The sequence below is a fragment of the Pseudomonadaceae bacterium SI-3 genome (assembly GCA_004010935.1).
In the GTDB taxonomy this organism is placed as follows: Bacteria; Pseudomonadota; Gammaproteobacteria; order Pseudomonadales; family Pseudomonadaceae; genus Stutzerimonas.
The window spans coordinates 1,665,560-1,722,261 of the sequence record CP026511.1 but is presented as its reverse complement, the minus strand read 5'-3'; the positions used below and the strand labels follow the sequence as shown (position 1 = coordinate 1,722,261).

The following is a 56,702-nucleotide window of genomic DNA, read 5'->3' as shown; positions in this document are numbered from 1 at the left end:
AAGCGGACAGCAGCCGAAGCAGCGCTTCGTGTGTTGCAGTACCTGAACGCAGGCTGTGTTTCAGCCGGCGCGTACTATACCGGATTTCTGTGACGCTGTGCGTGCAATTTGTCTTCGGAGTTAGGTTCGTAAGGGCGGCGAGGCGTTGCCATATGGAAGCCCGACCCTGTCTGGATTGGATCTGTTTGGGCTGGCCTGGCTTTCAGCGAAGGCCCGACCTCCGGGGCAAGCTTTTGGCTGTTGGGCCGCCCGGAGATTGTCTGTGCTCAGCTCGCCGGCCGTAGCGCATTGATCAACGAGTCCAGCGTGTAGCCCAATCGCGGGGCCAGCGCAGCGGCGCGCTCGCGCAGGGTCGCCTCGTCGAGTAGCTGATCCAGATCCGCAGGCACGAACAAGACGACGTTGCCCTCCTTTACCGGGCACTCCCAATAGTGACGATGAAACAGGCCACGAAGCAGCGCCGCACCTAGCGGCTTGTCCTCGTCGGTGCCCCACTGGTTGATGATCAGCCAACCATCCGGATTCAGCTTCTGCTGGCAGCGCTCAAGAAAACGCCACGCCAGATGCGCGGCGGCCGGGCCCACATCTGTGTAGAGGTCGACGAAGATCAGATCAGCGGTCTCGGCCGAATCGAGCAGCTCCACCGCATCGCCAATGCGGATGTAAAGCCGTGAATCGTTCTGCAGGCCCAGATAACGCATCGCCAGCTCAGGCACGTCCGGACGCAGCTCGATGGCCTCGACGTCTTCCAGTGGTAAGAATTCAAGGCATGCCTGGGTCAGGGTGCCAGCGCCTAGCCCGAGGAACAGGGCAGTTTCCGGCGCCGCGTGCAGCAGACCGCCCATCAACATGGCACGCGTGTAGTCATACTCAAGCCAGCTCGGGTCGCGGGTGAACGTGCAGCTTTGCTCGACCGCAGCGCCAAACTCGAGAAACCGGTAATCCCCCACTTCCAGCACACGGATCAGACCGAACGCATCATGCACCTCGGCCAGCAACACTTCCTGCTTGTCCACTGCGCTTCTCCCAAACCTATCGGTGCATCTTAACAGCCCGATTGGTAAGGGCTATCAGCGCCGAACCGGCACATCAGGTAAAATCCGGGCACTTTTTTGCGGACGGAATCAATTTCCATGAGCCACGCCTGGAGCCCCACTAGCTGGAGAGCCAAACCCATCCAGCAGCAGCCCGAATACCCCGATGCCGAACATCTGAAGCGGGTCGAGGGCACATTGGCGAGCCTTCCACCGCTGGTGTTCGCTGGCGAGGCACGGGAGCTGCGCCGGCAATTCGCCGAGGTGACGCAAGGCCGCGCGTTCCTGCTGCAAGGCGGTGACTGCGCAGAAAGCTTCGCCGAGTTTTCCGCACCGAAGATCCGCGACACCTTCAAGGTGCTGTTGCAGATGGCGATCGTGATGACCTTCGCCGCTGGATGTCCTGTGGTGAAGGTCGGCCGCATGGCCGGGCAGTTCGCCAAACCGCGCTCTTCCGGGGACGAGACTATCGATGGCGTCACCCTGCCGGCGTACCGCGGCGATATCGTCAATGGCATTGGCTTCGATGAAAAAAGCCGCGTGCCGGACCCGGAGCGGCTGCTGCAGGCTTATCACCAATCCACATCCAGCCTGAATCTGTTGCGCGCTTTCGCCCAGGGCGGGTTCGCCGATCTGCATCAGGTGCATCAGTGGAATCTGGATTTCATCGCCAACTCGCAGATGGCTGAGAAGTATCACCAGCTAGGCGCTCGGATCGACCAGGCGCTACGGTTCATGCGCGCATGCGGCATGGACAACGCGCCGCAGTTGCGCGAAACCAGCTTCTTCACCGCCCACGAGGCGCTGCTGCTGAACTACGAACAGGCATTCGTGCGCCAGGACAGCCTCAGCGGTGGCTGGTACGACTGCTCTGCCCATATGCTCTGGATTGGCGACCGCACGCGACAGCTGGACGGGGCACACGTTGAATTCCTGCGCGGCGTGGGCAACCCGATCGGCGTGAAAGTTGGGCCGAGCATGGCCAGCGACGAGCTGATCCGCCTGATCGACGTCCTCAATCCTGAGAACGATCCCGGTCGTTTGAATCTCATCGTGCGCATGGGCGCCGACAAGGTCGAGGAAGGCTTGCCGCGCCTGATCCAGGCCGTGCAACAGGAAGGTCGTCAGGTCCTGTGGAGCTCCGATCCGATGCACGGCAACACCATGAAGGCTTCCAGCGGTTATAAAACCCGCGATTTCGCCAAGGTGCTGGCGGAGGTGCGGCAGTTTTTCGATGTGCATCGTGCCGAAGGCAGCTACCCCGGCGGCATTCATATTGAAATGACTGGGCAGAACGTCACCGAGTGCATTGGCGGGTCGCGCCCAATTACCGAGGACGGGCTTTCCGACCGCTACCACACCCACTGCGACCCTCGGCTCAACGCCGACCAGTCGCTGGAAATGGCGTTCATGATCGCTGAAACACTGAAGCAGGTTCGGCCGAGCTGATATCACCTGCGACGGGTTACGCCCTGGCTCGGTTGGCGAGCCGGGGCATACCTCAGGAAGTTGTTGCGATCTCTTCAGGTCCCTCGCCGGGCCGCAGCCGTAGGGTGGGCTTTAGCCCACCGCATATCGTCCGGCAAACACCCGGACCGATGCCGTCAATCGCCGCTGCTTTGGTGGGCTGAAGCCCACCCTACAGGTGTTGCGATCTCTTCAGTTTCCTTGTCCGGCCGCAGCCGTAGGGTGGGCTTTAGCCCACCGCATATCGTCCGGCAAATACCCGGACCGATGCCGTCAACCGTCGCTGCTTTGGTGAACTGAAGGCCACCTACAAGAGTTCGCTTCCGACTTATAGCTTGAAGCTTGCGGCTGCCGCTACAAACTCATCACATCGAGGAAGCGCGGCGTGGCGTCGTTGTCGATGCGCAGGCTGGTGAAGTCGAACAGGTTGCGGTCGGCCAGCTGCGAGGGCACCACGTTCTGCAAGGCGCGGAACATGATCTCGGTACGACCGGGCGACTTGCGCTCCCATTCCTGCAGCATTTCCTTGACCACCTGGCGCTGCAGATTCTCCTGCGAACCGCAGAGGTTGCAGGGGATGATCGGAAACCCCTTCATCTGCGAATAGGCTTCGATGTCTGCCTCGCTGCAATAGGCCAACGGCCGGATCACCACATTGCGGCCGTCGTCAGACAGCAGCTTGGGCGGCATGGCTTTGAGCGTGCCACCGTAAAACATGTTGAGGAAGAACGTCTCGAGGATGTCGTCGCGATGATGACCGAGCGCCATCTTGGTTGCACCGATCTCATCGGCGAAGGTGTAGAGCGTGCCGCGACGCAGACGCGAACACAGCGAGCAGGTGGTCTTGCCTTCCGGAATTTTCTCTTTGACGACCGAATAGGTGTCCTTCTCGACGATGTGGTAATCGACGCCAATGGACTTCAGGTACTCGGGCAGCACGTGCTCGGGAAAGCCAGGCTGCTTTTGGTCCATGTTGACGGCGACAATCTCGAATTTGACCGGAGCCACTTTCTGCAGATACAGCAAGACGTCGAGCATGGTGTAGCTGTCTTTGCCGCCAGACAGGCAAACCATCACCTTGTCGCCTTCCTCGATCATGTTGAAATCAGTGACTGCCTCGCCAGCAAGGCGACGCAGACGCTTCTGCAGTTTGTTCTGGTTGACCGAGAGGTTGCCCATTTCAGAGTCCGGTGAGATGCGAAAGGCGCGCATTTTACGCGCAAAATGTACCGGCGCCCCACCCCATCCATCCAGCCGTTTGTAACGCTGGCCTTGTGCTAGGCTTTGCGACATGAACGATGATCTCGAACCCGAAATGGACCTGGCCGAGCAAATATTCGTGCTGCTGCGCGAACAACCGGAAGGTTGCAGCGAATACCAGCTGATCCAACAGCTCAAGGCCCGGCACAGCACTCATATCCCCAACCTGCCGCTACTCGACAAGCTGGTGCTGTTCCGCACCCATTTCCTGGTATTCAACGCGCTGTACCAGCTGCGCGACCAGCTCTGGGGCGAGAGCCGCTACAACCTCCAGATTTCGCCGTTAAACGTCCAGCTTCAACCCTATGTGCCTGGTGCCAGCGGAGTCGCCGAAAACGATCCGTTGCGCGACTACTACCTGGACATGACCAATCTGCGCGATACCGACGAACAGGAGGTGGAACGTCTGTTGGCGAGCTTCTGGTCGCGCATGCGCGGCGATCACCTTGGCGAACGCAACGAAACTTGGGATCCGGAGCAGAAACGCGCAGCCTTGGAGCTGTTCGAGCTGGACCAGGAGGCCTCTTCGCTCAGCCTGCACACCATTAAACGGCGCTATCGCCAGTTAGTCAGCATTCACCACCCCGACCGTGGCGGCAGTACGACACGCCTCCAGTCAATCAATCTGGCGATGGAAATACTACAACGCTATTACCGATAGGTTCATAGCTTCCAATTGCTCTAATCGAGCCCAGTGCGCCGTACCGTCCGCTCCCTATACTGCGACTTAAGGTCGCACGCCCGTCACACCGACGGAAAGCCAGGCGAAGCGACCCTCCAAAACTGAGGAGACGCTGGCATGATCAATCACGTTTGGGGACTGTTTGCACACCCGGGCCAGGAATGGCAGGAAATCACTGGAGAGGAGCGTGAGGTCGGGCATTTGCACTTGGGAGAGGTGCTGGTACTCGCAGCGATACCGGCGATATCGGCGTTCATCGGAACCACCCAGGTCGGTTGGAGCATTGGCGGTGGCGAGGCGGTAAAGCTCACCGAAAGCAGTGCATTGCAACTCACCTTGCTGTCCTACCTCGCCATGCTGTGTGGTGTGGCCGTGATGGGCGCCTTCATCCACTGGATGTCACGCACCTATGACGCAAACCCGACGCTGGTGCAGTGCATCGTGTTCGCAGCGTACACCGCCACGCCACTGTTCGTCGGCGGCCTGGCCGCGCTCTACCCGCACATCTGGCTGGGCATGATCGTGGGCACGGCGGCAATCTGCTACACGACCTACCTGCTCTACGTTGGCCTTCCGACATTCATGAACATCCCTTCCGACGAGGGCTTCCTGTTCTCGAGCTCTGTGTTGGCTGTCGGGCTGGTCGTGCTGGTGGCGATCCTCGCGCTGTCAGTGATCATGTGGGGCATGGGGGTCGGCCCAATCTACGTACGCTAGCCTTCCACGATACGGGCCGATGCGGTGGCCTCCGCGTCGGCCCGTTTTTGCCTGCGACATGGTGGCGTTGAATCCCTGTCGCGCTTGAGCGTCTATACCAGCAAGACCTGCGCTCAAGCATCGGCATTAGGAGGCCCCCATGACCCCAGAATTCATCAGCTTGTTCACCCGGCCCGACCGAGCCTGGGAGACGATCCGCCAGAAGGAAGACGCCCACAGCCTGCATTACCTGATGCATTTGCTGCTACTGGCGCTGATTCCTGCCGTGTGCCTGTTCATTGGTGTCACCTTCGTAGGATGGAGCTTGGTGGACGCCGAACGTGTACGACTCGATTTTGCGAGCGCTTTTCAGCTGTGCCTGTTGCTGTACATCACCATCATTGTCGGCACAGTGATCATGGGTTTTTTCGTAAGGTGGATGGCGCGCGCGTTTGAGGTACGCCCGAATCTGAACCAGTGCATTGGTTTCATCGCTTACGTCATCACCCCGTTCCTCCTCGCCGGCGTGACCGGGCTGTACCCGAATCGCTGGTTCGCAGCGATCGTTCTGCTCATAGCAGGCATCTACTCCACTTACCTGTTATTCACTGGCCTACCAGCCTTCATGCGCCAGCGCAGCTCGCAAAGCTTTCTCTATGCCAGTTCGATCTGGGGTGTGGCGCTGCTGGTGATGGTGACGGTGCTGGTATCCATGATTCTGTTCTGGTCTCAGTTCCTGCAACCCAACTACGAACGCACCGTACAAGCGAACCAGAGCTACGGCACCCAGGAAGAACGTCCTCAGGAGGAGCCCGGCGGTCTCTGAGCGATTGTCAGCCTGGCGGATTGCGGCATAATTCGGGGCTTCTTCGGAGGCCCCTATGCCCGACCAGCTACACGCCCGAGTCGAGGCCTGCTATGAACAGGCCGAGGCTTTTTTCAACAAGCGCTTCGAACGACCGAAAGTCAGCTTCAAACTGCGCGGGCAGAAAGCCGGCGTTGCGCATCTGAACACCAATCTGCTGCGCTTCAACCCGCAGCTGTATCAGGAAAACCGCGAGCACTTCCTCAAGCAGACCGTGGCTCACGAGGTGGCCCATTTGGTCGCTCACCAAATGTTCGGCGGCCGGATTCGCCCCCATGGTGAAGAGTGGCAATTGATCATGCGCGGCGTTTACGAGCTGACCCCTGATCGCTGCCACAGCTACGAGATCACCCGCCGGCAGACGAGCGCTTACATCTATCGGTGTGCCTGTCCCGAGCGAGATTTTCCGTTTACCGCTCAGCGCCACGCATTGGTCCGCAAAGGCCGTCGCTACTTTTGCCGCACCTGCCGCGCCACCCTGGCTTTCAGCGGGGAGCAGCGAATCGACTGACCGACTGGCCGCCGCGCTATAGCCGTCTGGCGCGCCAGGCTGCGATCACGAACAGCGCAGCGAGCGCACCCATCAAAGGCAGCCATCCCGCATGCTCCCACACGTAGCCGGCGGCGTAGCCGACCACACTCGACCCGAGATAATAGGCACACAGATAGAGCGCCGACGCCTGCGCCTTGGCGCCCTTGGCATGCACGCCGACCTGCCCGCTGGCCACGGCGTGTGCAGCAAAGAAGCCCAAGGTGAATAACGCCAGTCCGATCACGATTGCAATCAGCCAGGGCGTCGAACACAGCCCTACGCCTAACAGCATCAGCGCGATACCGCCTTGCAGTACGCTTCTCGCACCCAGGCGTGGCACCAGCCGCCCGGCCCAACCCGCACTGAATATGCCGGCCAGGTAAACAGTAAACAGCAGACCGATAACCGTTGAGGAAAGGCCGAACGGCGCGCCGGCCAGACGAAAGCCGATGTAGTTGAACAACGCGACGAAGCCACCCATCAGCAGAAATGCCTGAAGGAAAAGATTGCGCAGGATCGGGTTGCTCAGATGCTCAGCAAAGTTGCTCAGCAGTCCGCGCAGAGACAGCGGTTGTGGCTGGAAATGGCGAGATGGGGGTAGCAGCCAGACAAAGGCGCCCAGCGCCACCAGACCCAAGCCGGCAATTCCGCCAAGCGCCAGTTGCCAACCGCCAAGATCGCTCAGCAGGCCCGACAACAGTCTGCCCAGGAGGCCACCGAGCGCCGTCCCGCCGATATACAGCCCCATCGCCGCAGGCAACGACTCGGGATCGAACTCCTCCCCCACGTAGGCCATCGCCAGTGCCGGCAGCCCGCTGAGTGCGAGACCCAGCAAGGCCCGCAACACAAGCAGCAGCGTCCAGGACTCCACCAGGGCGCAAGCAAGCCCAAGCAAGCCCGCCAACAGGAGCGCCACGCCCATGACATGCTTGCGCCCCCAGCTTTCCGCCAAGCCCCCAGATATCAACAGGCAAAGCGCTAGCGATAGGGTCGTCAACGACAAGGCCAAGCTGCTGGTGGCGGCCGACACTGAAAAATGCGAGGCCAGCAGCGGCAGCAATGGCTGCACGCAATAGAGCATGGCAAAGGTTGCGAACCCTGCGCAGAACAATGCCAGCGTCGCTCGACGGTAATCAGCGGTGCCGCGTTTCAGGTGGGAATCAAGCGAGTCACAAGACATGAAAACGATCTCTACGCCCGCGCAACACGGGCCCAAAAAAGCCTCACAGGCTAGCACAACCCTAGTATCAGCAAGCTGCCTGCATACCGTCCCAGAGCCTCGTACCCAGGCAATCAGCTATCGAGCGCGATGGACGAAACGCATCCAGCACGAGCCTGTTCATTGCGCCAGATCAATATAAGTGGTTTTAGCCCCTATAGCCCTTAGTCAAATAGACAGCTGGCTTTGATTAAGCTGGGAACGCTTACTAGACTCCCACTACGCCACTCGGATTAAAGGTGAACGTAGTGCCGCACCATACCGATCCCGCACCTGTGGGAAAGCCGGAAGAAACACGGCTATTTGTCTTTCTGCTGGTTTTCCTGTTCCCCCTTCTAAGCGTCCTGACCGTATCCGGCTATGGCTTCATCGTCTGGATAAGCCAGCTGTTCTTTGGCCCACCCGGCCCGCCGAGCTGATTGCTCGATACCGGAACACCCCCTCCATTCATTGCTTGCTCGTTTCAGGGCAGGCGGAGCTTCATAAGAAAAAAATGACCAATGCCTTGCATATCGCGAGCCTGCTCGTGCACTGCCGCCCCGAGCTACTCGACGCGGTGAAACAGAACCTGCTGCTATTGCCCGGCACAGAGCTTCATCAGGAAAGCGCCGCCGGAAAAGTGGTGGTGGTTCTTGAGGCGGAGCATGAAAGCCGCATTCTCGACACCATCAGCCACATCCAACAATTGCCTGGCGTCCTCAACGCTGCCCTGATTTACCACGAACTCCTCAGCCCCGAAGGAGAGCCGGAATGAGCCTCACACGACGTCAATTCGCCAAAGCCAACGCCGCGGCCATCGCAGCCAGCGTGGCTGGCATGCCTATCGCTACCAGTGCTAGCAATCTCGTTACTGATCCGCAAGCGACGGCGCTCAAGTGGCACAAGGCGCCGTGCCGGTTCTGTGGCACCGGCTGCGGCGTGATGGTCGCCACCAGCGGCGACCGCGTGGTCGCCACGCATGGCGATGTCAAGGCCGAGGTCAATCGCGGTATCAACTGCGTCAAAGGCTATTTTCTGTCGAAGATCATGTACGGCTCCGACCGTCTGACTGAGCCGCTGTTGCGGATGAAGGATGGCAAGTACGACAAACAGGGCGAGTTTCAACCTGTAAGTTGGGAGCAGGCCTTCGACATCATGGAAGAGAAATACAAGACCGCGATGAAAGACCACGGCCCCACTGCCGTAGGCATGTTCGGTTCCGGCCAGTGGACCGTGTGGGAAGGCTATGCGGCCAGCAAGCTAATGAAGGCAGGTTTTCGTTCCAACAACCTCGACCCAAATGCGCGGCACTGCATGGCGTCTGCCGCTGTCGGCTTCATGCGCACCTTCGGCATGGACGAGCCCATGGGCTGCTACGACGATATCGAAGCCGCGGACGCATTCGTGCTTTGGGGCTCGAACATGGCCGAGATGCATCCCGTGCTCTGGACCCGCGTGACCGACCGTCGCCTTAGCGCGCCGCATGTAAAAGTCGCTGTGATGTCGACCTTCGAGCACCGCAGCTTCGATCTTGCGGACATACCGATGGTGTTCACGCCGCAGACCGATCTGGTGATTCTCAACTACATCGCCAACCACATCATCGAGAGTGGCGCGGTCAACCAGGACTTCATCAAGAATCACACCAAGTTCGCCAAGGGCAACACCAACATCGGCTACGGCCTGCGAGCGACCGACCCGCGCGAGATGAAGGCCGAGAATGCCGCTGCGGCAGGCGGCTGGACCGACATCAGTTTTGAAGACTATGCCGAGTTCCTCAAGCCATACACCCTGGAGCGAGCGGCTCGCGAGTCGGGTGTTCCGGAAGAGCGCTTGCAGATGCTGGCGGAGCTCTATGCCGATCCGAAAACAAAAGTAATGTCGTTCTGGACCATGGGTTTCAACCAGCACACCCGCGGCGTCTGGGCGAACAACATGATCTACAACATTCATCTGCTTACCGGAAAAATCAGCGAGCCCGGCAACAGCCCCTTCTCGCTTACCGGACAACCATCGGCCTGCGGCACGGCACGCGAGGTTGGCACTTTTTCGCACCGCTTGCCTGCGGACATGGTCGTCACCAACCCCAAGCATCGGGCCGTCACCGAGAAGATCTGGAAGCTGCCCGAAGGCACCATCCCGGAAAAGCCCGGCTTTCATGCCGTGCAACAAAGCCGCGAGCTCAAGGACGGTGGCCTGAGGGTCTACTGGACCCAGGCGACAAACAACATGCAGGCCGGCCCCAACATCATGCAGGAGGTGCTGCCCGGTTGGCGCAACCCGGAAACCTTCATCGTTGTTTCTGACGTGTATCCCACGGTCTCGGCCCAGGCTGCAGACCTCATCCTTCCCGCTGCGATGTGGGTGGAGAAGGAAGGTGCCTACGGCAATGCCGAGCGTCGCACCCATTTCTGGCACCAGCTGGTCAGCCCGCCAGGTGAAGCGCGCTCGGACCTCTGGCAATTGATGGAATTCTCCAAACGCTTTACCACCGATGAAGTCTGGCCTGCTGAGCTGCTGGCCAAATCACCGGAGCTGAAGGGCAAGACGCTGTTCGAGGTGCTTTTCAAGAACGGTCAGGTCGACACCTTCCCCGTTTCGGATATCGAAGAAGGCTACCGGAACCAAGAGTCAGAGGACTATGGCTTCTACGTCCAGAAAGGCCTGTTCGAGGAATACGCTCAGTTTGGTCGCGGTCATGGTCACGACCTCGCCGATTTCGACCGTTACCATCAGGAGCGCGGCCTGCGTTGGCCGGTTGTAGACGGCAAGGAAACCCTCTGGCGTTACCGTGAAGGTCATGACCCCTACGTCGAGAAAGGCTCAGAGGTGCAGTTCTACGGCTATCCGGACAAGCGGGCGATTATCTTCGCACTGCCCTACGAGGCACCTGCAGAGATGCCGGATGAAGAATATCCGTTCTGGCTCAGTACCGGCCGCGTGCTGGAGCATTGGCACACCGGCAGCATGACCCAGCGTGTCGACGAGCTACACCAGGCTGTGCCGGATGCGCTGGTGTACATGCATCCGGACGATGCGCGCGAGCTCAAGGCCCGCCGCGGCAGCGTGGTCAAGGTCATCAGTCGACGCGGTGAAATGCAGGCTCGCATCGAAACCCGTGGCCGCAACAAGCCACCGAAGGGGCTGATCTTCGTGCCCTTCTTCGATGCCAACAAACTGATCAACAAGGTCACCCTCGACGCTACCGACCCGATCTCCAAGCAAACCGATTTCAAGAAGTGCGCCGTGAAGATCGAAGTGGTCAGCATCGCCTGAGGAGAGTCACCATGAAATTCCGTTTACTGCCTTTGATGCTCCTCGCGGTGTTTGGCGTGGCCGTCGCAGCCGGGCCCGATTACCCACTGGATGCGCCCGCCCCGGATGGTCGCCGGCCGGGCGGCACCATCACCCAGGAGTTCACCCCGCCTCCGCTCAAGGATGAGGAAAACAAGGATCTGAAGCGCGAGCGCAACTATCCGGAGCAGCCACCGACTATTCCGCACACCATTCGCGGCTATCAGGTCGATATAAACGGCAACAAGTGCTTGTCCTGCCACAGCCGTGCCAACAGTGCTCGCACTCAAGCGCCAATGATCAGCATCACCCACTTCACCGACCGCGATAGCCAGACGCTCGGCGCTGTTGCCCCGCGTCGCTACTTTTGCACCCAGTGCCATGTGGTGCAGCACGACGTGAAACCGCTGGTAGAGAACGACTTCGAGAACATCGACGAGCTGCTCTATCACGAAAACCAGCAGAACGAACAGTGAGGACGCCTGGATGAAGTCGATACTGTCGTTCCTCAAGCGCTACTGGACCGTTCTGCGCCGCCCAAGCGTGCACTACAGCCTGGGCGTCCTGACGCTCGGGGGGTTTCTTGCTGGCATCATCTTCTGGGGCGGGTTCAATACCGCGCTGGAGGCGACCAATACCGAAGCCTTCTGCATTTCCTGTCACGAGATGGAAGACAACGTGTACATGGAGATCAAGGACACCATCCACTACACCAACCGCTCCGGCGTCCGCGCGACCTGTCCGGATTGCCACGTGCCACACGAATGGACAGACAAAATCGCGCGCAAGATGCAGGCTTCGAAAGAGGTCTGGGGAAAGATCTTCGGCACCATCAGCACGCGGGAAAAATTCCTCGGCATGCGCCGGGAAATGGCCGAGCGTGAATGGCGTCGTCTGAAGGCCAATGACTCGCTGGAGTGCCGCAACTGCCACAACTACGAGTTCATGGATTTCACTCGCCAAAGCAAACGCGCCGCCGAGTTCCACTCCAAAGCACTAGGTAAAGGCGAAGCGACCTGCATTGACTGTCACAAGGGCATCGCCCACCGACTGCCAGACATGCACGGCGTGCCGGGCTGGTAACTATAAGAGCGGCGCTGATCCTGAAGGGCAGCGCCGAATCATCATCGATGAACCTGAGCCCAGGGACGGGCTCAGGTACTCAGACCGCCTTGATTCACATCCCCTCCGGAACGCTTCCGGCTCCTGCCCGCGCTTTACCCGCTGAACAACCCTGTTGCGCCTGTGTCGAACTCCGGCTAAGTATCGGAACGTCTCGATATCAACGACAACAAGGAGTCCACCATGCGTTATCAACTGTTCGGTGCAGCCCTGATGGCGGCCAGCGCCGCCGCTCACGCTGAGATCCAGACTCAGGAAATCCCCTACACCGCAGCCGACGGCACCAAGATGGTTGGCTACTACGCCTACGACGACGCTATCGAAGGCCAGCGCCCTGGCGTCGTGGTGGTCCATGAATGGTGGGGCCTCAATGACTACGCCAAAAGCCGCGCCCGTGACTTGGCCGGACTGGGTTACAGCGCCCTGGCAATCGATATGTATGGCGAGGGCAAGAACACCGAGCATCCGAAGGACGCGATGAGCTTCATGAAAGCCGCCCTGGCCGACGCCGACGCGGCCAAAGCCCGCTTCAACGCCGGTGTGGATCTGCTCAAACAGCAACAGCAGACCAACGGCGCCAAACTCGCAGCCGTTGGCTACTGCTTCGGCGGCAAGGTCGTGTTGGACATGGCCCGTCAGGGCGTACCACTCGAAGGCGTTGTCAGCTTCCACGGCGCCCTGGCCACCGAAACCCGCGCAGCGCCGGGGAGTGTCAAAGCGCGCGTACTGGTCGAACACGGCAGCGCCGACAGCATGGTCAGTGCCGAAGACGTCGCTGCACTGAGCGCCGAAATGGTCAAAGCCGGCGCTGACTATCAATTCGTCAACCTGCCAGGCGCCAAACACGGCTTCACCAATCCAGGGGCTGACAAGTTTCAGGAAAAAGGCGTCGATGTGGCCTACAACAAAGCCGCCGACGAGCGCTCATGGAATGACATGCAACGCTTCCTCGACGAAACGTTCGACAGCAGCCGCCCTTAACCCAACGGCCTGACGCACCGGTCATGCTTGCGAAAGCAGTGTGTTTTGGTGCTGTGGCGTATGGAACCGCTTGGTGGCTTGGGTTCGTTGATGCTTCACGTTGACGGGCGCCCTTCGTGTCCCCCCTCAACAACCGTAGCTGTCTAACGGTCCGTCCTCTCCCGTTTGGGGAGAGGCTGGGGTGACGGCTGGCGAACACCGCCATCCAAGCCCACCCCGCGCACGCCGCTGGTTTCTTTACTTCTTCCGGTGTTCCGCCTCCCAGAGCAGCCTCTGGCCAGCTCCCGTGCTAGCATTACGGCCCACCGCAACTCCCCCCATTCCGAATCGATCGCGAGTCATGGCCGAACACGATTTTCGCTACACCCTGCTCAACCCCGGACACACCCTGACCGAATGTCGCGCCTTGGCGCCGGGCCGTTACCAGGTCACCGGCAACGGTGGCAATGTTCGCTCAGGCGATGTCCTTATCGTCACGCTTAAAGGCAGCCGAGACCTCTCCCAGCGCCTGACCGTCGACAAGGTTCGTCACCTGATCAACCCGCCAGGACAGTGGATGGCCGTGGCCAACGGCCCGGTGTTCAAGGAACTGGCAATCATCAACTGGCAGGTCGATTGCGACGGTTGCAGCAAGCAGCTGGATTTCGAATTCGCCGTAGACGCCGCCAAAGGCGACGCCGCACGCGCGCCAGCGGCCGAAGCCAGGATTGCCGACCTAGGCTGGACGAACGACACCGGCCGCCACCTCTGCCCAGTCTGCCAGAGGGCAAAGTCATGAAGAAGATCGTGTTGGCCGGCTTGACCATCTTGTTCTTATCGGGATGTTCGGTCGAACCCTTAACCCTGCAGAACGAAGTCACCTATATCGCCGAGTGGATCGGTGACGAGCCCGTGGTAGGCCGTAACCCTGTCTCGCTGACCTTCAGCGAAGACCGCGCCTATGGCAACGCCGGTTGTAACCACTGGTTCGCCAGCTACCAGCTCGACGGCCAGAAGCTGCGCTTCAGCGAAATCGGCAGCACGCGCAAGATGTGCGCCGATCACATCATGAAGCAGGAACAGCACTTCCTCGAACTGCTCTCGCAAATCGAACGTTGGGACGTCTCCAAGATCGACCAACTGCGCTTCTGGCCCACCGAAGGCGCACCGCTGCGAGTCTGGCCAGAGCAGAACTGAACTGCGCCAAAGATGGGCACGCCGGCTATGGTGTGCCCCCTGAGCAAGCGTAAAGCCTCAGCCGTAGCCAGCACCTATAGCCCACGGCCCGCCTCAGGAATCAGGCGTACCGCTCGGGGCGCTTTCATTCAGCCCCGACAAACCCAACTGAAACCCGCATAGCCACTGCAACCTAGGGCACGCAGCAAAACCTCGGGACTGGTTCTGTGTGTGACCGGTTGCGACCGCTGCCATAGTTGACGGAATTGGCACGCCCTCTGCAATAACCTAGGTAACCAGTTTTGGGGACCCTGGTACAGGCAGGCCAGGGATTCCCTCTTTTATTTCTCAGCCGAAGGGCGGCAACAGCGGCCCTTCGGCATTTCAATTCCCCAAGGGCCGGTGTCTCACATTCCCCGGTAAACCTCGCGACGGAAGATCAATGGCTTCGGGCCATGGTAGATCCCGAAACTGACAAGCCCTAGGCTCGCCTCCCGCCCCTCGCCCTGCCAGTCATACCAGAGCCATTCGGGCACCTGTTGAAACCCAATCCGGGCTTCACCGGTCGCATCCGGCTTGTTGATGATCAGGCTGCCTTCGTACCCAACCTTTCCGCCATCAATCTGTAGTTCCTTGCCCACCAGATTGCCCACCTGTTCGGTTGCCTGGGCATTCCCCCAAACCGTCGCACTGCAGGTATCACCGGCTTCAGGGCGAAAGATGCTCGATGCCTGCCAGGTCTCGATGACCCAGGGTAGGCTCAGGTCCTGCAGTTCGGAGCCGTGGCCGTTGCCGATCCGTAGCCGGCCCAGGCGAAACTCGCTCTGCCCCAAGATCGCCCCGAAGGATTCGCAAGCGCTGCCATGACAAACACCGTCCCTGTCTGTCAGCGTTTCGGCGGCAAAGCGCAAGCGGAGCTGGAATGGATGGTCGTCGGCGCCTGGTTGCGCAGCTCGCTGGTAGCGCAGCCAATCCGCATCCCAGATATAGGTCCGCTGCCCGTCCCCGTCGTTTTTCCCGCTCTCGCTGGGCACGAGGCCCTCGATCGATTGCCAAACCAGCTCGGCGGGGTCGCCATTTCCCTGAACCAATCGAGGCGCTAGGTCCAAGTTCCGGTCAGCCGCCAGCCAACTCGGGGCCGGGTTGCTATCGAAGCCCCAGAAGCCATCGAAATCGTAGTTCTCGGTGGGGTATTCCATCCCATCAGCGAAGCCATAGCCGGCAATAGTCAGCGCCGGCGGCGTGATCCAACCGACCGGCTGATACTGGTAGCTGAATACGCCGCAACCAGCGTCCAGCGCGCCGTCGATCCGGGCTTTCAGATGCTGTGGGATGAACCGCCCGACTGGAGCTGACTCGCTGGCCGGTACAGCCACGCCGAGGTAGGGAGGCGGCTCGACGCGCAAACGAAACACGCCAACCTCCGATAACGCCAGATCTTGGATAACCGTTCCATCCCAGTTTGCCGGCAGTCCCGGAGGTAGATGGTCATAACGACTATCCGCCGGTCTGAGCACACGTCCGGCGACCCCGCCGATAGCTGGAGAGGGGGCCAATACAACCGGGCGCAGCGGCACCTGATCCTGTCGATAATTCCGGGTTGTACCCGCAGCACAAAGATCGCCATCGGCACGCCAGACCACCGGCCTGATCGCCGTCGAAAACGCCTGGCCAACCTGCCGAAACACATCGCAGCTGCTGTCTCCCGCCGGGCAGGTCTGCGACGGCTCGATGCAGAAGCCCGCCGGCGTGGAAACAAAGTCATCGCTGCCGCTAATCGGCCCACTGTCACCCTCCTCCGCGCTGCCCGGATAGTAGGCGTTTAGCAGCATCCGTCCGGCTTCAGCGTAATTCACGTCGAGCGAGGTGGCGCCGTTCTGATTGAAACGAAGCGCGAGCGACCGAGCCTCTGCAAAGTTCTGCCCGACCGATTCGGCATTCACCTGAACTGGTTTCGAGCTGTCCGACAGCTCGTTGACTGACGGAGTGACGAAGCTGCTCCAGAAACGCACCTCACGCGTGCTGTCGGTGAACGCCGGCTCGCAGCGAGGGCTTCCTTCGTCACCGACGTCGATGACCGCACGCATGGGCACAACCGATTGTCCGCGACCTGCCTGCATATCCGGAACATCGAAGATAAAGCCGCTCTGTACGAAGTTCAGCAGGCAGTCGGAAGAATGCGGCGCGTCGCCAATCCGGCAAAGTGTCGATCTAAAGGCATCGGGCTCTGAAGCGTCGACGGCCAAGGGCATCTGCAGCTGTAGTCCCTGGAGCTTAAAGGTCCCGACGCCGCCCCTGAGCGTCTGCTGGTTGCCACCGAGCCAGCCACCTCCTCCGAGCGTGACCGATACCTCACCCGGATAGGGCTGACAGGCCTCAGGGGCTGCATTGGTACAAGCCATGAGCGTGACGGTTTGGGGACTACAGGTATGTGCCAAGGCACTAGTGGTGAATTCGAAATGATCAATGCTTGCTGGCGTGCCACACCAATGGCGCGCTGCCATCTGCCTCTTGTAGTCATCGATTGTCCATAGCCCTTGATCTAACCGAACCTCGTCGATCGATCCGACCAGACCACTTGAATCACCTGCGATGATAAGAGGGTGAGTGTCATTCGGAATTGAACCAAACAAGAATGTCTCACTGGCTGCCGACTCGGCAGTTCCGTCCAAATAAAGTGCCCCTTCTAGCCTGTCTATGCCTAAGAAGACGACCGCTAGTTTGAGGTGAAAGCCTACGTGGACCCACTTGCCAATCGGGAGTGGGCCAGATTCAACCGTCAAAGCTCTTCCGCCGAACCAGGTAGGTGCTCGTGAAGTTAGTACCAACCGACGTTGGTTATCTAACTCAAGCCTGTACGTAGCTCCCTTAGTAAACACGGCGACGTTACCGCTCGGCGTTGCCTCCACCTTGAGCCAGAAACTCGCGCTCAATTCACGCTTGAGATCAAGTGAGTCGTGATCTCGTACCTGTACCGCGCTTGCGGGCGCATCAAATCGCCCATATCTACACGTACCTTCGCCCTGACGATCCACGGGCCAGGCTGGGTCAACCCCGGCGGTAACCGCCCCGTTAATTACTTGGATGTCGAATGCCCCCCGCCCAGTGTTCGCCGGTACGCCCCAGCTCGCCTCGTCGAAGCGCAGGTAGAGCGGGATGTTCTCCGAATCCTGGCAAAGGTCGCCTTGAGCAAAGGCCGAGGCGGCCACCTCGTCGTACGTAATGGTGTCCTTGACCTTGGTATCGATGCTGCCTTCGGCTGTTACGGCGCCCTCTATGTGAGCGCTGGGATTGGCGGTGACATCGCCGGTCACGTACACCAAGGCATTGATATCGTTCTTGGTGCCGATGCTCAGATTGCCGCGCACGACAATCAGCAAGTCGGACGCTGAACCGTCCGGATTGATCTCGCTATGCGACGCAAGGTCTAGGTCGCCATTGACGAATATGCGCACGGGCCGGCCGGCCGTTACCGAGATGGTCTCGCCATTGTTCAGCTTGCCAGCGTTGTAGAAGTAACCCCCAGCCGCGGCGTACGCCGCACCGCGGGAGGGAAAGGGACCGTAGACCTGGCGACCCATTACGGCAAGGTCGAGTGTCGCGCCAGTATCCGGTGTCGCGTCCTGGGGAAAGACATTTGAGCAGAGCGCCGCCGACGCGGTTGGGCTGCCCAGACAGACAATACCGAGCAGGCAAAGCACCGCGAGCGACGATGCCTTCACCCGCACCCTGCCCGCCAGTATCCGCCAGCTGCCCCGTATTTTCTCTGGCATGTCATTCATCCTTTTCCACCACGGCACTCAACTGCCGGTACACATGATCCGGGCTGCCCGGCGAGGCGTACTGTGCGCTAGCCTGCAGCGAGATGAAGCGCAGGCTACGGTCTTCCTCGGGCAGGGAAACGGCATCAGGGGGTATGTCGCACTTCACCTCTACCTCAAAGCCCTCCAGCGTGAATTGATCTTCACAAGAAAGATCTGCCATCGCCCTATGGATCCCCCACTCAATCCCGGCCCGCGCTGCCTGATAGGCCCGCGCCTGCTGGATCGCCATGCTGCTGGTGGCGCTCTGGGTTTCGGACATCCGCGCCATGGCCGCGATCGCGCCGGCGATGACGATAATGACAAACATCGCGGCGACTAGCCCGAAGCCGCCCTGGCGACTCTGTAGGAAGGAAAAATCAGGGGGCATTATCGACCTGGACCTGCTGCAAGAGGGTGACGGTTCCGCCAGCGCCAGCCAGTACCAGTTTGAGCGTCACAAGGCCATTGCGCGTGTTGTTGCCGGGTTCGTAGCTGAACTGGCTCTGGCCGCAATCGACACGATCGACCACGGTGGCGGCACCGGAATAATCAGACGCGGCCAGTTCGCCAAATTCGGCGCGAACCAGCGCACCATTTCGGCATTGATAGCCGACGGCTCGGTCGGCCAGAAAAAACCGATGTTGCGGCGAAGCGAACTCAAAACGGAAAGCCGAGAGATCAGCCTCAAGCACGCCGTTTTCCCAAGTGAAGGCCTTGGGTGACACCGGCGAGACCGCTCCATCGACGGGCTCGGGTCGCCCGACGAGCGCGCCGGTGTTGTAGATTATTAGCCAGTGCTTGTTCTTCTTGCTATCTGCCGGCTCGATCGGGCTGAGGATATCAATCAAGCAGCGGCCGGATGACTGCGTACAGGCCGGTGGGTCCTGACGTGGCCCATCGGGCATCGGCAGATTGGCACGATAACGCCCGGCCGCCGCGATCGGGACGAGCCTGATTTCATCGCCCGTGTCGGCTACAAGGACGGAGTTTGGTACGGCTAGCCGAATATCGCGCGCCATCCGGTTGAGCGCGATCGCCGCCCGATCGGTCAGTTCGGCCCGCTGACTATTGTCGGCGAAGCCTTGCAACGGCCGCGACATGACCGTACCGACCATCACCGCGACGGTTCCGGCCAGCGCGATCACCATGATCAGCTCGACCAGCGTGAACCCATCGGTACTGCCCGCGACTTGCCTGAAGCCCTGACCGGAGAATGCCGAACCAGCGCCCGCGAACGTCCCCTCTCGCCGACTGTGCTGGCGCCTCGGCGCTCGTATCAAGGGCATAGGGCATTCCCCGCCGCATCGTACTCGCCGTAGCAAGTGCGCCAACCGGATAGCTGTAACGACTGGTTCTGCGGATCGGTCACCGTCACCTGGATGTGGGTGGCGTCAACACCGTTCAGCTTGGCAGCACCATCGACCGTCAGCGCGACCGAGTAGCCGGCCAGCTCGGTAACCGGTTCGCCGGTAAGATTCCGCGGGGCAGCGGCTGATTGCGCCGCGCTGCTCAGCTGGTCGTAGGGCAGTGCCAGCGCCGCCGACAGATAGCTTTCGGCGATCATCACGCTCTGCTGGCGCAGCAGTGGAACGGCTGAACGACCAGTGATAGCGGCTGCTGCCGAAAACAGTGCGGCAGCAGCAATACCTATGATCACGATGGTGATGACCAGCTCGACCAGGGTCACGCCCCGTTGAGATCGAATCACAGCTGATACCTCGGTCCCGTGGCGCGCCCGTAGGGCGGAAAACCGCGCAGCGTTTTCCACCGCGGGTTCTGATTGTGACCGGTGGCATGAGGCACATTGGCGGATGGGTGAAGCATCATCCACCTCACGTTTGCGTACGACAGGTTGTGGTTGGGCCGCATGGCGTCGAAGCTAAACGTACATCGCAGCGATGGCCAACGCGTGCCGCCGTCATCACAGCAGCTGCCAGACATCAAGGGCTTGTCTCGCCATTCGAACGAGCTGCGGATCATGGCCGCGCCTCGATAAAGCCGGTTGAATGTACGGTAAGTTCGAACTTCCCTTCCGCGAACTTGACACTTGCCGGGGTATCGACAGCACCAAGAGCGTTAAAGGTAACTGTCAACTTCTGATTGATGCTGACCTTCTTTGGGTTGTTACCTTGCAGATCTCCGCCAGCTGGGCCGGCGACCGGGTAGCCACGCTTGGGGTCAATTGGCGCATCGCCGCAATCCTGGGCATAGACCGCTCGATAGCCGTCTTGCTCCAGCTGTATCTCTATCGAGCAACCACTGGCCACTGCCAGCTTTTGAGCATAGCGAAAGGCCGAGAACGCTTCTTCGAAGTAGAAACGCTCGTCAAATGACTGACGATCGAAAAAGCGCGGCCCCACCACGGCGGCGAGGATGCCCATGATCACGATGACCATGATTAGCTCGACGAGGGTAAAGCCGTGCTGTAACGAACTAGACAGAGTCGACGTTTGGAAACTGAGTCCAGCCAGCTTCATCGAAGCCCTACCTATAGTGGCATGGAAAATCGGTCAGCTCGCACAGGTATCGTCAACGGCAATCTGCGGAACTTGGTCTGCTAAATCTGTCGCCGCTGGGTCTGCCTCAGCAAAGGTGACGGAGCAATCTGTACCCGTATATCCATCCGGGACATACACAATACTTCCAGTTCCCGGCGTCCCAGTGAAACCGTCCTCATCGATAGCAGCACCGATGCCCACTGCGGTAGCTAGCGCATAGCCGTTAGTGGTAGTGGTCACGCTCCCCCCTTCTACGTTTACAGTCGTGCCGGTACCGCCACCTGCCAGCCAGGCCGAATGAACAATCGCTGAGGCACTTTTTATCGAACCCGCAAGACCTTGGACGGCAGCCGCTCGCGCGTTACTACCCAAATCCGCAAACTTCGGCAACGCAAACGCCGCCAAAATCCCCAAAATCACAATCACCATAATCAACTCGATCATGGTGAAACCGCTCTGTTGCTTCTTCATAGTTGTCGCTCCTTATTGACTCAGTTGAAGTTGACGAAAACTTCGCCGGTATTGGCGTTGTATTCGATGACGTCGTCACCGCCATCGAGGTTGTAGGTGTACAGGCAGCGGGTGCCGTTGGCCGTGGCGGTGAATGCCGGATTGGTGCCAGTCAGGCTCTGGGAGGACGCCTGTAGCAGGTTGCTCCAGAGGTTGCGACATTCATCGGCAGACATGCTGGTGTTAGCGAGCGGGGTGCCGCTGCGTTCCGTGCCAACGGGCCAGCCGTTGGCGTTCACGTCCATCGCGCCGTTGCCGTAACCCTGCACGTTGATCTGGCAGTTGTTGGCCAGGCAGGCATTGCTACCGCCGCCACGGTTCAGTTCGTACTGGCCACGCAGCAGCGAGACGGCAGACGTCAGCGCACCGCCTGCGCTGCGCACACTGGCGCGGTGGGCGTCCTTGGCCGAGTCGATGAAATGCGGCAAGGCCACTGCAGCTAGGATGCCGAGGATGGCGATGACCACAACCAGCTCGATCATCGTAAAGCCCTTGTTTCGCTGCATTCCGCTTGTCCGCTGTCGGTTTTCTGTCATCTGTTTACCTGTGAGTGAGCACGCTGCAACCGCCGTGCCTGCCGGATCACGTCTGTAATCATGTTTTTCGAAGCTCATCACCCCCTCCCCTGCGCCGCGCTACCCAGTTCCCACATCGGCAAGAACACACCCAATGCCAGCACCAGCACCATTACGCCCATGCAAACGATCAGGATTGGCTCGATGGCGTCGGCCAGTTGTTTGAGGTCGTAGTCGACTTCCTGTTCGTAGAAATCAGCCACTTCGATAAAGAGGTCGTCCAGCGCGCCGGTTTCTTCACCGACGGCCATCATTTGCAGGACAAGCGGTGTAAACAGGCCTGAGTTATGGGCCGAGCGGGTCAGGGCTTCGCCGCGTTCGACGCTTTCGCGGATGCCGAGAATCGCCTGGCCGATATGCTGGTTGCCGACACTGGCGCTGTTGATCGAGAGGGTCTGCAGCAACGGCACACCGGCGCGGTACATCATCGCGAAGGTACGGGTGAAGCGCGCCAGGGCGATGCGTTCGAAGATGCCGCCGACAATGGGCAGGCGCAGTTTGATGCGATCCCACTGGAGTCGACCGGCATCGGTCTCGATCCATTTGAAGAAGGCGTAAAGCCCGCCAACGATGCCCAGCAGCAACAGCCACCAGTAGTCGCGCATGAAGTTGGAGGTGCCGATCAGCACGCGGGTGGCCCACGGCAGCTGCGCGTGGAACTGGGCGAACACCTTGGCGAAAGCCGGGATCACCAGCAGGTTGATCACCGCGAGCGCGACGCCCATGGCGACCATGACGAAGATGGGATAACGAGTCGCCTGCTTGATGCGCTTGCGGGTTTCGCGCTCCAGCTCGAGGTAGGCCGACAGCTGTTTGAAGGCCTGGTCGAGCTGGCCGGTGTTCTCGCCAACGCTGACCATACTGACGAACAGGTTGTTGAATACTTTGGAGTGGGCGTTCAGCGCGACGGCCATGGATTGGCCGCTCTCCAGGCTGGCACGCACGTCCTGCAGGATCTGCCGAAAGAACAGGTTTCGGTTCGACTCCGCCAGACCGCCGATAGCGCGGATGATCGGCACACCGGCCTTGCTCAGGCTGTACATCTGGCGGCTGAAGATGATCAGCTCATCCAGATCGACGCGCTTGCGCCGGAGCTTTTCGCGCAGCACCGCCAACGCATCACCGTTGCCGGCCTGACTCTCGCGGGCTTCGATGGTCAGCGGAGTGATCTGTCGTGACAACAACTCGCCCGCAACGGAATCGGCGCTGGCACCCTCGAGCGCACCGCTGATCTTGACGCCTTGGGCGTTGCGGCCGGTATAACGGAAGGCAGGCATCAGATTTGCCATCCAAGTCTTGCGATCAGCGCACCGCTCCGCGCGGACCGCCCGCCCCGAGGTGCATACACATCGACGCATTCACCAGCCTGAGATGACGAGCACAACGCATGCCAGCAAGCATCGACGCGATGCGCCGCCCTGCGCTCATGGCTCGCCAGCAAGCTGGCTCCTACAGGTTGCGCGTGCGTCATGGTCGGTTCGCCTATGCCTTGCATGCGTCCATAGGCGCGAGCGTGCTCACGAACGTGATTAGCCGCAGCGCGCTCATGGGTCGCCAGCAAGCTGGCTCCTACTGTAGCGGTGTAGCGGCGTGGCGCAGCCCGGGCGTTCACACCGTCACCTCGTCATCCGCCAGGGTGGCGCACACCTTGAGCACTTCATCCACGCTGGTGATGCCAGCAATGGCGTAATCCAATGCACATTCGGCCAGCGGCCGGTAATGCGGTTGCTTGCGTGCGGCTTCGGCGAAGCCTTGCGGATCACCACGGCGCAGCGCGGCGATCATCGGTTCGTCGAGTTCGAGCAACTCGTAGACACCGATCCGGCCGCTGTAACCACTGTTGTGGCACTGGTGGCAGCCGCTGCCGCGACGGAAACGCTTGTCGGCCAGCGACCCGCCGTGCAGCGTTTCAAGCCAGACCAGCTGACGCGGATCCGGCTGGTGCTCTTCCTGGCAGTTTTCACAGACGCGACGAATGAGGCGCTGGGCCAGCACCGCGTTCAGCGCCGTGGCGACGAGGAAGGGCTCCACGCCCATGTCGATGAGGCGCATGGCAGAGGTCAGGGCGTCGTTGGTGTGCAACGTCGACAGCACCAGGTGACCGGTCAACGCTGCACGCAGGCCGATCTCGGCGGTCTCCTGATCGCGGATCTCGCCGACCAGCACGATGTCCGGGTCCTGACGCAGCGCAGCTCGCAATACGCGCGCAAAGGTCAGCTCGATCTTGGCATTGACCTGCACCTGATTGACCCGCGGCAGGCGGTATTCCACCGGATCTTCCACGGTGATGATCTTCTTCTCGGGGCTGTTCAGCTCGGAAAGTCCCGCGTAGAGCGTGGTGGTTTTACCCGAGCCGGTCGGCCCGGTGACCAGCACCATGCCGTGAGGACGTTGTAACAGTCGACGGAAGCGCTCAAGCATCGCCGCCGGCATGCCGGTGCCGTCGAGCTGGAACATCGCCCCGCTCTGGTCGAGCAAGCGCATCACCACCGATTCGCCGAACTGCACCGGCATCGTCGACACACGCACATCAATGTTGCGGCCCTTCACCCGGATATTGAAGCGACCATCCTGCGGCAAACGCTTCTCGGAGATGTCCAGGCCGGACATGATCTTCAAGCGCATGACCAGCGCCGACGCGACGCGGTGCTCTTTCATCACCTGCTCGTTGAGTACACCGTCGATGCGCTGACGGATCCGCACCACGCCTTCGTCGGGTTCGATATGAATGTCGGAGGCTTTCATCTGCACGGCATCTTCGAACAGCGTCTGCAACAGCCGCACCACGGGCGCGTCGCTGTTGCTCTCGGCACCGAGGCGCGACAAGTCGAAATCGCTGTCTTCCAGTTCGCCTTCCAGCTCACCGGCCAGCGAGGCGATTTCGCTGGTGCGCCGGTAGAGCTGATCGAGGGCGCCCAGCAGCTCGCTTTCACGAACCACCGCTGGGAATACTCGTTTGCCCAGCAAACGCTCCATTTCGTCCTGGGCGAAGAGGTCGAGTGGATCGGTCATGCCGACCAGCAGACCCTCAGCCTGGCGCGACAGCACGATGACGCGGAAACGCCGTGCCATTGCCTCGGGCAGGCTCTGGGTCAGCTGATTGTCGAACTTGTAGTGTTTGAGCTCGACGAAGGGGATCTGCAACTGCTCGGAAAGCGCCCGAAGCAGGCGTCCTTCATCGATAAAACCGAGATCCAGTACCGTGCGGCCGAGCTTAGAGCCGGTCCGCTTCTGGTCCTGCAATGCGAGCTGCAACTGAGCGTCACTGATCAGCCCGGCCTGGACCAGGAGGTCGCCGAGGCGAATCTTGCGCTGGCGGATGTCCTGAGTCATTGCGTCCCTCCGAGGGAACCGGCACGTTCAGTGGCGAACTGACGCGCGCTTTCATCCAGGCCCTGCCCTTGCAATGCCTGGCGATAATGCCGACCGGCCTGTGCCGGCTGATCGAGTTGCTCCAGCGCGATGGCCAGGCCGAGCTGCCATGCGCCCTGCCCTGGTTGAATAGCGGTTAGCTGACGGTAGGTCGCAGCGCTTGCGGACCAATCGCCGACCTGTTGGTACAGCGCAGCAAGCAAGGCGTGATAGGCGGTGTTGCGCTGCAGTGCCGGCGCGTTCTGCTGCAACGTCGCGATGGCGGCGCCTTGATCGCCGAGTTGCAACTGGCCGCGCGCGAGCAGCTCACGCAGCTCGGCATCGAACGGGCGGGCCTGCAGCTGAGCCGGCAGCCACTTCAGCAACGCGGCGGTATCGCCCGCGCCGAGGTAGGCACGAGCCAGCCAGCGGCTGATCTCTGCGCTGTCCGGTTGTGCCTGGTGCAGTGCCTGCAGCTGCCGAATAGCCGATAGGTGATCACCCCGACTCAGCGCGTCGCGGGCCTGCGCCAGTGCATCGGGCTGATGCGCACCGATCGTGATATTTCCAGCGCCTGCGGGAACAACGGGCTCTGCGGCAACCGCAGCACGGGGCACGGCCTTGGGCTCAAGTGTCGTTTTGGCGGGGGCCGGCTCGTTGAGCGTCTCAGCCGGCTCGACGTCACGGGTCACCCAGTCCGGCAATTGGGCATCGTCCATATCCGGCGACTCGGCAACCGGCATAGATTCAGTCTGCGGGTCGGCATCAGCCGCACTGCCAAACGACACGTCCAACCATAGCTGCGAACGATCACCGATCGATTCGAGGCGATCAGCTACGTTCAGCTGATCACCGAAACCGATGATCAGCACATTAACGTCGCCGTCCTGCGCCTCGACGCGCCAAGACAGCGTCTGCCCTTCTTTCTCGATGCGCCCGGTGCGGGCCTCGCCCTTGAACTGCACATCGCTGAGGCGGAAGCTGACCGAGCCGTTCGTATCGATTCGCTGGTAGCTGACGGATTGATCGAGCAGCAGCTGCAGGACGAAACGCCGCCCATCGTTCTGTGGCAACACCTCCAGCAGTCGCGTCAGCGCGACAGGCTCTGGCGTCGGCGCAACTTCTTCGACCGGTGGCGGGACAGCGACAGGCACCGCAGCCAAGGGCTGCGCGGCCGGTTGCAGGCGCCCAGAGAGCAGGAAAAGCGCAACGGCCAGCACCCCGATTGCGGCAACGATCAGCAACCCGCGACGCAAGCGCCCATAGCCCTCACGCCGTTTCGCAGCGGCTTCGTCCACGGCATAAAGGCTACCCAGCTGCTCACGTTCGGCCGGCGCGGCGCGGCGCGCCTCAAGATCCCGCAGCATGTCGTTGACCAGGCTCACGGCAGCACCTCGGTGAGTTGCGCCAGCCATGGCCAGGCACCGGCGATCAGTGCCAGCGACAGGCACCCAGCGGTCATCTTCCAGCCGAAAAGACGTGAGGTGTTTCGCCAGAACGGCTTCGTACCTTCGGTATCGTCCAACGCCCGGCGCACATGCCGCGCCAAGACCTGACGAGCCCCTTCACCGAACGCCACCATCAGGCATTTGTTCGCCAGGATGTTGAGCAACCTCGGAATTCCGCCACTGCCTCGCACCAGCAAACGTACCGCCGCAGGCTTGAACAGCGGCTCGCCCCGATAGCCCGCCACGGCCAGGCGTTCCTGCAGGTAGCGCGTAGCATCGCTCACATCCAGCGGGCGAAGGCTGTAGGAAAAGGTGATGCGTTGACGCAGCTGACGAAAGTCTTCGCGGGCCAGGGTCGCGTCCAGTTCCGGCTGACCGAACAGCACCACCTGCAACAGCTTGTTGTGTTCGGTCTCGAGGTTGGTCAGCAGCCGCAAGGCTTCCAGCGTCGCAGTCGGCAGCGCCTGGGCTTCGTCGATCAGCAGAACGGTGCTCTTGCCCTGCGCGGCCAGCTCGATCAAGCGTGCGTGGAGGGCGTTGAGCAAGCCGTGGTTGTCCAGCTCGCTCGCCTCGGCAATATGCAGTTCGTGCGCTAGGGCCTGGCGCAAGGCCATTGGCGTCAACGTCGGATTCGGCAACCAGGCGACCTGGTAGTGAGCGGCGTCCAGTTCGTTGAGCAGCGCGCGACAGAGCAGCGTCTTGCCCGTGCCCACTTCGCCGGTGACCTTGATGAAGCCCTCGCCCTCACCCAGCGCCACGCGCAGCAGATTGAGGCAGGCCTGATACGGCGCCAGCTGAACCATGAAGCCTGTGTTCGGTGTCAGCGCGAATGGCTTCTCGCGCAGGCCGAAAAATGCTTCGTACATACCGGCGGTTACCTGGTCGACCGGAAGGATTCGGCGGATTTACGCAGATCATCCAACCAGACCTGGTCGTCCACCACTTGTGGCCGCATGAGGATCACCAGCTCGGTCTGCAGCAGGGCTTTGCGCTGTTGCTGAAACAGCGTGCCCACTATCGGCAGCTTCGAGGCCCAGGGAATGTTTGCATCGGTATTGGTGTTGCGGTTTTCCAGCAGGCCGCCGATGACCACCACCTGACCGCTGCGGGCACGCACGATGGAGTCGGACTGACGTGTAGTCGAGAGCGCCAGCGGCAGATTGAAGACATTGTCCGAGCCGCCCAGCTGGATGGTCTTGTTCTGGTCCTGCACGCGGCTGACGGTCGGGCGCACGTGCAGCGTGACCTGGCCGTTCTCATCGATCTGCGGGGTGACATCCAGCGATATGCCGGAGAAGAACGGGGTCAGGGTGATATCCAGATCCGGTGCAGTGGTGCCGCCCACGAGCGACGTCGTGGTAGTCGAAACATCGGTCACGAAGAACTCGTCCGTGCCGACCTTGATGACCGCCTTCTGGTTGTTCAGCGTAGAAATCCGTGGACTGGACAGCACACGCACCTCGCCTTGGGTCTCCAGCAGTTGCAGCACGCCGCTGAAATCACCGACCTGCACGGCAGCACTGAACACACCGCCGACGCTGTTCGGCCCGCTCAGCGCGTCGCCCTGCACGCCGAGGCTGAAATCGGCATTACCCATGCTGCCGAGCTGAGCCCAGTTGATACCGGACTGAAAGCCATCGGACAGATTCACTTCGAGGATCTTGGTTTCGAGGATGACCTGACGTTGCAGGTTGCGCTGCGCCAGGATCAGAAAGCGCTCTACAGCCTGCTGATCCGCGCTGGAGGCTCGCACCACAAGCAATCCGCTTTGCGGATTCACGACGACCTGATTGCCTTCTTCGCCGCCGATCATCATCTCGATCACGGCTCGCACTTCGCTCCAGAAGTCCACGTTGCTGGTGGTCAGCAACTGGCTGGCATTCACCGTCGAGGAGGTACTGCTGGTCGTGGTGCCTGCCGCGCCGACGCCGGTGCTATCGCTGCTGGTGACCTGGCCCGAGCTTACACGGGTGTCGGTCATACCCTGGCGCTGGACGTTCAGGTAGTCGAGATCGTAGGTGCGGGTAATCGCCTCGTTCGGCTGGATCTGATAGCCGTAGGCGGTACGCTGGTAGTCATAGCCGTAGCTATCCCGGACCGCCGCCAGGGTTTCTTCGAGGGTGACGTTACGCAGGCTGAAGGTTACGTTGCCGGTCACGCCGGGGTGCACCAGCAGATTTTCCCCGGCACTGTTCATCAGGCTGAGGAAAAACTCGCGGGCCGGCATGTCGCTTACGGCCACGTCGAAACGAGGCCCCGAGACGACGAGCTTGTCGGCTGCCAAAGGTGGGATCAGTCCCGCCTGCACCGAAACTGGCGGAACCACCTTCAGCTGGTTCTGTTCCAGGCTTTCCTCGAACAGGCGGTTGCTCTGCTCGTACAGACGTTGATCGCCGTCTTCGAAGGTCTGACAGGCAGAAAGCAGGCAGATCAGGCTCAACACGCCGAAGCGAGACATCTGGGTCGGCATCATGGCTGGGTACGGCTCGTTTGGATGATGGGGGCGCTGAGGTGCAGTTCTTGCTGCTGACCTTGGCGATCAATGACGACGGCGTGCCGGTGAATTGCAAGGATGCGGGCATCTCCCACGCGGTCACCGACCTGCAGGCTGTTTCCGTTGATCACGGCGCTGGCACGCCCGGGGCCACGCAGGATCGCCTGCAGGTGCAAGCTGGCAGCCGCGTCTACCGGCGCATCACCAGCCGCCCGCCCGGCCGGCGGTTGCGTGGGATCCAGCGCGACAACAGGCGCGGCGCCGAACAGCGAAGCCAGGCAGAGAAGTTTGATCGCAGTTCTAAACACCAACCCACCCCGCATCGCGACTCAAGGTATGCAAGTCGAGGGTGACGCGAGCCCGGCCCGCGCCCTCCTCACCGACTTCGTAGTTCAGGCTGTCCCAATGCAAGCGCCAGCCACTCGCCTGGACGGCGTTGAGATAGGCCAGTAGGTCGAAATAGCCGCCTTCGAGGGTCAGACGCAGGCCATGGCGATAGAACACCACCGGTGGCGTCTTTTGCTCCTTGCCCTCAGCCGTTGCCGCAGCGGGCACCGCGAGCGGCCCGCTCGAACTTTCAAGGGCGACCAGTTTGAGCTGGGTCTGGTTACGCAACAGATCCTGCAGCAGCCCCTTCATCCGGGTCGGCGATACCAGGGTGCTGGTTTCCAAGTCGATACGTTGCAGCAGCTCGTTATGGCTGACCTGTGCGGCCGCCAGTGCCTGCCGGTAGCTCAGGTTCGGATCGGCCGCAAGCTTGGCCTGAATTTCCAGCAGGCTGCTCTCAGCCGCGAGAAGACGGGCGTGCGCAGCCTGTTGCCGACTGGTTTCGGCGGCAATGCGCAGACCCAGCGGCTCGGCGATCAACAATACGTAGAGCATGATCAGCAGCGACAGCCCCACACCGTAGGTCAGCCATTGCTCGCGCGGCGCCAGTCCATGCCAGTGCTGGATGAGCTTATTCATCGTCCTGCTCCGTCACGGCCTGGGAGGACAAGCGAAACTGCAGCAGATCGCTGTCGTCGCGCTGAAGATCGAAACGGGCGAACTCGCGTCCGCTGAACGCGCTGCTCTGACCCAAGCTCTGCAAATAAAGCGGGAGGAGTTCCTGATCCTGCGTCAGACCCTGCAGTGCCATTTCATCCCCGCCCGCCTGCAGGCGAATCCGGGTCAGCCAGAGCCCTTGCGGTGGGTGGCGATCAGCCAAGCCCTGCAGCAACCCCGAGAAGCCGCTGCTGCGCTGCGCATCCAGTGATTTGAGGTGGTCGGCGAGTCGTTGCAGCTCGCGGTTCTCGGCTTCGCGCTCGGCCAACTGCAGCGGAAGCCGCGGGTCGAGCGTCGGCTCGCGAAAATCCGCCTTGACCACGTCCAGCCTGGCCTCTGCCTGCCCGGCCTGTTGTTCGGCGAGTACGGCAGCTTGGCCGGCGGTATGCAGCTTCCAACCCTGCCATGCGCCATGGATCGCCAGCACTGCGATAACCAACACGACGCCCAGCTGCATCTGCCTGGGGCGTGGTCCACCGCCGCTACGGCGTTCGCGTTGATAGAGGTTGATGTTCTGCATCAGCAAGCATCCTGACGCAGGGCGGCACCGACAGCGCCGATACAGAAGGCCTGGCTCGATTCGGTGAGGTCACTGGCCGGCTGACCCGGGAACAGCTCACGCAAATCCAGCCGTTGCAGATTGACTGCCAGCCCGGCCGCCAGCGCCTGATGGGTCCGCTCACCGTCCTGTTTCATCGGCAACAGCAACAGGCGGCTGATATAGCCTTTGCCCAACTGACTTTCGTAGTAGTCGAGCGAGCGCTGGATCTCCAGGGTCATGCTGGACAGATCCTGCTCGGCACGTGCCAGACCGTGTTCGATACGCCGTGCCATATACAGATCGGCACCGTTCTGTACACAGATCAAGCCTTCGCTGGTACGTAGGCGCAACAGCGCCAAATTGATGGCATCGGCACCGGCCAGCAGCCCGAGGTTGCGAAAGGACATTTCAGTGATGTCGATGCTTGCCAAGGTCAGGCCGGCATGCTGGACGAGTGAGCGAAACTCATTCATCCGGGACTTTTTGAGCACCACGCAATAGACCATGCGCGTGCGGCCACGATAAGCGTCCTCCGGAAGGCTAAAGCAATCAATGACAACGTCTTCAAGCGGCTCGCTGAGCAAATCCTTGACGCGCCAACGCATGGCGTCACGCAGCTCTTCAGCCGGTACCTCTGGCGCTTCCAGCAGGAACATCTGATAAGCCGAAGGGTGCAGCAGGAGATTGACCGACATACCGCTGAGGCCATGCTCGGCAACGGCTTGCTTGAGCAATTCGGCTTGCGCCTCCGGCTGACCCTCAAGGTAGTCGCAACGCAGCAACTGTGGCGTCTCGCCGTCAGCACGCTGGACTTGCGCGAGCGCGACGCCTTGCGGCCCGAACTCAAGACCCAGCAGCCCCATTGCGGTGGCTTTACGACGTTTGAAAAATAGCCCCATCAGGGAAGGCACTCCTGCCGCTTCGCGACTTGCACAACTCTAAAACACGAGACGGAACACACGCGCCTAATCTGATATCAGATTGCCATCTATATAGGAAGCCTAACAAAAAGCGTTATCTAGTCCAATCACCGACACCTCTGCTCTTCACGATGAGGCGTCAAAAACCTTCAACCGTATCGGCCACTGCTGCCCTTCAGTTAGCCCACTCGTCGCCAGCGCGTATGAACAATCCGCGCCGGAAAAGTGGCAGCTTTGGCCACGCCGCAACAGCTGAAGCAACAGACGTACCAAAAAGCAGAGTGGACGTTGATGGGTGACCAACGGACGGCGATCAGAACAACCGCAACTGCTCGAAGCCGCTTCGCAGGTCGATCAAACGAACCCCGACGCCAATCAACCGCACCGGTCGCTTGCCACGGGCAAAGGCGCCCGCCAGGAGGTCGGAATAGTCTTCAAGCTCAAGCCCAGCGCCGAACTGTTCGAGGGTCGTCTGGGTGAAGTCATGGAACTTCAACTTCACGAACGGCTTGCCGGGCCGGTAGCCGTTATCGAGTCGCGCCATCCTGCCGGCGAGCTGCTCGAGCAACTCGGGAAGTCGCTCAAGGCAGGCGGCAAGGTCTGGCAAGTCGCGCTCGTAGGTGTTCTCGACACTGACCGACTGGCGCCGGCTCTCGACCTGAACCAGGCGCTCGTCGACGCCATGCGCCAGCCCCCACAGTCGCTCACCGAACGAGCCGAAGTCCCGAACCAGATCAAGGCGCCTCCAGCTGCGCAGATCAGCGCAGGTGTGAATACCCATGCGCTTCAGCTTCTCCGCCGTCACCCGGCCGACACCATGGAGTTTGGTGACCGGCAGAGCGAGTACGAAATCATCCACCTGATCCGGGGTGATCACGAACAGACCATCCGGCTTGTTCCAGTCGCTGGCGATCTTTGCCAGAAACTTGTTAGGCGCAACGCCTGCTGAAACCGTGATGCGCAGCTGCTGCCAGACTCGCCGACGGATGTCCTGTGCAATGCGCGTGGCGCTGCCGGCAAAATGCTCGCAGCCACTCACATCGAGAAAAGCCTCGTCGAGCGACAAGGGTTCGATCAGATCGGTGTAGGTTCGGAAAATCCCGTGGATTTCGCGTGAAGCTTCCTTGTAGGCATCCATCCGCGGCCGCACGATCAGCAGATCCGGGCAGAGCTTCAAAGCATGACCGGAGGCCATCGCGGAGCGCACGCCGTATGCGCGAGCTTCGTAGTTGCAGGTGGCAATAACGCCGCGTCGATCAGCCAAGCCACCAACCGCAATGGGCCGGTTGGCAAGACTGGGATCGTCGCGCATCTCGATCGCGGCATAGAAGCAATCGCAATCGACATGGATGATTTTTCTGGACGGGATAACGGTAAGAAACTCGTGACTGGACTAAACCGCCGCTCCCCTTGAACAACTCCATCAAGAGCGAAGCGGGCCGCGCGACATTATGGCCGATCCGGGTCGTCCCGAGGATATTGCGAGGATGAATGGATAAGGGAGCCGACGACTCAAGGCGGTCACTTTTCCGGAACCTCTTGGAACCGGCGCCTAGCTGAAATTCGCTGCATTTACTCAACTGAACGAACCAGTCGGGCGGCAAACCGACCAGAGGTAAAACGAACGAAAGCGCGGCGCTAGAGGCCGTGCCAACGCTTGCAAGCCTGGGCCAATGCGGCTTCCCACGAACAATTCCCGGGCCACCGAGTCGGAATTTAAGAGGTAGAGCAGCAAACACTTCCAAGCTACCCGGAGGATTACCGATGAAGACCTTGAGTATTGCCACTGCCCTTTTCACCAGCCTGCTTGCGACTGGAGCAATGGCCAATCAGGAAGCCATGCAGGACGACGAAGACCTTGGCTTGTCAAGCACCGCCCAGGGCAGCGCAATGAATGAAAACCACCAGCGCGCCAATACGGCGAACATCAATAATGACCCTAAGACCCTCAAGCAGAAGATGGAAAACGAGGTGCAGGACGACTGGCGCGGCGATGCCGAGGAACGCCGCGAGGCAGACGTCAGCAAGCCGGAACAGCGCTGATCATAAATGGGGTCAGAGTTCGAGGGGATAAGGCTGCACCAGCGCCTTGCCATACCCCTCGACAAACTCGCCCGGCATGCGCTTGGGCTTGCCGGTAGACAACTGAATGCAGACGAAGGTGGTTTGCGCACGTAACAGCGTCACCCCGTCCGCCGGCCGGATCAGCTGGAAATTACGTTTCATCTTCAGTCGCTGATCGGAGTCCACGATCCAAGTGCCGAGTTGCAATTGATCGCCCTGATACGCAGCAGCCAAGTAATCGATTTCGTGTCGCAGTACCGCCATCGCTCGATCAAGCCTACGGTAGTCGCCCAGCCCAAGCCCCAAATGCTGCGAATGCCGCCAGGCGCAAGTTTCCAGCCAAGTCACATAAACCGCATTGTTTGCGTGGCCGAGCTCGTCGATATGCTCGGATTGCACGTCAATATCGATGACGAATGAGTCGGCCTGGTCCCAGATCATGCGTACCCTCGCTGTGCAGTGCGCCGCAGATGCGGCCGAATCGCCTATTGGAAGCCACCCACCGCTCGATTGTCACGCATGCGGGCCGCATCTATGGCCCACCATTCAGCATGCCAGACCATGTCGCCCTGATGACGACGCTCAAATTGCGGGCAAAACAAAAAGGGCCATTTCGTGAGAAATGACCCTTTGATGCCCAAAACGGGCAAAAAAAAATGGCGTCCCCTAGGGGACTCGAACCCCTGTTACCGCCGTGAAAGGGCGGTGTCCTAGGCCACTAGACGAAGGGGACGAAACCTTCGATGAACAGACCGTAACCGCTACGACCTGTCGTGGATTGGTGGAGCTAGACGGGATCGAACCGTCGACCTCTTGCATGCCATGCAAGCGCTCTCCCAGCTGAGCTATAGCCCCGGATCTAATGTCTCTCGCCCCGCTCTCGCGTTGCGATTTTGAATAATGGCGTCCCCTAGGGGACTCGAACCCCTGTTACCGCCGTGAAAGGGCGGTGTCCTAGGCCACTAGACGAAGGGGACGCAAAGCCCTTCAAAGGCAACCGGCGTGAACCGGTGTGGCAATCGAGATTGGTGGAGCTAGACGGGATCGAACCGTCGACCTCTTGCATGCCATGCAAGCGCTCTCCCAGCTGAGCTATAGCCCCATCTCGAGGACGGGGCGCATATTAGGTGCGGCCTCTCGGAGTGTCAACGATATTTTTTCCTGACCCCGAAGATTTTTTGGCATCAGAACAAATACTTACCGGCGACGAGTGGCAATCGCTGAACAGCTGCGGGACGGCGCCAACCGCGTCCCGAGAAGCCATCGCGGATCAAGCCATCGCGGCGAAGAGCTTTTCCCACTCTTTCACTTCTTTCTTCGAAGCGCCGCCCAACAGCTCCAACGCCTGGCGCAGACGGAAGCGTGTCAGGTCGGGCCCGATGATCTCCATGGCGTCGAGCACCGACACGGAGCTGGCCTGGCCGGTGATCGAGGCGAATATCAAGGGCATGACATCGCGCAGCTTCAATTCGAGACGCGTCCCAACCATCTGGATACACTCGGTAATGCGCTCTTTGTCCCACTGACGCAAGGCTTCCAGCTTCCACAGCGTCAGCTGCAATACCTGACGGACCTGAGTGGCGTCGAGCTTCTTGTGCTCGAACAATGCCGGATCAAGGTTCAGCGCGCCGGAAAAGAAGAAGCCAGCCAATGGGGCGATCTGGCTGAAGGTCTCGACGCGCTGCTGCACGTGGGGCGCGATCTTCATCATGTACTCGGGGTTGAACGCCCACCTCTGCACCTCGGCTGCGAACTGCTCGACTGGTAGCTCGCGCAGCCACTGGCCGTTGAGCCAGGACAGCTTTTCGACATCGAAGATCGGTCCACCCAGCGAGACGCGATTGATGTCGAAGTGTTCGATCATTTCCGCCAGCGTGAATTTTTCGCGCTCGTCCGGCATCGACCAGCCCATGCGGCCCAGGTAGTTGAGCATCGCCTCGGGCATAAAACCCATGCGCTCGTAGAAGGTCACCGACGTGGGATTCTTGCGCTTGGAAAGCTTGCTCTTGTCCGGGTTGCGCAGCAGTGGCATGTAGCAGAGCTGCGGCTGTTCCCACCCGAAATATTCGTAGAGTTTGATCAGCTTTGGCGCCGACGGCAGCCATTCCTCGCCGCGCAGCACGTGGGTGATGCCCATCAGATGGTCGTCGACGACGTTGGCCAGGAAGTAGGTCGGCAGGCCATCAGCCTTCATCAGCACCTGCATGTCCATGCGATCCCAGCCGATTTCGACCGTGCCGCGGAGCATGTCGTTGACCTGGCATATGCCCTCGCTTGGCACCTTCATGCGGATCACGTGCGACTCCCCCGCCGCAATGCGCTGCTGCGCGGTTTCGGCCGGGATGTGCATGCAATGCCCGTCGTAGCGCGGCGTTTCCTTGTTGGCCATCTGCTCGGCACGCACCTGATCCAGGCGCTCAGCGCTGCAGAAACACGGGAACGCATGTCCCTTGGTGACCAGCTCGTCCGAATACTTCTTGTAGATCTCGCCGCGCTCGCTCTGCCGATACGGGCCGTGTGGACCGCCCACATCCGGGCCTTCGTCCCACTCGATGCCCAACCAACGCAGCGCGTCATAGATCTGCTGTTCCGACTCGCGCGTGGAGCGCAACTGGTCGGTGTCCTCAATGCGCAGGATGAACTGGCCGCCGTGCTGGCGTGCGAAGCAGAGATTGAACAGCGCGATATACGCGGTGCCGACATGCGGATCGCCGGTAGGGGATGGTGCGATACGGGTGCGAACGGTGGTCATGATGTTCTCGAATCAAGGCACAGGAAGACACGGCAGCTGCGATAGCCGGTTCGGCCGGCTGGGTCAGCGCGTGTAAAGGCGCGATGTTAACAGGCGCGCATCCACCGGCTCCACCAGACGGCCTTCCGCAACTGGCAACGACTGCATCAAAAAATCAAGAAACGCCTTGACCTTCATCGCCTGAAAACGTCGCGAGGGATACACCGCATACACCTCGCCGATCGGCAGATCGACATCTGGGAGAAGCTCGACCAGATGACCTTCACGCACCTCCTGGTCGGTGATCATGGTCGGTAGCGCCGCGATGCCTGCTCCGGCCAGTGCAGCCTCGCGGGCAAAGGTGATGTTGTTGCAGGTCAGCACCCGGCGGCAACTGACGTTCTGTTCGAGGATCGGCCAGTAGCGCACCGGGTCGCGCGACAGAGTGATCGCGCGGTGGCTGGCGAGATCCTCCGCCCGCGTGGGCACGCCATGCTGGGCCAGATATTCCGGACTGGCGCAGAGTCGCCGCCGGGTCTCGAAGAGCTTGCGCCCGATCAAACTGGAGTCCTGGGGTTGTCCCACCGAGATGACGATGTCGACACCCTCTTCTACCGGGTCGATATGCCTCGATGCCAGCTCGACTTCGGCATTGATCTCCGGATACAAGCGCATGAAATCGCCCAGCACTCGACCCAGGATCCACTGACCGAATTCGATTGGCGCGGAGATTCGCAGCAGCCCGGCCGGCGCCTGCTGCAATTGCATGACGGCCTGCTCGGCTTCGGCGAAATCGACCATGATCTGCCGACAGCGCTCGTAGTAGGCCTGCCCCACTTCGGTCAGCCGCAAGCGGCGCGTGGTGCGGTTGATCAACCGCACGCCTAACCGCTCTTCGAGCTGGACGATACGACGGCTTACCGTTGACTTCTGCATGGCCAGGCTCGAGGCCGCCTGGGTAAAACTGTGGCACTCGACCACACGAGTGAAGATCAGCGCGTCATCCAGACCCATCGCATTGTTCCGTATTTGCAACAAAGTTTCGCAATTGTAACGGGTTATTACTCAAGCGGAACGCTGCTAGATTGCCCGGCTAACTCCGCCAACGAGCGACCCCATGCCCGCCCAGCTGAAACGCCGATTGATCATCTTCGTTGCCCTTGTACTGCTGATTGCAGCCGGGTTCTTCGCTCAGTGGTATTTCGTTGGTCGTCATTACGAACACACCGACAACGCCTATGTACAAGGTGAAATCACACGGATTTCCAGCCAGCTCGCCGCGCGTGTCGAACAGGTCCACGTGCAGGATAATCAGCATGTGCAACCAGGTGATTTGTTGGTCAGCCTTGAGCCAGGCGACTTCCGCCTCGCCTTGGAACAGGCCAGGGCCAACCTGGCGATTCGTGAAGCTGAACTCACCCAGGCACGCAGCCGCCTGGCGCAGCAGAGCAGCCTGATCGCTGCCAGCCAGGCTTCGGTTGGCGCGGCTCAGGCAAATCTCGAACGCAGCCAGACGGACCTGTCGCGCGTCGAAGCGCTACGAAAGCCCGGCTTCATCTCGGAAGAACGCGTCACCACGCTGTCTGCCGACGCAAAGGTCGCCCGCTCGCAGCGACAGAAAGCCGAAGCCGACCTGGCAGCGCAACGCCAGCAGGTCGACGCGTTGGAAGCGGACGTCAAACGTCTGGACGCGCAAATTGGCAGCGCTCGAGCCGAAATCGAGCAAGCCGAGCTGAACCTGGGCCGTACGGAAATTCGCTCGCCGATCAGCGGGATCGTCGGGCAGCGTTCGGCGCGCAACGGCCAATACGTGCCGGTCGGTGCCTACCTGATGTCGATCGTTCCCGACGAGGAAATCTGGGTGCAGGCCAATTTCAAGGAAACCCAGATCGGCCGGATGCAGGTTGGACAAAACGCCGAACTGACCTTCGACACCTACCCTGACACGCCCATCGATGCCCGCGTCGAAAGCCTGTTCCCCGCCTCCGGCGCGCAGTTCAGCCTGCTGCCCCCGGACAATGCCACCGGTAACTTCACCAAGGTGGTGCAGCGCATTCCGGTCAAGCTGACCTTTGCCAGCGATAACCCGCTCAAGGGCCGTATCCGCCCCGGCATGTCGGTGGACGTGAAGATCGTCATCCGTGGCCGCTGATGCCCTGATCCGTCCGGTCGGCGAGCCTAGCCGACGCGACTGGATTGCTGTGATGAGCGCCATGCTTGGCGCCTTCATGGCGGTACTGGATATCCAGATCACCAACTCTTCGCTGAAGGACATCCAGGGCGCGTTGTCCGCCACGCTGGAGGAAGGCTCCTGGATCTCCACCTCCTATCTGGTAGCGGAAATCATCATGATTCCGCTCACCGCCTGGCTGGTGCAGCTGCTCTCTGCGCGGCGCCTGGCGGTCTGGGTATCGATCGGTTTTCTGATCTCGTCATTGCTCTGTTCCTTTGCCTGGAACTTGGAAAGCATGATCGTGTTTCGCGCACTGCAGGGCTTCACCGGCGGCGCGCTGATCCCGCTGGCCTTCACCCTGACGCTGATCAAGCTGCCGGACCATCATCGCGCCAAGGGCATGGCGCTGTTCGCCATCACCGCGACCTTCGCACCCTCGATCGGGCCCACACTGGGCGGCTGGCTCACCGAGAGCTGGGGTTGGGAATACATTTTCTACATCAACGTGCCGCCCGGGCTGCTGATGATCGCGGGCCTGCTGTACGGTCTGGAGAAAAAGCCGCCGCACTGGGAGCTGCTGAAAAGCACCGACTACGCGGGCATCGTCACGCTGGCGATGGGGCTGGGATGCCTACAGGTATTTCTCGAAGAAGGACATCGCAAGGACTGGCTAGAATCGACCCTGATCGTCCAGCTGGGCTCGGTGGCAGTGGTCAGTCTGGTTCTTTTCGTGATCCTGCAGCTGTCGCGGCCTAACCCGCTAATCAACCTGGGAATCCTGCGTGAGCGCAACTTTGGCCTGACCAGCATCGCCAGCCTGGGCATGGGACTCGGGCTTTATGGATCGATCTATCTGCTACCGCTGTACCTGGCGCAGATTCAGAACTACAACGCGCTGCAGATCGGCCAGGTCATCATGTGGATGGGCATTCCGCAGCTGTTCCTGATTCCACTAGTGCCCAAGCTGATGAAGATTATTCCGCCAAAGCTGTTATGCGCGGCAGGCTTCGCGCTGTTCGGCATCTCCAGCTTTGCCTCCGGCGCACTCAATCCGGACTTTGGCGGCGACCAGTTCCATCCGATCCAGATCATCCGAGCGCTCGGCCAACCAATGATCATGGTCACCATCTCGTTGATCGCTACGGCCTACATCCAGCCGCAGGATGCCGGCTCAGCGTCCAGCCTGTTCAACATTCTGCGCAACCTCGGCGGCGCGATTGGCATCGCTTTGCTGGCGACGCTGCTGGACAGTCGCGCGAAGATCTATTTCGACTATCTGCGCGAGTCGGTGGTGCCGAGCAACCCTGCTGTTGCGGAGCGGCTGAGCGCGCTAACTCAGCAGCTGGGCAGCGAACAGGTCGCACTGGGGCGAATCAGCGAGATCACCCATCAGCAAGCGATGATCATGGCGTACAACGATGCCTTCCACTTCGTCGGCATCGCGCTAGCAGTCAGCATGGTTGCAGTGCTGCTGACGCGGCGCCTGCCTGACGACATCAAAGGTGGCGCAGCCCACTGAGGCCGGAAGGTGGTATTTCGCCAAGCGTCACGGGTGAAAAGTCGCCCTTACAGGACCGAGCGTCTTACGCGTCCCGCAATGTAGAGGCGATTTATTCGCCCGAGTCGCGATGCGACGCACCGAAAGCATCAAACTTGCAGCAACCTCTCGCGTAGCTTGTGGATCTCGTCGCGCGTCTGCGCGGCGGCTTCGAATTCCAAATCGCGCGCATAGGCGAGCATCTTTTCTTCCAGCTGGCGAATCCGTTTGGTGATCTCGCTCGGTGAGCGGAGTTCGTTCTCGTAGCGCGCCGCTTCTTCCGCCGCTTTGGCTTCGCCGCGACGCTTCTTGCTGCGCGAACCCGGCACAGTGGCGCCTTCCAGGATGTCCTGAACATCCTTGAACACACCCTGCGGGACGATGCCGTTGGCTTCGTTGAAGGCGATTTGCTTGTTACGCCGGCGCTCGGTTTCGCCGATGGCCCGCTCCATCGAGCCGGTTATTCTGTCGGCATACAGAATGGCCCGGCCGTTGAGATTACGCGCCGCGCGGCCGATGGTCTGGATCAGCGAGCGCTCGGACCGCAGGAAGCCTTCCTTGTCCGCATCGAGGATCGCCACCAGCGACACCTCGGGCATGTCCAGGCCCTCACGCAGCAGGTTGATGCCTACCAGGACGTCGAACACGCCCAGGCGCAGATCACGAATGATCTCGACCCGCTCCACGGTATCGATGTCCGAGTGCAGGTAGCGCACCCGCGCGCCGTGATCGCCAAGATAGTCGGTGAGGTCCTCAGCCATCCGCTTGGTCAGCGTCGTGACCAGCACACGCTCTTCCTTGACCACGCACTTGTTGATTTCCGAAAGCAGATCGTCGACCTGCGTCAGCGCTGGGCGTATCTCGATCTGAGGGTCGACCAGCCCGGTAGGCCTTACCAGCTGTTCGATCACTCGCCCCGCATGCTCAGCCTCGTAAGGTCCAGGCGTCGCCGAGACGAAGATCGTCTGTGGGCTGATGGCCTCCCACTCATCGAAACGCATCGGCCGGTTATCCAGCGCCGATGGCAGACGGAAGCCGTACTCGACCAGCGTCTCCTTGCGTGAGCGGTCGCCTTTGTACATGGCACCGACCTGCGGAACGCTCACGTGGGACTCGTCGATCACCAACAGCGCATCGGCTGGCAGGTAGTCATAAAGCGTCGGTGGGGCCTCGCCAGAATCGCGCCCGGACAAATAGCGCGAGTAGTTCTCGATGCCGTTGCAATAGCCCAGCTCCATGATCATTTCCAGATCGAAACGGGTGCGCTGCTCGAGTCGCTGAGCCTCCACCAGCTTGTTGTTACCGCGCAGGTAATCGAGGCGATCCTTGAGCTCCACCTTGATGTTCTCGATGGCATCCAGCAGGGTCTCGCGCGGCGTCACGTAGTGGCTCTTGGGATAGAAGGTGAAGCGCGGCAGCTTGCGGATTACCTCGCCGGTCAGGGGATCGAAGGCAGACAGGCTTTCCACTTCGTCATCGAACAGCTCGATGCGCACCGCTTCCAGGTCCGATTCGGCCGGATAGACATCGATCACATCGCCACGCACGCGAAAGGTCGCACGGGCGAAATCCATTTCATTGCGGGTGTACTGCAGCCCGGTGAGTCTGCGCAGCAGCTCGCGCTGGTCCAGGCGATCGCCTCGATCGATGTGGAGCACCATCTTCAGGTAGGTTTCGGGGCTACCCAAGCCGTAGATGCACGAAACAGTGGTGACGATGATCGCGTCCGACCGCTCCAGCAAAGCCTTGGTCGCCGACAGCCGCATCTGCTCGATGTGATCGTTGATCGAAGCATCCTTCTCGATGAAGGTATCGGAGGACGGCACATAGGCTTCCGGCTGGTAGTAATCGTAGTAGGAGACGAAATACTCAACCGCGTTGTTCGGGAAGAACGCCTTGAACTCCCCATAGAGCTGAGCTGCAAGCGTCTTGTTTGGCGCAAGCACCAGCGTGGGCCGCTGCACGTGGGCGATCACGTTGGCGATGCTGAAGGTCTTGCCCGACCCCGTTACACCCAGCAACGTCTGGTGCGACAAGCCGGCCTCGATGCCTTCGATCATCTGCCGAATGGCTTCAGGCTGGTCTCCGGCTGGCTTGAAGCGCGTGACCAATTCGAACTGCGACATATCGACCTCTTCAGATAGCGAGACGACTCGAAAATGAATATTCGAGCCGCTATGGCGATGTTTCCAGACGTGCAACGTGCTGCTGGCGACGCGGCGCGCAGCAACCACAACCCCTTTCAATGCGGGCTCGCCCAGCGATATCAAGTGCTCGGGCGACGAGCAGGCAAAGCCAGGAAAACTCGCGGCCTCCGCTGGGCTTAAACCGACAGAAAAACCGCCCTAGCATATCGCGGCACAGGGCCAGTCCCGTTATACTCTTGCCCCGTTTGCGCACCGCCCTCAGCGCGAAGCGAGGGTGCTGCATCAGTCACCTCCTCTCTTCGAGCCTCCCCATCATGAGTTTGTTCTCCGCTGTCGAAATGGCGCCGCGCGATCCGATCCTCGGCCTCAATGAAGCCTTCAATGCCGACAGTCGGCAGAACAAGGTCAACCTGGGGGTGGGCGTCTACTACAACGAAGAAGGCCGAATTCCCCTGCTGCGCGCGGTGGCCGCCGCCGAGATGGCGCGTCTGGAGCTGAATGCACCGCGCGGCTATCTGCCCATCGAGGGCATCGCCAGTTATGACATGGCTGTACAGGGCTTGCTATTCGGTGCCGACTCGTCGCTGGTTGCCGATGGCCGCGTGGTTACTACGCAGGCGTTGGGCGGCACTGGCGCGTTGAAGATCGGCGCGGATTTCCTCAAGCGCATGCTGCCCGATGCGGTCGTCGCCATCACCAATCCAAGCTGGGAAAACCACCGCGCACTGTTCGAGGCTGCCGGCTTTCCCGTGCAGAACTATAGCTATTACGACGCAGCCAGCCATGGCATCGACCGCGCCGGCATGCTTGAAGACCTGAAAAACCTGCCGCCCCGCTCGATCGTTGTGCTGCACGCCTGCTGCCACAACCCGACCGGCGTCGACCTGCAGCCGGAGGACTGGAAGCAGATCCTCGAAGTGCTGCGCGCCAATGATCACGTGCCGTTTATCGACATCGCCTATCAGGGCTTCGGTGACAACATCGAGGAGGATGCCGCTGCTGTGCGCCTGTTCGCCGACTCAGGCATGAGCTTCTTTGTATCGAGCTCCTTCTCCAAGTCATTCTCACTATATGGCGAGCGCGTCGGCGCGCTGTCGATGGTGACCCAGAACCGCGACGAGTCGGCCCGAGTCCTGTCACAGATCAAGCGCGTGATCCGCACCAACTATTCCAACCCGCCAACCCATGGCGCGACCGTGGTGTCTGCTGTGCTCAACAGCCCTGAGCTGCGCGCCATGTGGGAAACCGAGCTGGGCGAGATGCGCACCCGCATCCAGGACATGCGTCTGACCATGGTTCGACAGCTGGCTGAAAAAGGCGCCAAGCAGGATTTCAGCTTTGTCGCCAAGCAACGCGGGATGTTCTCCTACTCAGGCCTGACCGCCGCCCAGGTCGAGCGCCTGCGCGTCGAGTTCGGCGTCTATGCGATCGGCACCGGGCGCATCTGTGCCGCAGCATTGAACCACAGCAATCTGGACCACGTGACTGACGCGATCGTGCAGGTTCTCTGAGCTGCCGAGGGTTGACTTCCCCTTAGTTATCATTAGGATACGCACCGCTGTTCCGCGATAGCTCAGTCGGTAGAGCAAATGACTGTTAATCATTGGGTCCCTGGTTCGAGTCCAGGTCGCGGAGCCAACTTCAAAGCCTCAGGTGAAAATCTGGGGCTTTTTTTGTTTCCGTCGGACTCTCACCAGGGACCTGTCCCAGGTGATTCGCTTCGCTCACCCCTTCGGGGCCGCGCTGAAGCGCGTTCTGCTGCGCAGTCGAGTCCAGGTCGCGGAGCCAACTTCAAAGCCTCAGGTGAAAATCTGGGGCTTTTTTGTTTCCGTCGGACTCTCACCAGGGACCCTGTCCCAGGTGATTCGCTTCGCTCACCCCTTCGAGGCCGCGCTGAAGCGCGTTCTGCTGCGCAGTCGAGCCCAGGTCGCGGAGCCAACTTCAAAGCCTCAGGTGAAAACCTGGGGCTTTTTTGTTTCCGTCGGACTCTCACCAGGGACGCTGTCCCAGGTGATTCGCTTCGCTCACCCCTTCGGGGCCGCACTGAAGCGCGTTCTGCTGCGCAGTCGAGTCAAGGTCGCGGAGCCAACTTCAAAGCCTCAGACCAGTGCCCGAGCTTTACTTTGTAGCCGCTAACCTCCCACGCCCCAACAACAACGGTCTGTAGGAGCTCGCTTGCTGGCGAACCAAACACAGCCGTTTGCCGAACCGCATCACCACTGATCGCGAGCAAGCTCGCTCCTACAATGCGTACTCGGCGAACCAATTCTCACACAAAGCTGACACTGGAAACTAAAACGCCCCGCATATGCGGGGCGTTTGGAACGCAAGGACTTGTTATTTCTTGGCAGCCTCGACAGCCTCTTCGACAGCTTCCGGTGGAGGCGTCGCCTCGCCCTCTTCACCCTTGATGCCTAGGAGCTCAAGGTCGAAGACCAGAACGGAGTTGGCAGGAATCAGCGGGCTCGGGCTCTGCTCGCCATAGGCGAGTTCGCTCGGGATATACAGCTTGTACTTTTCGCCGACATGCATCAGTTGCAGCCCTTCGACCCAGCCTGGAATTACGCCGCTGACAGGAAGATCGATTGGGGTGCCACGCTTGATCGAGCTATCGAAGACCGTGCCGTCAGTCAGGCTGCCTTCGTAGTGGACAGTGACGACATCGTCCGGACCCGGCTGGGCGCCGTCGGCCTCTTTGATCACTTCGTATTGCAGGCCAGATTCGGTGGTCTTAACGCCTTCACGCTTGGCGTTCTCTTCCAAGAATTTCTTGCCAGCGGCAACGGATTCCTTGTTCATCTCGACCATGCGCTCTTCGGCACGAGTCTGCAGATAAGCGAAGGCTTCCATCAGTTCTTCATCGGTCAGCTTCTGATCTTTCTTGCCGATGGCATCATCGATGCCTTGCGCGACGGCCGTCGAATCCAGATCAGCCAAGCCTTCCTGCGCCAGGCTCTTGCCCATGTTCAGGCCAATGCCATAGGAGGCTTTCTGCGCTGGCGTTTCCAGCTTAGCGCTGGTTTCCGAATCACAGCCCGCCAGGACCAGGCCAACCAGAGCTATCGCCGACGCCAAACGTTGAGGTCTCATTCTGTTTCCTTATTACCCAAGAAGTGGTGCAAAAACATTGCCGGAGCTTAGCAGCGAGCTCGGACAGTGGCTACCGAGCACACCGCGCTAATAGGTAAAGACAGTGAAAAGTACAGAAGTGCCGCACGAAACGGAGAAACAGGCGGAAGTGAAATTCGAGGGCAAAAAAAAAGCGACCCTAAGGTCGCTTTTTTCGGGCCATCAAGGCGTTCAGTGGTCCTTGATGACAAATATGGCGCAGCGGACGGGACTCGAACCCGCGACCCCCGGCGTGACAGGCCGGTATTCTAACCGACTGAACTACCGCTGCGCTAAACCTCGAGTGGTGGGTGATGACGGGATCGAACCGCCGACCCTCTGCTTGTAAGGCAGATGCTCTCCCAGCTGAGCTAATCACCCGTTTGCTCTCGAAGTGGGGCGCATTCTAGAGAGGGATCTGGACCTTGGCAACCCCCTTTTGAAAAAAAAATTGAAGAACTTACAAAGACTTAGGAAACCCTCTGTTTAAGCCCTGTTTTTGTGGTTTCCATCGGCATTGCCCTTGCGCAGGGTTGGCCTGCGTTCGCCGGAGGGGAATAATGCGCGCTTTGCTTTTACCGGAGTTTCAAATCGCCATGTGGTTTCGCAACCTGCTCGTCTACCGTCTCACCCAGAACGTCCCTTTCGATGTCGAGACACTTGAAGCTGCATTGGCCGCCAAGCCCGCGCGCCCCTGCGCCAGCCAGGAACTGAGCACCTACGGTTTCGTTGCCCCCTTTGGCAAAGGCGAAGATGCGCCGCTGGTGCATGCCAGCCAGGGCTTCTTGCTGATCTCCACGCGCAAGGAAGAGCGCATCCTACCCGGCAGCGTGGTTAAGGACGCACTGAAGGAAAAGGTCGACGAGATCGAAAACGAGCAAATGCGCAAGGTCTACAAGAAAGAGCGCGAACAGTTGAAGGACGACATCATCCAGGCCTTCCTGCCGCGCGCCTTCATCCGCAAGTCCGGCACCTTCGCCGCCATCGCGCCGGAACAAGGCCTGATCCTGGTCGACGCTTCCAGCCCCAAGCGCGCCGAAGACCTTCTTTCCACACTGCGTGAAGCCATTGGTTCGCTGCCGGTTCGCCCGCTGACCGTGAAAATTGCCCCTTCGGCCACCATGACCGACTGGGTCAAGACGCAGAAAGCCGCGGACGACTTCTTCGTCCTCGACGAGTGCGAGCTGCGCGACACCCATGAAGACGGCGGCGTCGTGCGCTGCAAGCGCCAGGACCTGACCAGCGACGAAATCCAGCAGCACCTGGAAGTCGGCAAGCAGGTCACGCAACTGTCGCTGGGCTGGCAGGACAAGCTGTCCTTCTTGCTTGATGACAAGATGGTGATCAAGCGCCTGCGCTTTGAAGAGCTGTTGCAGGACCAGGCCGAACAGGACGGAGGTGATGACGACCTCGGCCAGCAAGACGCCAGCTTCCTGCTGATGATGCTGACCTTTAAAGAGTTTCTTCCCGCACTGTTCGAAGCCCTGGGTGGAGAGGAGATCCCGCAAGGTATCTAAACTGCCTCAGCGCCGGCAGTTGATGCTGACGGCGCTCCTTCCATAACTACAAGGTAAGTCCGATGCGCGCCCTCGCCTCCCTCAGCCGCTTTGTCGGCAATACCTTCGCCCTCTGGGTCCTGCTGTTCGCCGTTCTTGCCTTCTTCCAGCCCAGCTGGTTCCTGCCCGCCACCGCCTGGATCGTGCCCCTGCTGGGGCTGATCATGTTCGGCATGGGCCTAACACTGAAAGCCGCCGATTTCGCTGAAGTTGCCCGACGTCCACTCTGGGTCGCGCTGGGTGTCGGCGCGCAATTTCTGATCATGCCAGCTCTCGCCTGGGCACTCTGCACATTGCTGGGCTTGCCGGCGGAAATCGCTGTCGGCGTGATTCTCGTCGGCTGCTGTCCGGGGGGTACCGCCTCGAACGTGATCGCCTGGTTTTCCCGCGGTGACGTCGCGCTGTCAGTCGCAATCACCGCCGTGACTACACTGCTCGCCCCGTTGGTAACGCCTGCTTTGATCTGGCTGCTGGCATCGGCCTGGCTGCCGGTCAACTTTGGCGCGCTGTTCATGTCCATCGTGCAGATTGTTCTACTGCCTATTGCTCTTGGCCTGATCGCACGCCGTTTGCTGGGCAACCGGGTGCATCAGGTTGTCGATATCCTGCCGCTGGTTTCGGTAGTCAGCATCGTGATCATCGTCGCCGCCGTGGTTGCCGCCAGCCAGGCGAAGATCGCCGAGTCTGGTTTGTTGATCATGGCGGTCGTGGTGCTGCACAACAGCCTTGGCCTCGGCATCGGCTACCTGGTCGGACGACTGTTCGGCCTGCCTCTGGCGCAGCGCAAAACCCTTTCGATCGAAGTAGGCATGCAGAACTCGGGCCTCGGTGCAGCTCTGGCCAGTGCGCACTTCTCACCACTTGCAGCAGTGCCCAGCGCGCTGTTCAGCGTCTGGCACAACCTGTCCGGTGCACTGCTGGCGACGGTCTATCGGAGGATGAAAGACGACGGCCCGGACGCGGGCTGACGCGGCCGCCGGTCCGGCGCTCTTGCCCGGACCGGCTCGCTGTGGACAATAACGCCCGCTGAGGACGACCTCAGGCTGTACACACTCACCGGGGACGGCCCCACCTGATTACCGTCCTGTCGAGGTGCGTATGTCCTGGGTCATTCTGTTTTTTGCCGGTCTGTTCGAGATTGGCTGGGCCGTTGGGCTGAAGTTCACCGAGGGATTCACCCGCCCTCTTCCCACATTGCTTACTGTCGCTGCGATGGCCGCCAGCCTGGGCCTGCTGGGGCTTGCCATGAAGGATTTGCCGCTGGGCACCGCCTACGCCGTCTGGACTGGAGTCGGTGCAGTGGGAACGGTGATCGCCGGCATCATCCTGTTCGGGGAATCGATGAGCCTGTTTCGCCTCGGCAGCGTGCTATTGATTTGCACCGGGCTGCTTGGCCTGAAGCTCAGTCATTGAAGCAGCATGACAGCTGGCCGACCGCCAGCTGTCATGTGCATTAGCTAAATACCGCGCTCAGCCGAACAGTGCCGGCTCCCGATAGTGCCGGTCACAAGCCTGGCCATCGGCCCGGAACAGGTGGCATTTGTTGGCCAACAGCCCCGTTGCGTAGGCCTGACCTACCGCCACGCGGCGGTTACCGTCACTGGCAACCGCCACCATCTCGTCCACGCCTTCGAAGTTCAGATGCAGCAGATTGTGGTCGCCGAGGCGCTCGGCCACTGCAATTTCGCCATGGAAGACGAAATCAGCCTGCTCGGAGTCAACGAAATGTTCTGGCCGAACACCCAAGGTCAGGGCATCGCCTGGAGCAACCTGACTGCCATCGACCGGTAGCCGTAACGCGCTGCCCCCTGGCATCGCGACCTCCACCGACTCCGCATCGGCGCGTATCACCTTTACCGGCAGGAAATTCATTTGCGGTGAGCCGATGAAGCCCGCTACGAACTGGTTTTTCGGGTAGTGATACAGCTCCAGCGGCGGCCCGACCTGAGCGATGCGGCCGGCGTTGAGCACGACGATCTTGTCCGCCAGCGTCATGGCTTCGACCTGATCGTGCGTGACATAGATCATCGTGGACTGCAGTCGCTGATGCAGGCGCGAGATCTCAATACGCATCTGCACGCGGAGAAAGGCATCGAGGTTCGACAACGGCTCGTCGAACAGAAATACCTTCGGTTCCCGCACCATGGTCCGGCCGATGGCGACGCGCTGGCGCTGGCCGCCGGACAGATCCTTGGGTTTGCGATCAAGCATCTGATCGAGCTGAAGAATTTTCGCCACCGAGTCGACGCGACGCTTGATTTCGGCCTTGTCGATCTTCGCCAGCTTCAGACCGAACGCCATGTTTTCCGCGACATTCATATGCGGGTAGAGCGCATAGGACTGGAACACCATGCCCACTGAACGATCCATAGGCGGCAGCTCATTGACCCGCTCGCCATCGATGCGCAGCTCCCCGTCCGTGATGTCTTCCAACCCGGCAATCAGTCGCAACAGTGTCGACTTGCCACAACCGGACGGGCCCACGAACACCACAAATTCGCCGTCAGCAATATCCAGATCGATATTGCGGGTGATAGGGACGTCATCAAAGCTCTTGCAGATATTCCGCAGGGTTACGCTGGCCATTATTGTTGTTCTCCTTCAAACAGCCGCCACGACGCATCGCGGCAAGCGAAACGGGCGACAGCAACCCGGTTGAGACGGACCAGATGCCCGTCTCAACCGACTCGCTCAGCCAAGCCGGCGCGCAAATCCGAATCCATGCGCCGGCAAATGTACGCCGTGCCCCTCGAAAACGGCTGATGCCGAGGGCACGTCGAGGCCTTCGACCGGAGCCGACAGATCAAAGTGCCGTGCGCTATCGCCCATATTGAACAGACATACCCAAACCTCATCGTCCAGGCGGCGCTCGTACACCAGCAGCGCATCGTCATGGTAAACGGTGCGCATACTGCCTTCGATCAACAAGCGCTGGTCCTGACGCCATGCAAGAAACCGGCGATAGATGTTGAGCATCGAATTCGGGTCCTGCTCCTGGGCGGCCACTGACATTGGCAAGTGACGATCGGCCATCGGCAACCAGGGCTGCTCTCGGCTGAAGCCACCGTGCAGGTCCTGATCATGCCAGGGCATCGGCGTGCGGCAACCGTCGCGGCCCTTGAATTCTGGCCAGAAGCGAATGCCGTAAGGATCGACCAGTTGCTCGAACTGCAGCTCGGCCTCATCCAGCCCCAGCTCCTCGCCCTGATAAAGGCACACGCTGCCGCGCATGGTCAGTAGCATCGCCATGAACATGCGGCCGCGCGCCAGATCCGGCTGATTGGCGAGCGCCCAGCGGCTCATGACCCGCACCACATCGTGGTTGCCGATGGACCAGCACGGCCAGCCGTCTACCAACTCGCGTTCCACGCAGTCGATGGTGTGCCGCAGAAAACCCGGGCTGCACTGTTCGGTCAGCAAATCGAAGGAGTACGCCATGTGCAGCGTGTCGCTGCCTCCCGTGTAAGCGGCCATGGTGCTCAACGAATGGTCGCAACCGATTTCGGCCACCGTGGCGCTGCCCGGATAGCGTTCCAGCAACTGGCGAATACGCCGCAGGAAGTCGAGGTTTTCCGGCTGGGTCTTGTCGTACACGTGCTTCTGGAAGGCATAAGGATTGTCGGCGCGAACGCCGATGCTGCCTTCGCGAATGTCATGGTTCGGCGGGTTGTCCCGCAGTTCACGGTCGTGGAAATAGAAGTTCGCCGCGTCCAGACGGAAGCCGTCAACGCCGAGTTTCAACCAGAACTCCATGTCCTCGAGCAGCTGTTGCTGCACCGCTTCACAATGGAAGTTGAGGTCCGGCTGGCTGGAGAGGAAGTTGTGCAGGTAGTACTGCTTGCGGCGGCTGTCCCAGGTCCAGGCGGCACCGCCGAAGACCGACAGCCAATTGTTGGGCACGGTGCCGTCATCTTTCGGATCGGCCCAGACGTACCAGTCGGCTTTGTCGTTGTCGCGGCTCGAGCGGCTTTCCTTGAACCAGGCGTGCTGATCGGACGAGTGATTGAGTACCTGATCGATGAGGATGCGAATGCCACGCGCATGAGCAACGTCGATGACCTGTTTGAAGTCTTCCAGCGTGCCGAACAGCGGATCTACGCCGCGGTAATCGGACACGTCATAGCCGAAGTCCTTCATGGGCGAGGTGAAGAACGGCGACAGCCAGATGGCATCGACGTTGAGGCTGGCGATGTAGTCGATCTTCTCGACCACACCGAGCAGATCGCCGACCCCGTCGCCGTTGCTGTCGAAAAAGCTGCGCGGGTAAACCTGATATATGACGCCGCCGCGCCACCAGTCATTGCGATTCATACAACCAACCTTCGATGTTTGGGGGAACACGCCGCCACTCTAGGTGCGTCATCCCGCCGCAACATCCTCCCGGCAGCGTAATACCGAGGCGTATGGCTCGGGCGTAGAGGTGGCCTGAGCGGGGGGCGTAGAGCGGGCTGCCGGGAGTCGCATATGGCCGCCCCTGTCATTCGTCATAAAAATGTCGACAAACAAGCGAATCGACACTTATCTGTCACGAGCGGCATTTAGGATCGATGCAGTTCCAGGACTGATCCGCAGTAGCCGCCGCCCAGCAGACCTGCGCAGCCGCCCAGTCAGGAGCGACACGCATCCAAAATCCATGGAGAGATGAAATGTTCAAGTGCAAGCCCCTCGCAGCCGCCATCATCGCGATTCTGGCCACTCAGGCTCACGCCCAAGACAACAGCGCAGAACAGAATCAGAACGGTGCCGACAACATTGTCGAAGTGACTCAGACTGGTGGTCAGGACAACATTTCCTACCAGGCCCAGACCGGCGCCAGCAACGACGGCATGGTGACCCAGACTCAGGCCACGATGTCCGATGCCGTGCAGACGCAAACTGGCGACCTGAACCGCGCGGACATCGTGCAGTCCTCGACCGTGCAGAGCGAAGCCATCCAGCTGCAAAGTGGCGACAACCATGATGCGAGCATTGTCCAGAGCGACTCCACCGGCGCCACCGCTCGCCAGTACCAGGAGGGCAGTTTCAATACTGCGTACACCGAGCAGACCGCAGCTGACCTGAGCACCGCAGTCATCGACCAGGACGGCAGCGACAACTTCGCCGAATCCATCCAGAGCAACACCGAGCTGAGCGTTTCGGAACAACGCCAGATCGGCAATGACAACGTCTCGCTGGTCTGGCAGGAAAATGGCGCGCGCAACGACGGCGTGGTTAATCAGGAAGGCAACGACAACGACGCCACTGTTTATCAGATGGACGTTTCTGACTCCGTCGCTAATATCGACCAGCAGGGTGATATGCAGGTCGCGTCCGTCACCCAGGAAGGCGCCGAGCATAGCGCTGATATCCGGTCCAACGGACTGCAGAACGAAGCCTACATCGACCAGAGCGGCTCGCTGCAGACCGCGTCGATCTTCCAAGACGGCACCGCCAACAGCGCCGACATCTTCCAGGTTGGCGATAGCAACACCGCCAGCACCGAGCAGACCGGCAACAACAACTATGCCATCGTCGATCAAGACGGCAGCATGATGACTGCTTCGCTGCAGCAGAACGGGCAGTTCAACGAGGCTTACGTCACTCAGGAAGGCACCGATCAGCTGATCGAATTCGCCCAGGACGGCTCTGACAACCTGCTCACCGCCAACCAGAGCGGCAACGGCAACGAGCTGACCGGTTCCAGCTACGGCGACAACAACCGTGTGGACGTGATGCAGGGCGGCGACCTCAACGTGGCCGACATCCAGCAGATCTATGGCTCGGACAACGAAGTCAGCTTGACGCAAGCTGGCCAGGACAACATGGCGACCGTGCTTCAGGGCGGCGTAGGAAACCAGGCGATGCTGATGCAGAGCGGCATGGGCGACTCGGCAATCGTTTCTCAGATGGGCTCAGGCAACATGGCCACCGTGACTCAGCAGTAAGCAGTGCCGGCAGCCGGCCCAGCGCCGGCTGCCATTCTCACGTCTATCAGCGACTACGGGCCGGATTGCCTACGACTGTCGTCCCCGCCGCCACATCCCGAGTCACCACGCTGCCCGCTCCGATCACGGCGTCATCGCCGATGGTTACGCCTGGCAGGATGATCGCGCCACCGCCAATCCAGACGTTCTCCCCAATCACCACCGGACGGCCGAATTCCAGGCCGCTGCGGCGCTCTTCCGCGCTTCGAGGATGGTCCGCCGCGTAAATCTGCACAGCCGGGCCGATCTGAGTGCCGTTGCCGATACGCACCTCTACCACGTCGAGAATCACGCAGTTGAAATTGAAGAACACATCGTCGCCGAGGTGAATGTTGTAGCCGTAGTCGCAATGAAACGGCGGCCGGATCACAGCGCCTTCGCCGACGTTCCCGAGTAGCTCCTTCAGCAAGGCGCGGCGCACCGTCGGTGTTTCGCCGAGCGCAGCGTTGTAACGCACCATCCAGGCTTTGGCGGCGGCTTGATCGGCCTGCAATTCGGCGTCACCGGGCCGGTAGAGTTCGCCGGCGAGCATCTTCTGTTTTTCGGTCATCGGCATGTCAGGCTCCACTGGAAATGAAAATGACGCATTCGGCCTTGGACCGGCCGGATGCGCCATCGCTCGCATGCCACCCGCTATTCGCCCTGGATTTTGCTCAGCAGGCTGCGGGCCAGCTGCACGGCCTCGTTGCGATGGGTGATGTTGAGCTTCTGATACAGACTGCGGATGTGCGTTTTGATCGTCGTCGGCGCGACATTCAGGTGTTCCGCAATCTGCTCGTTGGACTGCCCCGCGTGGATCAGGCTCAGCACCTGCCACTCTCGGCGCGTCAGCGGCGAATGGCGGATCAGCTCCGGCACATCCGGGCGGTTGATGATGTCCTGAATCACCGCTTCGTCGAGGGTGATGCGGATCGCCCGGCTGAAGTCGCGCTGCTGTTGCGCCAGTTGGATCAGCCGGTCGGCGCGCTGCGCTTCGAGTTCGTCGAGCCGACGCTCATGCTGCAACGCCTTGAGCATGGCGATCAGCAGCTTACCGACGCGCAGAAAGCTGCCGATGGCACCCGTGCTGCTCGCCAGGGTCAACGCCAGCTGCAGGTTATCCAGCGCCTGCTGACGCTCTTCCCGCAGCCAGTGCAGTTGCGCAAGCAGGATGTGGTTGCGGTTCAAGTCCATGATCAAGCCGTGCTGCTCCGCATCGATTTGCAGCTGCCTGAGGATCGGCAGGGCCTTGTCCGGCTGCTTCAGCGAAAGGTGGGCTCGCGCGTGGTTGCGGCCGTTGTACTGGGCGAAGTGATTGAGGCCGCGCTCGAGGGTTGGCGCTGTCAGCAGCCATTGCTGGATCGCGGTCTTGTCCTGGGTGGAGTCCCAGTAGCTGAGCATTACCGCATGGGCATTGGCGAGCCAGTCGACATGGTAATTGTCGTCAGCGAGCATGCTCTGGATCTTGCCTATGTAGTCCGCGCAGGCGCTCTGCTGACCGCGCGCATGGGCGATCCCGGCCAGCAGCGCGTAACACTGCAGCAGCCAGCGGTCACCGACGTCTTCAAGTATCTGGATGCCCTGCAGCGCGCACTGCTCGGCGGCATCCAGATGGTGCCACTCAAGCAGCACCTGACCACGCACGCGGTAGATGAACTCCATGATCGGGGTCGCCTGCAGGTCGGCCTGTTCGACGTACTGGATCGCCCGTTCCTGCAGCGAATAGGCCTTCTGTAGATAGCCCTGGGCGATGGCGATTTCAGAAAGCTGGCCGAGATTCCACACCACCAGGTGCGAGGCGCGAATCTCGCGGGCACGGCGTTCGGCCTCTTCATACTGCTTCTGCGCCTGCGGCAACAAGCCCTGAACGAAGTGCGCCTCGGCCAGGCCCGAGAGGGCTGCAACCTTCGAGGTGCGCATGATCAACGGCTCACGTACCAAGGCTTCCCGTGCCAGGGCGATTGCCTGCTCTTCATCACCACGGTTCATCGCTACCTGAGCGCGAACGGCGTTGAATTCGCCAACGATGCGCGCCCAGTCGTCTTCCGAACAGCTCTGCTGCAGGGCCTCTTCGCCGGCCTTGAACCAGCGCTCGACCTGATCGAACTGGTAGGAATTCTGCGACACCCAGGCCTGCAGCAGGGTCAACAGCGGCGAGCCGGCGATAACCGCCTCCGGCAGTGTTTCCAGGCATTGCTGCAGCAGCTCAAGGCGGCCCTGACGGTAGAACTGCCGGCCGTGGCGCTCCAGCACTTCGCCGACGCGGGTCGGGCAGCCGGCCTGTACCGCATGCCGCGCGGCCTCTTCCGGCAGGTTTTCCGCCATCAGCGCTTCGGCCGCACGCAGGTGCAGATCCGATAGCCGCTGAGGCTGATGGGTGCGCAGTTCGCCAAGCACAAAGGTGGCGAACAATGGGTGGTAGGCATACCACTGACGAAGGCCATCCAGCGACTGCAGGAAGAGCCCGTTACGCTCCAATTGCTCGAGCATCCCGCGAGCATTGCTCCCCTGAGTCAGTCGGTCGGCCAGCGCTGCGTTAAAGCGATCCAGCAGACAGGTCGCCTGGAGGAAATCCAGCGTGCTTGCGCCCAGATTGGCAACGACCTGCTCACGCATGTAATCGCGAATATACGGATGGCCGAGCTGCAGGTTTTCCAGAAACAGGTCCATGCCACGGCCCGTCTGCACTTCCTGCAGAACCAGCTGCAATGCGCACGGCCAGCCGCCGATACGCCGGTTCAAGCGCTCGATCTGCTCACGGTTGATCGAAACCGGCAGGCCCAGATCCAGCAGTGCCTGAACTTCGTCGGTTTCGAAGGCCAGGTGCTGAGCGTCGACGGTAAGCAGCTGATGCTTGACCCGTAGATCCGCCACGCCCAGTTCCGGCAGGCCGCGACTGCAGACCAATAGCGTCATCCAGCTCGGCATGTTGCGCAGGAAGAAGCGCAGCGCAGCGATGACTTCTGCGGTGTACAGCGTTTCGAAATCATCCAGTACCAGCAGCAGCGGTTCGTGCTCGCCCGGCAATTCGGCCAGCAGATGCGTAAGCAGCGTATCGAAAGCCTCCCGGCCCTGACCGGCCAGCAAGAGACTGCGGGGACACCCATGCTCCAACTGAGCGTCGAGGGCGTGAAGCAGATAGCGGCCAAGCTGCAGCGGATCATTGTCGCCCGGATGCAGCTGCAACCAGGCGACACGACCCTCGAACGCCCTTGCCCACTGGCACGCCAGGGTCGTCTTGCCGAAACCGCTCGGTGCGTGCAGTACAGCCAGCCGCACCTCGCCAAGACGCTGAAACCACTCGTCAAGGCGTGGCCGCGCCAACAGACCGCGCGGCAACAGCGGCATGTTCAGCTTCGCCGGTATCAGCGGCAAGGGTGCAGGTATTGCGGCGTTCATGGTCGTCTCCCGTTGTTCGTTCCCTGTTCGGGTGTCGTGACGCATCGAGCTGTCCTGGGTCGATTACCCCTTTACGCCTCCGGCTGTGAGCCCGCCGACGATCCACTTCTGGCAATACAGGAACACCGCGGTGATCGGCAGTCCGGAGAGCACCGCCGCCGCAGCGAAGTCGCCCCAGAGGTAGTTTTGATCGTAGAGGTACTGTTGCGCACCGACCGACAAGGTGAGCTTGTCTACATCCATCAACAGCACCGAGGCAATGGGGTACTCGGTGACACTGGTGATGAAGGCGAGGATGAACACCACCGCCAGAATCGGCACGCTCATGGGTAGCAAGATGTGCACGAAGGCCTGCCAGGTGGTGGCGCCATCGACGATGGCCGCCTCTTCCAGCGAGCCGTCGATGCTTTCGAAGTAGCCCTTGATGGTCCAGATATGCAGCGCCATGCCACCCAGCGAGGCGATGATCACGGCGCCGTGGGTGTTAACGCCCAGCCAGCTGATGTGTTCGCCCAACTGGTCGAACAAGGCGTAAATGGCCACCAGCGTCAGCACCGGTGGAAACATCTGGAAGA

At 60.6% G+C, this 56,702-nt stretch carries 53 protein-coding genes and 7 tRNA genes (1 of these 60 cut by a window edge); 23 read left to right on the top strand and 37 right to left on the bottom strand.

All coding sequences use genetic code 11. From position 1 onward, the window contains the following. Window positions 1-266 precede the first annotated feature (266 nt). Entirely contained in the window at window positions 267-1,016 is a 750-nt protein-coding gene (locus tag C1896_08325; GenBank protein AZZ44911.1) for a spermidine synthase, read from the bottom strand. Between the two features lie 117 nt (window positions 1,017-1,133). Here C1896_08325 and C1896_08320 point away from each other — a divergent pair, with 117 nt between their 5' ends. Further along, window positions 1,134-2,483, top strand: coding sequence for a 3-deoxy-7-phosphoheptulonate synthase class II (locus C1896_08320; protein AZZ44910.1), 1,350 nt, complete (start codon window positions 1,134-1,136; stop codon window positions 2,481-2,483). A gap of 372 nt (window positions 2,484-2,855) precedes the next feature. Here the strand turns inward: C1896_08320 and C1896_08315 are convergent, their stop codons facing one another. Beyond that, the gene (locus tag C1896_08315) at window positions 2,856-3,680 is read right to left on the bottom strand and encodes a tRNA 2-thiocytidine(32) synthetase TtcA (protein AZZ47581.1); all 825 of its coding nucleotides are present in this window, start codon (window positions 3,678-3,680) and stop codon (window positions 2,856-2,858) included. A gap of 112 nt (window positions 3,681-3,792) precedes the next feature. Between C1896_08315 and C1896_08310 the strand changes: the two genes are divergently transcribed. The 4 genes from C1896_08310 to C1896_08295 all read left to right on the top strand — a co-directional run bounded on the left by C1896_08310 (window position 3,793) and on the right by C1896_08295 (window position 6,515). Continuing rightward, window positions 3,793-4,422 carry a molecular chaperone DnaJ gene (locus tag C1896_08310; GenBank protein AZZ44909.1) on the top strand — a complete coding sequence of 210 codons (630 nt, stop codon included), beginning with the start codon at window positions 3,793-3,795 and terminating at the stop codon, window positions 4,420-4,422. 138 nt (window positions 4,423-4,560) lie between these two features. Further along, the gene (locus C1896_08305) at window positions 4,561-5,160 is read left to right on the top strand and encodes a YIP1 family protein (protein AZZ44908.1); all 600 of its coding nucleotides are present in this window, start codon (window positions 4,561-4,563) and stop codon (window positions 5,158-5,160) included. Window positions 5,161-5,299: 139 nt separating this feature from the next. Further along, window positions 5,300-5,965 (top strand): YIP1 family protein, encoded by a 666-nt coding sequence (locus C1896_08300; protein ID AZZ44907.1) that lies wholly within the window; start codon window positions 5,300-5,302, stop codon window positions 5,963-5,965. Window positions 5,966-6,020: 55 nt separating this feature from the next. Beyond that, window positions 6,021-6,515: a SprT family zinc-dependent metalloprotease gene (locus tag C1896_08295; GenBank protein AZZ44906.1), complete on the top strand. Its 495-nt coding sequence runs from the start codon at window positions 6,021-6,023 to the stop codon at window positions 6,513-6,515. A 16-nt stretch (window positions 6,516-6,531) separates the two neighbouring features. On the opposite strand, the gene C1896_08290 is transcribed toward C1896_08295, so the two are convergent. Beyond that, window positions 6,532-7,716, bottom strand: coding sequence for an MFS transporter (locus C1896_08290; GenBank protein AZZ44905.1), 1,185 nt, complete (start codon window positions 7,714-7,716; stop codon window positions 6,532-6,534). Between the two features lie 287 nt (window positions 7,717-8,003). Here C1896_08290 and C1896_08285 point away from each other — a divergent pair, with 287 nt between their 5' ends. From C1896_08285 to C1896_08250, 8 genes are all read left to right on the top strand, one after another. After that, window positions 8,004-8,174, top strand: a complete 171-nt coding sequence (locus C1896_08285) for a nitrate reductase (protein AZZ44904.1) — start codon at window positions 8,004-8,006, stop codon at window positions 8,172-8,174. A gap of 74 nt (window positions 8,175-8,248) precedes the next feature. After that, window positions 8,249-8,509, top strand: a complete 261-nt coding sequence (locus C1896_08280; protein AZZ44903.1) for a glutamate synthase — start codon at window positions 8,249-8,251, stop codon at window positions 8,507-8,509. Further along, window positions 8,506-11,010 carry a nitrate reductase catalytic subunit NapA gene (locus C1896_08275; GenBank protein AZZ44902.1) on the top strand — a complete coding sequence of 835 codons (2,505 nt, stop codon included), beginning with the start codon at window positions 8,506-8,508 and terminating at the stop codon, window positions 11,008-11,010. The genes C1896_08280 and C1896_08275 overlap by 4 nt, the downstream gene beginning before the upstream one ends. Window positions 11,011-11,021: 11 nt before the next feature. After that, window positions 11,022-11,504: a cytochrome C gene (locus tag C1896_08270; GenBank protein AZZ44901.1), complete on the top strand. Its 483-nt coding sequence runs from the start codon at window positions 11,022-11,024 to the stop codon at window positions 11,502-11,504. 10 nt (window positions 11,505-11,514) lie between these two features. Beyond that, window positions 11,515-12,111, top strand: a complete 597-nt coding sequence (locus tag C1896_08265; protein AZZ44900.1) for a cytochrome C — start codon at window positions 11,515-11,517, stop codon at window positions 12,109-12,111. A 222-nt stretch (window positions 12,112-12,333) separates the two neighbouring features. Next, the gene (locus C1896_08260) at window positions 12,334-13,131 is read left to right on the top strand and encodes a dienelactone hydrolase (protein ID AZZ44899.1); all 798 of its coding nucleotides are present in this window, start codon (window positions 12,334-12,336) and stop codon (window positions 13,129-13,131) included. 340 nt (window positions 13,132-13,471) lie between these two features. Continuing rightward, window positions 13,472-13,909: a hypothetical protein gene (locus C1896_08255; GenBank protein AZZ44898.1), complete on the top strand. Its 438-nt coding sequence runs from the start codon at window positions 13,472-13,474 to the stop codon at window positions 13,907-13,909. Next, window positions 13,906-14,307 carry an META domain-containing protein gene (locus C1896_08250; GenBank protein AZZ44897.1) on the top strand — a complete coding sequence of 134 codons (402 nt, stop codon included), beginning with the start codon at window positions 13,906-13,908 and terminating at the stop codon, window positions 14,305-14,307. Before C1896_08255 ends, C1896_08250 begins: the two co-directional genes overlap by 4 nt. Window positions 14,308-14,693: 386 nt before the next feature. Here the strand turns inward: C1896_08250 and C1896_08245 are convergent, their stop codons facing one another. The 18 genes from C1896_08245 to C1896_08160 form a co-directional block, all read right to left on the bottom strand. After that, the gene (locus tag C1896_08245; protein AZZ44896.1) at window positions 14,694-18,068 is read right to left on the bottom strand and encodes a hypothetical protein; all 3,375 of its coding nucleotides are present in this window, start codon (window positions 18,066-18,068) and stop codon (window positions 14,694-14,696) included. Then, the gene (locus C1896_08240; GenBank protein ID AZZ44895.1) at window positions 18,061-18,477 is read right to left on the bottom strand and encodes a pilus assembly protein MshP; all 417 of its coding nucleotides are present in this window, start codon (window positions 18,475-18,477) and stop codon (window positions 18,061-18,063) included. Before C1896_08240 ends, C1896_08245 begins: the two co-directional genes overlap by 8 nt. Next, complete coding sequence (locus tag C1896_08235; protein ID AZZ44894.1) at window positions 18,467-19,375, bottom strand: type II secretion system protein; 909 nt, start codon at window positions 19,373-19,375, stop codon at window positions 18,467-18,469. Before C1896_08235 ends, C1896_08240 begins: the two co-directional genes overlap by 11 nt. Next, window positions 19,366-19,776 carry a prepilin-type cleavage/methylation domain-containing protein gene (locus C1896_08230; protein AZZ44893.1) on the bottom strand — a complete coding sequence of 137 codons (411 nt, stop codon included), beginning with the start codon at window positions 19,774-19,776 and terminating at the stop codon, window positions 19,366-19,368. The genes C1896_08235 and C1896_08230 overlap by 10 nt, the downstream gene beginning before the upstream one ends. A gap of 17 nt (window positions 19,777-19,793) precedes the next feature. After that, on the bottom strand, window positions 19,794-20,069 hold the full coding sequence (locus tag C1896_08225) for a hypothetical protein (protein ID AZZ44892.1): 276 nt from the start codon (window positions 20,067-20,069) through the stop codon (window positions 19,794-19,796). Beyond that, window positions 20,066-20,566, bottom strand: coding sequence for a prepilin-type cleavage/methylation domain-containing protein (locus C1896_08220; GenBank protein ID AZZ44891.1), 501 nt, complete (start codon window positions 20,564-20,566; stop codon window positions 20,066-20,068). Before C1896_08220 ends, C1896_08225 begins: the two co-directional genes overlap by 4 nt. Before the next feature lie 33 nt (window positions 20,567-20,599). Then, window positions 20,600-21,058: a mannose-sensitive hemagglutinin a gene (locus C1896_08215; protein ID AZZ44890.1), complete on the bottom strand. Its 459-nt coding sequence runs from the start codon at window positions 21,056-21,058 to the stop codon at window positions 20,600-20,602. A gap of 20 nt (window positions 21,059-21,078) precedes the next feature. After that, window positions 21,079-21,603, bottom strand: coding sequence for a type II secretion system protein (locus C1896_08210; GenBank protein AZZ44889.1), 525 nt, complete (start codon window positions 21,601-21,603; stop codon window positions 21,079-21,081). Between the two features lie 107 nt (window positions 21,604-21,710). Next, on the bottom strand, window positions 21,711-22,949 hold the full coding sequence (locus tag C1896_08205; GenBank protein ID AZZ47580.1) for an MSHA biogenesis protein MshG: 1,239 nt from the start codon (window positions 22,947-22,949) through the stop codon (window positions 21,711-21,713). A gap of 331 nt (window positions 22,950-23,280) precedes the next feature. After that, on the bottom strand, window positions 23,281-25,005 hold the full coding sequence (locus C1896_08200; protein AZZ44888.1) for an MSHA biogenesis protein MshE: 1,725 nt from the start codon (window positions 25,003-25,005) through the stop codon (window positions 23,281-23,283). Further along, entirely contained in the window at window positions 25,002-26,408 is a 1,407-nt protein-coding gene (locus tag C1896_08195; GenBank protein AZZ44887.1) for a hypothetical protein, read from the bottom strand. Before C1896_08195 ends, C1896_08200 begins: the two co-directional genes overlap by 4 nt. Continuing rightward, window positions 26,405-27,337, bottom strand: coding sequence for an AAA family ATPase (locus C1896_08190; GenBank protein AZZ44886.1), 933 nt, complete (start codon window positions 27,335-27,337; stop codon window positions 26,405-26,407). Before C1896_08190 ends, C1896_08195 begins: the two co-directional genes overlap by 4 nt. 8 nt (window positions 27,338-27,345) lie before the next feature. Beyond that, the gene (locus tag C1896_08185; GenBank protein AZZ44885.1) at window positions 27,346-28,944 is read right to left on the bottom strand and encodes a pilus (MSHA type) biogenesis protein MshL; all 1,599 of its coding nucleotides are present in this window, start codon (window positions 28,942-28,944) and stop codon (window positions 27,346-27,348) included. After that, window positions 28,941-29,288 (bottom strand): Type II secretory pathway component, encoded by a 348-nt coding sequence (locus tag C1896_08180; GenBank protein AZZ44884.1) that lies wholly within the window; start codon window positions 29,286-29,288, stop codon window positions 28,941-28,943. Before C1896_08180 ends, C1896_08185 begins: the two co-directional genes overlap by 4 nt. After that, window positions 29,266-29,931, bottom strand: a complete 666-nt coding sequence (locus C1896_08175; protein AZZ44883.1) for an MSHA biogenesis protein MshJ — start codon at window positions 29,929-29,931, stop codon at window positions 29,266-29,268. Before C1896_08175 ends, C1896_08180 begins: the two co-directional genes overlap by 23 nt. Then, on the bottom strand, window positions 29,924-30,529 hold the full coding sequence (locus C1896_08170) for an MSHA biogenesis protein MshI (protein AZZ44882.1): 606 nt from the start codon (window positions 30,527-30,529) through the stop codon (window positions 29,924-29,926). Before C1896_08170 ends, C1896_08175 begins: the two co-directional genes overlap by 8 nt. Beyond that, window positions 30,529-31,449 carry an MSHA biogenesis protein MshI gene (locus C1896_08165; protein AZZ44881.1) on the bottom strand — a complete coding sequence of 307 codons (921 nt, stop codon included), beginning with the start codon at window positions 31,447-31,449 and terminating at the stop codon, window positions 30,529-30,531. The genes C1896_08170 and C1896_08165 overlap by 1 nt, the downstream gene beginning before the upstream one ends. Window positions 31,450-31,783: 334 nt before the next feature. Then, complete coding sequence (locus C1896_08160) at window positions 31,784-32,839, bottom strand: DNA polymerase IV (GenBank protein ID AZZ44880.1); 1,056 nt, start codon at window positions 32,837-32,839, stop codon at window positions 31,784-31,786. 395 nt (window positions 32,840-33,234) lie between these two features. On the opposite strand from C1896_08160, the gene C1896_08155 reads away from it, so the two are divergent. Continuing rightward, window positions 33,235-33,513, top strand: a complete 279-nt coding sequence (locus tag C1896_08155; GenBank protein AZZ44879.1) for a hypothetical protein — start codon at window positions 33,235-33,237, stop codon at window positions 33,511-33,513. 12 nt (window positions 33,514-33,525) lie between these two features. Here C1896_08155 and C1896_08150 read toward each other — a convergent pair whose 3' ends face one another. The 7 genes from C1896_08150 to C1896_08120 all read right to left on the bottom strand — a co-directional run bounded on the left by C1896_08150 (window position 33,526) and on the right by C1896_08120 (window position 37,279). After that, window positions 33,526-33,975, bottom strand: coding sequence for an acyl-CoA thioesterase (locus tag C1896_08150; GenBank protein AZZ44878.1), 450 nt, complete (start codon window positions 33,973-33,975; stop codon window positions 33,526-33,528). A gap of 216 nt (window positions 33,976-34,191) precedes the next feature. Further along, window positions 34,192-34,267: transfer RNA gene (locus C1896_08145), tRNA-Glu, on the bottom strand. Between the two features lie 46 nt (window positions 34,268-34,313). Beyond that, window positions 34,314-34,389: transfer RNA gene (locus C1896_08140), tRNA-Ala, on the bottom strand. 46 nt (window positions 34,390-34,435) lie between these two features. After that, a tRNA-Glu gene (locus C1896_08135) sits at window positions 34,436-34,511 on the bottom strand. 49 nt (window positions 34,512-34,560) lie between these two features. Further along, window positions 34,561-34,636: transfer RNA gene (locus tag C1896_08130), tRNA-Ala, on the bottom strand. A gap of 168 nt (window positions 34,637-34,804) precedes the next feature. Further along, window positions 34,805-36,286, bottom strand: a complete 1,482-nt coding sequence (locus C1896_08125) for a glutamate--tRNA ligase (GenBank protein ID AZZ44877.1) — start codon at window positions 36,284-36,286, stop codon at window positions 34,805-34,807. Window positions 36,287-36,349: 63 nt separating this feature from the next. Then, window positions 36,350-37,279, bottom strand: a complete 930-nt coding sequence (locus tag C1896_08120; protein ID AZZ44876.1) for a LysR family transcriptional regulator — start codon at window positions 37,277-37,279, stop codon at window positions 36,350-36,352. Between the two features lie 103 nt (window positions 37,280-37,382). On the opposite strand from C1896_08120, the gene C1896_08115 reads away from it, so the two are divergent. Both C1896_08115 and C1896_08110 read left to right on the top strand, forming a co-directional pair. Then, the gene (locus C1896_08115) at window positions 37,383-38,417 is read left to right on the top strand and encodes a transporter (protein ID AZZ44875.1); all 1,035 of its coding nucleotides are present in this window, start codon (window positions 37,383-37,385) and stop codon (window positions 38,415-38,417) included. Continuing rightward, a complete protein-coding gene (locus C1896_08110) occupies window positions 38,407-39,957 on the top strand; it encodes an EmrB/QacA family drug resistance transporter (protein ID AZZ44874.1) in 1,551 nt (516 codons plus the stop codon). The genes C1896_08115 and C1896_08110 overlap by 11 nt, the downstream gene beginning before the upstream one ends. 128 nt (window positions 39,958-40,085) lie before the next feature. Here the strand turns inward: C1896_08110 and C1896_08105 are convergent, their stop codons facing one another. Then, window positions 40,086-42,101, bottom strand: a complete 2,016-nt coding sequence (locus C1896_08105; GenBank protein AZZ44873.1) for an excinuclease ABC subunit B — start codon at window positions 42,099-42,101, stop codon at window positions 40,086-40,088. Between the two features lie 335 nt (window positions 42,102-42,436). Here C1896_08105 and C1896_08100 point away from each other — a divergent pair, with 335 nt between their 5' ends. The 3 genes from C1896_08100 (at window position 42,437) to C1896_08090 (ending at window position 44,258) form a co-directional block, all read left to right on the top strand. Further along, window positions 42,437-43,633, top strand: a complete 1,197-nt coding sequence (locus tag C1896_08100) for an aromatic amino acid aminotransferase (protein ID AZZ44872.1) — start codon at window positions 42,437-42,439, stop codon at window positions 43,631-43,633. Window positions 43,634-43,684: 51 nt separating this feature from the next. Beyond that, a tRNA-Asn gene (locus C1896_08095) sits at window positions 43,685-43,760 on the top strand. A 15-nt stretch (window positions 43,761-43,775) separates the two neighbouring features. Beyond that, the gene (locus C1896_08090) at window positions 43,776-44,258 is read left to right on the top strand and encodes a hypothetical protein (protein ID AZZ44871.1); all 483 of its coding nucleotides are present in this window, start codon (window positions 43,776-43,778) and stop codon (window positions 44,256-44,258) included. Window positions 44,259-44,459: 201 nt separating this feature from the next. Here the strand turns inward: C1896_08090 and C1896_08085 are convergent, their stop codons facing one another. The 3 genes from C1896_08085 to C1896_08075 form a co-directional block, all read right to left on the bottom strand. Then, on the bottom strand, window positions 44,460-45,197 hold the full coding sequence (locus C1896_08085) for a peptidylprolyl isomerase (GenBank protein AZZ47579.1): 738 nt from the start codon (window positions 45,195-45,197) through the stop codon (window positions 44,460-44,462). 248 nt (window positions 45,198-45,445) lie between these two features. Further along, a tRNA-Asp gene (locus tag C1896_08080) sits at window positions 45,446-45,522 on the bottom strand. 13 nt (window positions 45,523-45,535) lie between these two features. Then, a tRNA-Val gene (locus tag C1896_08075) sits at window positions 45,536-45,611 on the bottom strand. A gap of 215 nt (window positions 45,612-45,826) precedes the next feature. Between C1896_08075 and C1896_08070 the strand changes: the two genes are divergently transcribed. The 3 genes from C1896_08070 (at window position 45,827) to C1896_08060 (ending at window position 48,199) form a co-directional block, all read left to right on the top strand. After that, window positions 45,827-46,747, top strand: coding sequence for a recombination-associated protein RdgC (locus C1896_08070; GenBank protein AZZ47578.1), 921 nt, complete (start codon window positions 45,827-45,829; stop codon window positions 46,745-46,747). Window positions 46,748-46,809: 62 nt separating this feature from the next. Continuing rightward, complete coding sequence (locus tag C1896_08065) at window positions 46,810-47,754, top strand: sodium transporter (protein AZZ44870.1); 945 nt, start codon at window positions 46,810-46,812, stop codon at window positions 47,752-47,754. Between the two features lie 130 nt (window positions 47,755-47,884). Continuing rightward, complete coding sequence (locus C1896_08060) at window positions 47,885-48,199, top strand: quaternary ammonium compound-resistance protein SugE (GenBank protein AZZ44869.1); 315 nt, start codon at window positions 47,885-47,887, stop codon at window positions 48,197-48,199. A gap of 57 nt (window positions 48,200-48,256) precedes the next feature. On the opposite strand, the gene C1896_08055 is transcribed toward C1896_08060, so the two are convergent. Together C1896_08055 and C1896_08050 are read right to left on the bottom strand one after the other, a co-directional pair. Then, complete coding sequence (locus C1896_08055; protein ID AZZ44868.1) at window positions 48,257-49,372, bottom strand: maltose/maltodextrin ABC transporter ATP-binding protein MalK; 1,116 nt, start codon at window positions 49,370-49,372, stop codon at window positions 48,257-48,259. 105 nt (window positions 49,373-49,477) lie between these two features. Next, complete coding sequence (locus tag C1896_08050) at window positions 49,478-51,097, bottom strand: alpha-glucosidase (protein ID AZZ44867.1); 1,620 nt, start codon at window positions 51,095-51,097, stop codon at window positions 49,478-49,480. Window positions 51,098-51,432: 335 nt separating this feature from the next. Between C1896_08050 and C1896_08045 the strand changes: the two genes are divergently transcribed. Further along, window positions 51,433-52,710, top strand: a complete 1,278-nt coding sequence (locus C1896_08045) for a hypothetical protein (protein ID AZZ44866.1) — start codon at window positions 51,433-51,435, stop codon at window positions 52,708-52,710. A gap of 46 nt (window positions 52,711-52,756) precedes the next feature. Here the strand turns inward: C1896_08045 and C1896_08040 are convergent, their stop codons facing one another. The 3 genes from C1896_08040 to C1896_08030 form a co-directional block, all read right to left on the bottom strand. After that, window positions 52,757-53,305, bottom strand: coding sequence for a maltose acetyltransferase (locus C1896_08040; GenBank protein ID AZZ44865.1), 549 nt, complete (start codon window positions 53,303-53,305; stop codon window positions 52,757-52,759). A gap of 77 nt (window positions 53,306-53,382) precedes the next feature. Then, the gene (locus C1896_08035; GenBank protein ID AZZ44864.1) at window positions 53,383-56,127 is read right to left on the bottom strand and encodes an HTH-type transcriptional regulator MalT; all 2,745 of its coding nucleotides are present in this window, start codon (window positions 56,125-56,127) and stop codon (window positions 53,383-53,385) included. 63 nt (window positions 56,128-56,190) lie between these two features. Continuing rightward, window positions 56,191-56,702, bottom strand: the 3' portion of a protein-coding gene (locus C1896_08030; protein ID AZZ44863.1) for a maltose ABC transporter permease MalG. The gene runs 379 nt beyond the window's last position; 512 of the gene's 891 nt are visible here — the last part of the coding sequence; its start codon lies beyond the right edge, outside the window; the stop codon is at window positions 56,191-56,193.

Bases quoted from the DNA above. Each gene is read 5' to 3' on its own strand.
- C1896_08320 (AZZ44910.1), top strand. From the start codon at position 1,134: ATGAGCCACGCCTGGAGCCCCACTAGCTGGAGAGCCAAACCCATCCAG.
- C1896_08315 (AZZ47581.1), bottom strand. From the start codon at position 3,680: ATGGGCAACCTCTCGGTCAACCAGAACAAACTGCAGAAGCGTCTGCGT.
- C1896_08310 (AZZ44909.1), top strand. From the start codon at position 3,793: ATGAACGATGATCTCGAACCCGAAATGGACCTGGCCGAGCAAATATTC.
- C1896_08305 (AZZ44908.1), top strand. From the start codon at position 4,561: ATGATCAATCACGTTTGGGGACTGTTTGCACACCCGGGCCAGGAATGG.
- C1896_08300 (AZZ44907.1), top strand. From the start codon at position 5,300: ATGACCCCAGAATTCATCAGCTTGTTCACCCGGCCCGACCGAGCCTGG.
- C1896_08295 (AZZ44906.1), top strand. From the start codon at position 6,021: ATGCCCGACCAGCTACACGCCCGAGTCGAGGCCTGCTATGAACAGGCC.
- C1896_08290 (AZZ44905.1), bottom strand. From the start codon at position 7,716: ATGTCTTGTGACTCGCTTGATTCCCACCTGAAACGCGGCACCGCTGAT.
- C1896_08280 (AZZ44903.1), top strand. From the start codon at position 8,249: ATGACCAATGCCTTGCATATCGCGAGCCTGCTCGTGCACTGCCGCCCC.
- C1896_08275 (AZZ44902.1), top strand. From the start codon at position 8,506: ATGAGCCTCACACGACGTCAATTCGCCAAAGCCAACGCCGCGGCCATC.
- C1896_08270 (AZZ44901.1), top strand. From the start codon at position 11,022: ATGAAATTCCGTTTACTGCCTTTGATGCTCCTCGCGGTGTTTGGCGTG.
- C1896_08265 (AZZ44900.1), top strand. From the start codon at position 11,515: ATGAAGTCGATACTGTCGTTCCTCAAGCGCTACTGGACCGTTCTGCGC.
- C1896_08260 (AZZ44899.1), top strand. From the start codon at position 12,334: ATGCGTTATCAACTGTTCGGTGCAGCCCTGATGGCGGCCAGCGCCGCC.
- C1896_08255 (AZZ44898.1), top strand. From the start codon at position 13,472: ATGGCCGAACACGATTTTCGCTACACCCTGCTCAACCCCGGACACACC.
- C1896_08250 (AZZ44897.1), top strand. From the start codon at position 13,906: ATGAAGAAGATCGTGTTGGCCGGCTTGACCATCTTGTTCTTATCGGGA.
- C1896_08245 (AZZ44896.1), bottom strand. From the start codon at position 18,068: ATGAATGACATGCCAGAGAAAATACGGGGCAGCTGGCGGATACTGGCG.
- C1896_08240 (AZZ44895.1), bottom strand. From the start codon at position 18,477: ATGCCCCCTGATTTTTCCTTCCTACAGAGTCGCCAGGGCGGCTTCGGG.
- C1896_08235 (AZZ44894.1), bottom strand. From the start codon at position 19,375: ATGCCCTTGATACGAGCGCCGAGGCGCCAGCACAGTCGGCGAGAGGGG.
- C1896_08225 (AZZ44892.1), bottom strand. From the start codon at position 20,069: ATGATCCGCAGCTCGTTCGAATGGCGAGACAAGCCCTTGATGTCTGGC.
- C1896_08220 (AZZ44891.1), bottom strand. From the start codon at position 20,566: ATGAAGCTGGCTGGACTCAGTTTCCAAACGTCGACTCTGTCTAGTTCG.
- C1896_08215 (AZZ44890.1), bottom strand. From the start codon at position 21,058: ATGAAGAAGCAACAGAGCGGTTTCACCATGATCGAGTTGATTATGGTG.
- C1896_08210 (AZZ44889.1), bottom strand. From the start codon at position 21,603: ATGCAGCGAAACAAGGGCTTTACGATGATCGAGCTGGTTGTGGTCATC.
- C1896_08205 (AZZ47580.1), bottom strand. From the start codon at position 22,949: ATGCCTGCCTTCCGTTATACCGGCCGCAACGCCCAAGGCGTCAAGATC.
- C1896_08200 (AZZ44888.1), bottom strand. From the start codon at position 25,005: ATGACTCAGGACATCCGCCAGCGCAAGATTCGCCTCGGCGACCTCCTG.
- C1896_08190 (AZZ44886.1), bottom strand. From the start codon at position 27,337: ATGTACGAAGCATTTTTCGGCCTGCGCGAGAAGCCATTCGCGCTGACA.
- C1896_08185 (AZZ44885.1), bottom strand. From the start codon at position 28,944: ATGATGCCGACCCAGATGTCTCGCTTCGGCGTGTTGAGCCTGATCTGC.
- C1896_08180 (AZZ44884.1), bottom strand. From the start codon at position 29,288: ATGCGGGGTGGGTTGGTGTTTAGAACTGCGATCAAACTTCTCTGCCTG.
- C1896_08175 (AZZ44883.1), bottom strand. From the start codon at position 29,931: ATGAATAAGCTCATCCAGCACTGGCATGGACTGGCGCCGCGCGAGCAA.
- C1896_08170 (AZZ44882.1), bottom strand. From the start codon at position 30,529: ATGCAGAACATCAACCTCTATCAACGCGAACGCCGTAGCGGCGGTGGA.
- C1896_08165 (AZZ44881.1), bottom strand. From the start codon at position 31,449: ATGGGGCTATTTTTCAAACGTCGTAAAGCCACCGCAATGGGGCTGCTG.
- C1896_08155 (AZZ44879.1), top strand. From the start codon at position 33,235: ATGAAGACCTTGAGTATTGCCACTGCCCTTTTCACCAGCCTGCTTGCG.
- C1896_08150 (AZZ44878.1), bottom strand. From the start codon at position 33,975: ATGATCTGGGACCAGGCCGACTCATTCGTCATCGATATTGACGTGCAA.
- C1896_08125 (AZZ44877.1), bottom strand. From the start codon at position 36,286: ATGACCACCGTTCGCACCCGTATCGCACCATCCCCTACCGGCGATCCG.
- C1896_08120 (AZZ44876.1), bottom strand. From the start codon at position 37,279: ATGGGTCTGGATGACGCGCTGATCTTCACTCGTGTGGTCGAGTGCCAC.
- C1896_08115 (AZZ44875.1), top strand. From the start codon at position 37,383: ATGCCCGCCCAGCTGAAACGCCGATTGATCATCTTCGTTGCCCTTGTA.
- C1896_08105 (AZZ44873.1), bottom strand. From the start codon at position 42,101: ATGTCGCAGTTCGAATTGGTCACGCGCTTCAAGCCAGCCGGAGACCAG.
- C1896_08100 (AZZ44872.1), top strand. From the start codon at position 42,437: ATGAGTTTGTTCTCCGCTGTCGAAATGGCGCCGCGCGATCCGATCCTC.
- C1896_08070 (AZZ47578.1), top strand. From the start codon at position 45,827: ATGTGGTTTCGCAACCTGCTCGTCTACCGTCTCACCCAGAACGTCCCT.
- C1896_08065 (AZZ44870.1), top strand. From the start codon at position 46,810: ATGCGCGCCCTCGCCTCCCTCAGCCGCTTTGTCGGCAATACCTTCGCC.
- C1896_08060 (AZZ44869.1), top strand. From the start codon at position 47,885: ATGTCCTGGGTCATTCTGTTTTTTGCCGGTCTGTTCGAGATTGGCTGG.
- C1896_08055 (AZZ44868.1), bottom strand. From the start codon at position 49,372: ATGGCCAGCGTAACCCTGCGGAATATCTGCAAGAGCTTTGATGACGTC.
- C1896_08050 (AZZ44867.1), bottom strand. From the start codon at position 51,097: ATGAATCGCAATGACTGGTGGCGCGGCGGCGTCATATATCAGGTTTAC.
- C1896_08045 (AZZ44866.1), top strand. From the start codon at position 51,433: ATGTTCAAGTGCAAGCCCCTCGCAGCCGCCATCATCGCGATTCTGGCC.
- C1896_08040 (AZZ44865.1), bottom strand. From the start codon at position 53,305: ATGCCGATGACCGAAAAACAGAAGATGCTCGCCGGCGAACTCTACCGG.
- C1896_08035 (AZZ44864.1), bottom strand. From the start codon at position 56,127: ATGAACGCCGCAATACCTGCACCCTTGCCGCTGATACCGGCGAAGCTG.